The 43,204-nt window shown below is 68.8% G+C and carries 33 protein-coding genes, 1 tRNA gene and 14 pseudogenes; 31 read left to right on the top strand and 17 right to left on the bottom strand.

Annotated elements, in window-relative coordinates:
- Together KVT44_RS51655 and KVT44_RS59400 are read left to right on the top strand one after the other, a co-directional pair.
- The coding region (locus KVT44_RS51655) for an NADP-dependent oxidoreductase (RefSeq protein WP_217575632.1) at positions 1-681 on the top strand (681 nt) is incomplete at its 5' end.
- Between the two features lie 340 nt (positions 682-1,021).
- A pseudogene (locus KVT44_RS59400) lies at positions 1,022-1,240 on the top strand (hypothetical protein); the annotation flags it as partial.
- A 139-nt stretch (positions 1,241-1,379) separates the two neighbouring features.
- Here KVT44_RS59400 and KVT44_RS51645 read toward each other — a convergent pair.
- Positions 1,380-1,453 (bottom strand) — tRNA-Met (locus KVT44_RS51645).
- A gap of 137 nt (positions 1,454-1,590) precedes the next feature.
- Between KVT44_RS51645 and KVT44_RS51640 the strand changes: the two genes are divergently transcribed.
- The 8 genes from KVT44_RS51640 (at position 1,591) to KVT44_RS59395 (ending at position 8,934) form a co-directional block, all read left to right on the top strand.
- Positions 1,591-1,809 (top strand): hypothetical protein, encoded by a 219-nt coding sequence (locus KVT44_RS51640; RefSeq protein WP_217575630.1) that lies wholly within the window; start codon positions 1,591-1,593, stop codon positions 1,807-1,809.
- Positions 1,810-2,164: 355 nt separating this feature from the next.
- A complete protein-coding gene (locus tag KVT44_RS51635) occupies positions 2,165-2,887 on the top strand; it encodes a dienelactone hydrolase family protein (protein WP_217575628.1) in 723 nt (240 codons plus the stop codon).
- 446 nt (positions 2,888-3,333) lie between these two features.
- On the top strand, positions 3,334-4,434 hold the full coding sequence (locus tag KVT44_RS51630) for a site-specific integrase (RefSeq protein WP_217575626.1): 1,101 nt from the start codon (positions 3,334-3,336) through the stop codon (positions 4,432-4,434).
- Entirely contained in the window at positions 4,431-4,754 is a 324-nt protein-coding gene (locus tag KVT44_RS51625; RefSeq protein ID WP_217575624.1) for a helix-turn-helix transcriptional regulator, read from the top strand. The genes KVT44_RS51630 and KVT44_RS51625 overlap by 4 nt, the downstream gene beginning before the upstream one ends.
- A gap of 5 nt (positions 4,755-4,759) precedes the next feature.
- The gene (locus KVT44_RS51620) at positions 4,760-6,046 is read left to right on the top strand and encodes a hypothetical protein (protein ID WP_217575622.1); all 1,287 of its coding nucleotides are present in this window, start codon (positions 4,760-4,762) and stop codon (positions 6,044-6,046) included.
- 133 nt (positions 6,047-6,179) lie between these two features.
- Complete coding sequence (locus KVT44_RS51615) at positions 6,180-7,007, top strand: methyltransferase domain-containing protein (RefSeq protein ID WP_308314377.1); 828 nt, start codon at positions 6,180-6,182, stop codon at positions 7,005-7,007.
- A 123-nt stretch (positions 7,008-7,130) separates the two neighbouring features.
- Positions 7,131-8,402 carry a DUF4158 domain-containing protein gene (locus KVT44_RS51610; protein WP_308314376.1) on the top strand — a complete coding sequence of 424 codons (1,272 nt, stop codon included), beginning with the start codon at positions 7,131-7,133 and terminating at the stop codon, positions 8,400-8,402.
- Positions 8,380-8,934, top strand: coding sequence for a hypothetical protein (locus tag KVT44_RS59395; protein ID WP_254651043.1), 555 nt, complete (start codon positions 8,380-8,382; stop codon positions 8,932-8,934). Before KVT44_RS51610 ends, KVT44_RS59395 begins: the two co-directional genes overlap by 23 nt.
- Positions 8,935-9,261: 327 nt before the next feature.
- Here the strand turns inward: KVT44_RS59395 and KVT44_RS51600 are convergent, their stop codons facing one another.
- From KVT44_RS51600 to KVT44_RS51585, 4 genes and pseudogenes are all read right to left on the bottom strand, one after another.
- Positions 9,262-10,203 (bottom strand): amidohydrolase family protein, encoded by a 942-nt coding sequence (locus KVT44_RS51600; RefSeq protein ID WP_217575618.1) that lies wholly within the window; start codon positions 10,201-10,203, stop codon positions 9,262-9,264.
- A gap of 82 nt (positions 10,204-10,285) precedes the next feature.
- Positions 10,286-10,449: pseudogene (locus tag KVT44_RS51595) on the bottom strand (IS5/IS1182 family transposase); the annotation flags it as partial.
- A gap of 109 nt (positions 10,450-10,558) precedes the next feature.
- Positions 10,559-11,491 (bottom strand): alpha/beta fold hydrolase, encoded by a 933-nt coding sequence (locus KVT44_RS51590; RefSeq protein WP_217575617.1) that lies wholly within the window; start codon positions 11,489-11,491, stop codon positions 10,559-10,561.
- 444 nt (positions 11,492-11,935) lie between these two features.
- On the bottom strand, positions 11,936-13,162 hold the full coding sequence (locus KVT44_RS51585; protein WP_217575615.1) for an MFS transporter: 1,227 nt from the start codon (positions 13,160-13,162) through the stop codon (positions 11,936-11,938).
- Between the two features lie 146 nt (positions 13,163-13,308).
- Here KVT44_RS51585 and KVT44_RS51580 point away from each other — a divergent pair, with 146 nt between their 5' ends.
- Complete coding sequence (locus KVT44_RS51580; protein ID WP_217575613.1) at positions 13,309-13,920, top strand: TetR/AcrR family transcriptional regulator; 612 nt, start codon at positions 13,309-13,311, stop codon at positions 13,918-13,920.
- A 200-nt stretch (positions 13,921-14,120) separates the two neighbouring features.
- Here the strand turns inward: KVT44_RS51580 and KVT44_RS51575 are convergent, their stop codons facing one another.
- Together KVT44_RS51575 and KVT44_RS51570 are read right to left on the bottom strand one after the other, a co-directional pair.
- Positions 14,121-14,663: a GNAT family N-acetyltransferase gene (locus KVT44_RS51575; protein WP_217575611.1), complete on the bottom strand. Its 543-nt coding sequence runs from the start codon at positions 14,661-14,663 to the stop codon at positions 14,121-14,123.
- A gap of 53 nt (positions 14,664-14,716) precedes the next feature.
- Positions 14,717-14,803 (bottom strand): annotated as a pseudogene (locus KVT44_RS51570) (IS5/IS1182 family transposase); the annotation flags it as partial.
- Positions 14,804-15,158: 355 nt separating this feature from the next.
- Between KVT44_RS51570 and fabV the strand changes: the two are divergent.
- A complete protein-coding gene (gene fabV, locus KVT44_RS51565) occupies positions 15,159-16,373 on the top strand; it encodes an enoyl-[acyl-carrier-protein] reductase FabV (protein WP_217575609.1) in 1,215 nt (404 codons plus the stop codon).
- Positions 16,374-17,004: 631 nt separating this feature from the next.
- A pseudogene (locus KVT44_RS51560) lies at positions 17,005-17,362 on the top strand (ATP-binding protein); the annotation flags it as partial.
- 35 nt (positions 17,363-17,397) lie between these two features.
- On the opposite strand, the gene KVT44_RS51555 reads toward KVT44_RS51560, so the two are convergent.
- Positions 17,398-18,057 (bottom strand): DUF1707 domain-containing protein, encoded by a 660-nt coding sequence (locus KVT44_RS51555; RefSeq protein WP_217575607.1) that lies wholly within the window; start codon positions 18,055-18,057, stop codon positions 17,398-17,400.
- Positions 18,058-18,596: 539 nt separating this feature from the next.
- Between KVT44_RS51555 and KVT44_RS61310 the strand changes: the two are divergent.
- Positions 18,597-19,007: pseudogene (locus tag KVT44_RS61310) on the top strand (transposase); the annotation flags it as partial.
- A 558-nt stretch (positions 19,008-19,565) separates the two neighbouring features.
- Here the strand turns inward: KVT44_RS61310 and KVT44_RS59385 are convergent.
- From KVT44_RS59385 to KVT44_RS51525, 6 genes and pseudogenes are all read right to left on the bottom strand, one after another.
- Positions 19,566-19,916: pseudogene (locus KVT44_RS59385) on the bottom strand (MerR family transcriptional regulator); the annotation flags it as partial.
- Positions 19,917-19,928: 12 nt separating this feature from the next.
- Positions 19,929-21,198: pseudogene (locus KVT44_RS51545) on the bottom strand (RNA-guided endonuclease InsQ/TnpB family protein).
- Between the two features lie 253 nt (positions 21,199-21,451).
- Positions 21,452-21,962 (bottom strand): annotated as a pseudogene (locus tag KVT44_RS51540) (methyltransferase domain-containing protein); the annotation flags it as partial.
- A gap of 125 nt (positions 21,963-22,087) precedes the next feature.
- Positions 22,088-22,879: pseudogene (locus KVT44_RS51535) on the bottom strand (transposase).
- A 376-nt stretch (positions 22,880-23,255) separates the two neighbouring features.
- Entirely contained in the window at positions 23,256-23,594 is a 339-nt protein-coding gene (locus tag KVT44_RS51530) for a cupin domain-containing protein (protein ID WP_217575603.1), read from the bottom strand.
- A gap of 93 nt (positions 23,595-23,687) precedes the next feature.
- Positions 23,688-24,434, bottom strand: coding sequence for a hypothetical protein (locus KVT44_RS51525; protein ID WP_217575601.1), 747 nt, complete (start codon positions 24,432-24,434; stop codon positions 23,688-23,690).
- A gap of 421 nt (positions 24,435-24,855) precedes the next feature.
- On the opposite strand from KVT44_RS51525, the gene KVT44_RS51520 reads away from it, so the two are divergent.
- From KVT44_RS51520 to KVT44_RS51505, 5 genes and pseudogenes are all read left to right on the top strand, one after another.
- Positions 24,856-25,794 (top strand): LLM class F420-dependent oxidoreductase, encoded by a 939-nt coding sequence (locus KVT44_RS51520; RefSeq protein WP_254651041.1) that lies wholly within the window; start codon positions 24,856-24,858, stop codon positions 25,792-25,794.
- Positions 25,795-25,960: 166 nt separating this feature from the next.
- A pseudogene (locus KVT44_RS60880) lies at positions 25,961-26,148 on the top strand (IS1380 family transposase); the annotation flags it as partial.
- A 157-nt stretch (positions 26,149-26,305) separates the two neighbouring features.
- The gene (locus tag KVT44_RS51515) at positions 26,306-26,908 is read left to right on the top strand and encodes a DUF4328 domain-containing protein (RefSeq protein ID WP_217575599.1); all 603 of its coding nucleotides are present in this window, start codon (positions 26,306-26,308) and stop codon (positions 26,906-26,908) included.
- Positions 26,909-26,960: 52 nt separating this feature from the next.
- A pseudogene (locus KVT44_RS51510) lies at positions 26,961-27,179 on the top strand (transposase); the annotation flags it as partial.
- Positions 27,180-27,626: 447 nt separating this feature from the next.
- A complete protein-coding gene (locus tag KVT44_RS51505) occupies positions 27,627-27,785 on the top strand; it encodes a hypothetical protein (protein WP_217575597.1) in 159 nt (52 codons plus the stop codon).
- Positions 27,786-27,998: 213 nt separating this feature from the next.
- Here the strand turns inward: KVT44_RS51505 and KVT44_RS51500 are convergent, their stop codons facing one another.
- Positions 27,999-28,640, bottom strand: coding sequence for a TetR/AcrR family transcriptional regulator (locus KVT44_RS51500; protein WP_308314375.1), 642 nt, complete (start codon positions 28,638-28,640; stop codon positions 27,999-28,001).
- Positions 28,641-28,716: 76 nt separating this feature from the next.
- Here KVT44_RS51500 and KVT44_RS51495 point away from each other — a divergent pair, with 76 nt between their 5' ends.
- Positions 28,717-29,412, top strand: coding sequence for an alpha/beta hydrolase (locus KVT44_RS51495; RefSeq protein ID WP_217575596.1), 696 nt, complete (start codon positions 28,717-28,719; stop codon positions 29,410-29,412).
- A gap of 421 nt (positions 29,413-29,833) precedes the next feature.
- Here the strand turns inward: KVT44_RS51495 and KVT44_RS51490 are convergent.
- Positions 29,834-30,379: pseudogene (locus KVT44_RS51490) on the bottom strand (YciI family protein); the annotation flags it as partial.
- Positions 30,380-31,035: 656 nt separating this feature from the next.
- On the opposite strand from KVT44_RS51490, the gene KVT44_RS51485 reads away from it, so the two are divergent.
- Both KVT44_RS51485 and KVT44_RS51480 read left to right on the top strand, forming a co-directional pair.
- The gene (locus KVT44_RS51485; RefSeq protein WP_217575594.1) at positions 31,036-31,581 is read left to right on the top strand and encodes a hypothetical protein; all 546 of its coding nucleotides are present in this window, start codon (positions 31,036-31,038) and stop codon (positions 31,579-31,581) included.
- A gap of 292 nt (positions 31,582-31,873) precedes the next feature.
- A complete protein-coding gene (locus tag KVT44_RS51480) occupies positions 31,874-32,314 on the top strand; it encodes a VOC family protein (RefSeq protein ID WP_217575592.1) in 441 nt (146 codons plus the stop codon).
- Between the two features lie 844 nt (positions 32,315-33,158).
- Here the strand turns inward: KVT44_RS51480 and KVT44_RS51475 are convergent.
- Positions 33,159-34,164 (bottom strand): annotated as a pseudogene (locus KVT44_RS51475) (transposase family protein).
- Positions 34,165-34,214: 50 nt separating this feature from the next.
- Between KVT44_RS51475 and KVT44_RS51470 the strand changes: the two are divergent.
- The 9 genes and pseudogenes from KVT44_RS51470 to KVT44_RS51430 all read left to right on the top strand — a co-directional run bounded on the left by KVT44_RS51470 (position 34,215) and on the right by KVT44_RS51430 (position 43,126).
- Entirely contained in the window at positions 34,215-34,655 is a 441-nt protein-coding gene (locus tag KVT44_RS51470; protein WP_217575590.1) for a VOC family protein, read from the top strand.
- Positions 34,656-35,281: 626 nt separating this feature from the next.
- Entirely contained in the window at positions 35,282-36,523 is a 1,242-nt protein-coding gene (locus KVT44_RS51465) for an IS110 family transposase (protein WP_217575588.1), read from the top strand.
- A 48-nt stretch (positions 36,524-36,571) separates the two neighbouring features.
- Positions 36,572-36,895: a hypothetical protein gene (locus tag KVT44_RS51460; protein ID WP_217575586.1), complete on the top strand. Its 324-nt coding sequence runs from the start codon at positions 36,572-36,574 to the stop codon at positions 36,893-36,895.
- 760 nt (positions 36,896-37,655) lie between these two features.
- Positions 37,656-38,853, top strand: a pseudogene (locus KVT44_RS51455) (RNA-guided endonuclease InsQ/TnpB family protein).
- 101 nt (positions 38,854-38,954) lie between these two features.
- Positions 38,955-39,515 carry an RNA polymerase sigma factor gene (locus tag KVT44_RS51450; RefSeq protein WP_217575584.1) on the top strand — a complete coding sequence of 187 codons (561 nt, stop codon included), beginning with the start codon at positions 38,955-38,957 and terminating at the stop codon, positions 39,513-39,515.
- Positions 39,512-40,330 (top strand): zf-HC2 domain-containing protein, encoded by an 819-nt coding sequence (locus tag KVT44_RS51445; protein ID WP_217575582.1) that lies wholly within the window; start codon positions 39,512-39,514, stop codon positions 40,328-40,330. Before KVT44_RS51450 ends, KVT44_RS51445 begins: the two co-directional genes overlap by 4 nt.
- Positions 40,327-41,160: an ABC transporter ATP-binding protein gene (locus KVT44_RS51440; RefSeq protein WP_217575580.1), complete on the top strand. Its 834-nt coding sequence runs from the start codon at positions 40,327-40,329 to the stop codon at positions 41,158-41,160. Before KVT44_RS51445 ends, KVT44_RS51440 begins: the two co-directional genes overlap by 4 nt.
- Positions 41,157-42,554, top strand: a complete 1,398-nt coding sequence (locus KVT44_RS51435) for a hypothetical protein (RefSeq protein WP_217575578.1) — start codon at positions 41,157-41,159, stop codon at positions 42,552-42,554. The genes KVT44_RS51440 and KVT44_RS51435 overlap by 4 nt, the downstream gene beginning before the upstream one ends.
- Positions 42,551-43,126, top strand: coding sequence for a hypothetical protein (locus KVT44_RS51430; protein WP_217575576.1), 576 nt, complete (start codon positions 42,551-42,553; stop codon positions 43,124-43,126). The genes KVT44_RS51435 and KVT44_RS51430 overlap by 4 nt, the downstream gene beginning before the upstream one ends.
- Positions 43,127-43,204 lie beyond the last annotated feature (78 nt).

The following is a 43,204-nucleotide window of genomic DNA, read 5'->3' as shown; positions in this document are numbered from 1 at the left end:
GCCGAGTACGTGGCCGCGCCCGCGTCGGACCTCGCACGCAAGCCGGCCGGCATCGATCACGTGCACGCCGCCGGGGCACCCATGGCCGGGCTCACGGCGTGGCAGTTCCTGATCGAGGTCGGACACGATCACCCCTCGCCCTTCCAGGAGGCACGGCATCGCCCGACGGCACTCGACGCCGACACGACGGTGCTCATCAACGGCGCCGCCGGCGGCGTGGGGCACTTCGCACTACAGCTGGCGAAATGGAAGGGTGCACGGGTCATCGCGGTGGCATCGGGCGCGCATGAATCGTTCCTCCGCGAGCTCGGCGCCGACCAGTTCATCGACTACACCAAGAGCCGTCCCGAGGAAGTCGTGCACGACATCGACCTCGTTCTCGACACCGTCGGCGGCCCCGACAGCAGCCGCCTCCTGCGCACGCTCAAGCGCGGCGGCTCCCTGTACCCGGTGTTCTTCGGCGAATTCGACGAAGAAGAGACCGCGAAGCTGGGCGTCACGGTCACGGGTACTCAGGTCCGCTCGAACGGTACGCAGCTCACCGAACTGGGACGCCTGCTCGACACGGGCACGGTCCGCGTCGCGATCGACAGCACGTTTGCGCTCGCGGATGCCCGAGCCGCGCACGAACGCGCCGCCCGAGGACACATCCAAGGCAAGATCGTGCTCACGGTCGCTTAGGAACGAGCCGTTTCACCGACGCGTCCGGCGCCCGTCCGCAGGGCACCGACGGCCATCGAGACGCCGACGCGGAGAACTTGGGGCGCGTCTGGCGACCGGGTGGCCACGATGCTCACAGCGGCGAACCGAGCCGGCCGAGCGGGCCCGTTCGGCCGGTTCGGCTCGCCGCAGGAGATCGCCGAGACGGTCGCATTCCTGATGCCCGACCGCGCCGCGTACATCACCGGCCGGTACAGCACCGTCGGGTGCTGCCAGTCCCCATCAACATTTCTGGACATCTCGATCAAGAATCGAGGCCGGGCCCCATCGACATTCGCTCTCCGTTCTCACCTACGAACCCACTCAGGCGGACCTTGCGTCCACGATCTGCCGCGAGGGCGGCTACACCTCCGGCATGCGGCCACCGGCCTCCGGCACTGGCCAGGAGAAACAGCTCAACGCTGCCTCCTACGGCTACACAGGCCTCATGGGCGATGCTGAGTACGACCCCCTCATCAGCCGCCAGCTCGGGGGCGACCCCAACGATCCCCGCAACCTGTGGGTCGAGCTGCCGGACCCGCACGAGGCCTTACTCGCCGGCGTCCCGTCGTGCCCACGGCGCAGTTCGGCCGGTCCGGCGTGCGTGCTGCAACGCCGCGTGCCCCGGGGCTGGACACGCCTGAGGGGCCGACACATCGTGCCGGCCCCTCAGGTTTCAGTAGCGGGGACAGGATTTGAACCTGCGACCTCTGGGTTATGAGCCCAGCGAGCTACCGAGCTGCTCCACCCCGCGTCGGATTCCTCTACTCTACGCCAATTATCCCGCTCCCGAGACCATGATCGCCTGCCTGCCGCGAGGTGTCAGTGGTCGTGGCTGCCGCTTCCTCCGGCCCCTTCACTGGCCGCCAGGCCGTGAATCCGTCGCCTGGTATGAGGAGTTGGGAAAGTGCGCTGTCCGTGCTGGAGGCGCTGTGCGAGCGCGGACAGGCGGCCGGGCACGGCTGGACGCTCGACACGGAGTTCGTCCCGCCGCACCAGCAGCACATGAGCAGCCTCGAGAATCAGGGCCTGGTAGAGCTCGCCGGCCGGGAGGACCGAGCGGAACTGTCGGCTCTGGAGGGACGTCCCATGCGGTGGGCGGCCGCCTGAACCCGTACGGCCACGACACCCTCGCCTACGGCTGCTCCCGCCCCCGGGCCGAACCCCCGCCCGGCGGGGAGGAAGCAGACCGGCAGCACTTGTTCTCTGCGCTTGCCAAGCGAGCGGCTGTGAATCCGTTGGATCTTGCTGGCTGTGCGTGACCGCCTTCGCGGCGGCCCCCGGAGCCTCCGCAAAAACCCTTTGGCGGACTACGGCGACCACTGCTACCTTTCCGGAGGCCGTGCGAGAGAACAAGGAGGTGGTACCCGTGAACGTATTCACATGGGTGCTCTCCTCCGGGGTCACGGTCGGGCGATAGGTCGTCCGGGAGCGCCGTTCAACAGCACTCCCGAAAGGCATGACCATGCATTTCACTTCCGAGCAGCGCCTCGACGACGGCGTCCTCGAACGCGAATTCACCCTCGGCGAGATCCCCGGCACCCTGTGGACGCCTGAATCCGCCGCACCGGCTCCGCTGATCCTGATGGCCCACAACAACGGCCTGCCCAAGGGGGAATCCCGGCTGGTGGCCCGGGCCCGGCACTCCGCGGCGTACGGCTACGCGGTGGCCGCCATCGACGCCCCCGGGTGCGGTGACCGGCCCCGTTCCGCCGCCGACGAGCAGGCCCGCACCGACCTCCGCCGGGCGATGCAAGCCGGCGAGCCGGTCGATGAGATCTTCGAGTCCTTCATCGGCCCGCTGGTCGAAAAGACGGTCCCAGAATGGCAGACCACCCTGGACGCCCTCCTTTCGCTGCCCGAGATCGGCGGCCCGGTCGGGTACTCGGGGTGGACCGCCGTCGGTATTCGGCTGGCGGTGGTCGAGCCGCGCATCACGGCCGCCGGTTTCTTCGCCGGGGGTTACGTGCCCCGCGCCCAGCGCGAGGAGGCCCGGCAGGTCACCATTCCGCTGCTGTTCCTGCTGCAGTGGGACGACGAAGGTAACCCCCGGCAGCGGGCCCTGGACCTTTTCGACGCCTTCGGCAGCAAGGAGAAGACGTTGCACGCCAATCTGGGCGGGCACGTCGGCACCCCGTGGTTCGAGGTGGAGGACGGGGGCCGGTTCTTCGGCCGGCACCTGAAGTGAGGCCGGGCCGTCAGGCCGGCAGCAGACGCTAGGCGGTGTCGGCCAGGATGCCGCTCATCGAGGACAGGTCTCGGCCTTCCTCGATGGCGGTGGTCGGCAGATGCACAACCGCCCCGATCGCGGCGGTACCGGCCATTGGCGGTACCGGCCGGCCGGGGCGGCGCGTCTCCAGATTGACGTCGGTGAAGGTCCCGCTGGTGTGGTGTCATGATCCGTTCCAGGAGCCCACGGGGTTCCTGTCCGCTGCCCAGCGCAAGACGGGTGAGCAATAGTCCCCGAGTTCCGTGTTCGTCCACAGCTCCCTGGCACGACTGAGAGTGCCTGGACCTGGGCCTGTTACCTCGTTCGGGTGACTGCTGGCCGTTCTGACCCAACCTCGTCCGTAGTGCGCAAACCTCATCCCTGTCGGGATTCCTTCAGTCTGGGTGAAGTCGTGGAGGCGTGGGTTGGCTCTGGCCGTAGTGCGCGATCTGCGTGAGTACCGGGCGCCGGTAAGCGAGGAGGAGCTCGCCGAGTTCGAGACCGATGTGCTGGCGGGGTTCGTACTCGCGCGAGCCTCGGCCGGTCTGGTCGACAGCACGATTCGCAACGACACCAACCATCTGGAGCTGATCCGGGACTGGTTCGGCCGTCCGCTGTGGGAGATGGAGCCGGCCGACGCCGACGCCGACGCCGACGCCGACGCCGACGTCTACTTCGGCAAGGTGCTCCGCGACGCCAAGCCCTCGACCCGGACCGGTCGGGCGGGCGCGCTGGCGGTGTTCTTCCAGTTCCTTGAGCTGCGGCACAAGGTCGAGCTGCACAATCTCACCGGCCGTGTGGTCGAGTGCCCGCTGGATGAGATGAACCGGCCGCGGGCCTCGGTGGAACCGCAACTGCGGATCCCGCCCAGCGAAGCGGAGATCGAGGCGCTGTTCGCCGGATGGCGCGAGGAACTGGTGACCTGCCGCAAGTTCGGTCCGGCCGCCCGCAACTACGCGGTGGCCCGGCTGGCGGCGGACGTGGGACTGCGGATCAACGAGGCACGGATGCTCGACCTGGACGACGTCCGGTGGGAGCTGGGCCGGTTCGGCAAGCTCAACGTCCGGCACGGCAAGGGCTCCCGGAGGCGTGGGCCGAAGCCGCGGCTGGTGCCGCTGATCAACGGCGCCGACCGCAACCTGCGGTGGTTCATCGAGGACGTGTGGGGCCACTTCGACGCCGACCACACCCGGCCCGGTGCCCCGCTGTTCCCCTCCGAGCGCAAGAACCGGGACGGCTCCTGCTCGCGGGCGACCGCCGACGTCTTCCGCCGGTCGCTGGCCGAGGCCGCCGCCCAGCACCTGCCCACCTGGGCCGGGAAGCTCACCCCGCACGTGCTGCGGCACTTCTGCGCCTCCCAGCTCTACCTCGCCAGCATGACCCTGTTCGCGATCCAGGAACTACTCGGACATACCTGGACCGGCACCACGGCCCGGTATATCCACGTCCACGGCACCCATGTCGAAGACGCCTGGGTCGCCGGACAGCAGCGCGCCACCGACCGATGGAAAGGACTGGCCCAGTGAAGTGGAACCTTCGCCTGGCGGCCGCCAACCGCGGCATCTGGAAGGCCAACGAACTCCAGCGGATGCTCGCCGCACGCGGCGTGGTGATCAGCGCGGGGAAGATGTCAGGCCTGTGGTCCGGCCAACCGAACACCGTCAAGCTCGACGAGCTGGACGTCATCTGCGCCGTGCTCGGATGCGGAGTCGAGGAACTGCTGCTGCCCGAGCCGGAGCGAGTGCCGGCCCCGGAGCCAGCGGCGGACTCGCAAGCCACCGTGGTGGGCCAGCCGCGCGCCGTCGCCCCGCGTCCTCGCACCGGCAGGTCTCTGCCACCGCGATGACCTGCGTGTACTGTGGCAAGCCGCTGCCCGAAGGGTCTCGGCGCGACCGGGCGTACTGTGACAACAAGTGCCGGGGCCTGGGCTCCTACTACCGGCGCAAGGCGGGCGTCCCACCCCCGCCGCGCTGGGAGCACCCCGCCCTCACCTCGGACAACCCTGTGCTGCGGTCGGCCGCAGCCCACGCCAGGCAGCTTGGCGAGGCCAATGGATGGTCGCCGTCACTCGTGCAGTGCGCTATGGACGGCCTGACGGTGGTGCTGGGCGAATGCCCGCCCGGCAAGCCCGTGAAGCTCACCGAAGTCCGTGCGCGAATACCGCGACACGCTTCCAGCCTTCGGGTGGCCGAGGTCCTCATCGACCTGGAGCTGTTGGAAGACGACAGCGTGTTGGCGGTCCGTTCCTGGATCGAGAACCGCACCGCCAAGCTGCCCGCCGGCTTCGCCAGCGACGTCCGCGCCTGGCTGCTGGTCCTGCTCGACGGCGACAGCCGTGCCAAGCCCCGGTCCCACACCTGCGTCTACGTCTACTTCGGCGGCGTCCGCCCCCTGCTGGAGAACTGGGCGACGACCCGTGGGCACCTGCGCGAGGTCACCGTCACCGACGTCACGGCCGCGCTGTCACCCCTGCGCGGATGGCAGCGGCGCAACGCCATCGCCGCACTGCGCTCACTGTTCCGCTTCGCCAAGAAGCGCGGCCTGATCTTCGCCAACCCCACCGCCCGCCTGAAAACCGAAGACATCCAGCGCAACTTGCTGCCGATGACCAACGCCGAGGTCCTCGCCGTCCAGCGGGTCGCCGTCACCCCGGCGCAACGGCTGATCGTCGCCCTGGCCGCCGTCCACGCCGCCCGCGCTACGGCCATCCGACGCCTCACCTTGGACGGCCTAGACCTGCCCAACCGCCGGATCACCATCGCCGGACACGGCCAACGGCTCGGCGAACTGACCCACCAGACCCTGCTGGCCTGGCTCGACCAGCGCCGGGCCACCTGGCCAAAGACCCCTAACCGGCACGTCCTGATCAACGCGAAGACAGCCCTGGGAACCGGGCCCGTCAGCCCCGAATACCTTAAACGGCACCTGCTGCACCAGGGCGTTTACCTCGAACGCATCCGCGGCGACCGGGTACTTCACGAGGCACTGACCGTCGGCGCCGACCCACTGCATCTCGCCCTGGTCTTCAACCTGTCCCACACCGCCGCGAGCTGCTACGCGGCCATCGCCCAGAACCTGCTCGACGACCAGACGGGAGTCCACCGAGGTGCGGTCGGAAGGGAGAGCGGGCGCTCTTGACGGCTGCCCGCAAAGGGATGCCCGACCGAACGATGCTGGCGGAGCAGACAGGAAAGACCGGCACGGCTGCTGTCGAGGAGCTGCCGTTAAACCAGTGGCGTCCCCGTGGACGAACCTCATAGCTTGTGCACTCGTGACTGATGCTCCGAAGATGCGCCCGAATCCACACGACCTCGGCCGGGTGTTCAACGAGGTGCCGGAGCTCTACGACCGAGTCCGGCCGGGATACCCCGACGAGCTGTTCGCGGACCTTGTCGCCGTCACCGGCATGGACGATAAGTCGTCGGTCCTTGAGGTGGGCTGCGGTACCGGTCAGGCGACGCGCTCCCTGGCAGCGCTTGGATGCTCAGTGACCGCCATCGAGCCGGGCCTGGAAATGGCTGCACTCGCTCGCCACCGGATCAGCTCCTTCCGTAACGTCGCAGTCGAGACGTCGACGTTCGAGGAGTGGGACGACCGCGGCCGACGCTTCGATGCTCTCGTGGCTGCGTCGTCGTGGCACTGGGTCGACCTGTCGATCGGCTGGCAGCGAGCGCACGACGTGCTCTATCCCGGAGGCTGGATGGCGCTGCTCGGCCACGTCGTTGTCCGCCGGCCGGGAGAGCCGGAGGTGTACGCCGAGACCGCCGATCTCCACGAGCGGTTCTGCCCCGGGAACCCCGACTGGGGTCATCCTCCGCTGGAGGACGACGTGCGCACCACCGACGAGGGCTGGGGCCTGGTCGACGATCCCGGCGGATTGTTCGGCCCAACGATCGTGCGCTGGTACCCAACCGTTCAGTGGTTCAACGGGGACGGCTTTGCCGATCACCTTCGCTCGTTGTCGCTATACCGGAGGCTCGACCGCGACGTCCGTGAGCCCCTGCTCGACGCAATCGCCGAGCGCATCCGCACGCGGATGGGCGACCGGGCATCACGCCGTTACCTGAGCGTCCTCTGTGTCGGACAGCGCGCCGAGTGAGCCCAGTGGTGAAGGACCTGCCGAATCAGCGGCAACGGACCCACCGCACTTTCATGCCTGCCTGCCGAAAACGCCGTGGGTTCCCGGTGAAAGCACCTCAGTCACGCTGAACCCACGGCCGACGTGCCGGTAAGAACCCTGTCACCAGCCGCAAACGGTGGTGATCTTGCGAGGGCCGCACCCGTGTGGGTGAGTCCGGAGGATGAACTGGTCGAGCACTGGGCGCTGTTGAAGGATGAGCGTGTGCTCGTGTCTGGCAAGCGCGGTGCGACGCGGTTGGGCTTCGCCGTGTTGCTGAAGTTCTACACGCAACACGGCCGGTTTCCCCGGGGCCGCTTCGAGTTGCCGGGCGAGTCGGTGGAGTTCGTAGCCCGGCATGTGCAGGTACCCGCCTCTGAGCCGGCGACGTACGAGTGGACCGGCCGGACGATCGAGTACCACCGTGCGCAGATCCGCGGGCACTTGGGTTTCCGCGAGTGCAGCGTCGCGGACGCGGACAAGCTGACGGCCTGGCTCGCCGAGCACGTCGTGTGCAAGGAGCGGCGGCCGGTGCAGGTACGGGTTGAGCTGCTGGCCCGCTGCCGCACGGAGAGCATCGAGCTGCCCACTCCGGGGCGGTGCGACCGGATCGTGGCGGCGGCGCTGCGGGCGGCCGAGGAGGTGCTGACGGCGCAGATCTCGGCGCGGCTGATGGCGGAGAGCGTCGAGCGGATCGTGGCCCTGGTCGCCGGCGCTGGCCAGGAGGACGACACCCTACCCGGTGAAGACGGTGCGGGTGAGGGCGACGACGGCCCGCCAGTCCTCGGGAAGATCAAGGAGGCTCCAGGCAACGTGAGCCTGGAGTCGATGCTCACCGAGATCGACAAGCTGCTCGTGGTCCGCGCGATCGGATTTCCGCCGGACCTGTTCGCCGACGTCGCGCCGAAGGTGGTGGCCGACTGGCGGGCACGGGCCGCGGTGGAGTCGCCCTCCCACCTGCGGACGCACCCGCTGCCCCTGCGGGTGACGTTGCTGGCCGCGCTGCTGCATGAGCGGGAGATCACGGACACGCTGGTGGAGCTGTTCATCTCCACGCTGCACCGGATCGGAGCGCGGGCGGAGAAGAAGGTCACCGAGCAGCTGGTCAACGCGTTCAAGAAGGTGTCGGGCAAGGAGAACATCCTCTTCAAGCTCGCCGAGGCGTCGCTCACCGAACCGGAGAGCACGGTCCGCGAGGGCGTCTACCCGGCGGTGTCTGGCGGCGAGCAGACGCTGCGGGAGCTGGTGCACGAGTTCAAGACCCGCGGCCCGGTCTACCGGCGCACGGTGCGGACGACGCTGAAGGCGTCGTACACCAACCCACTACCGGCGCGGGCTGATCAAGCTGCTGGACGTGCTGGAGTTCCGCTCCGGTAACCACACGCACCGGCCCGTGATCGAGGCGCTGGCGCTGGTTGCCCGGTACGCGGCGGCGGGCAACACCACGTACTACCCCCTGGGCGAGACGATGCCGGTGCACAAGGCGATGGGCGGGGACTGGGCCGAGGTCGTCCACCGCACCGACAAGCGAGGCCGGCGCCGGGTGGTGCGAATGGTCTACGAAGTCGTCGCCTTCCAGGCCCTGCGCGACCCGCTCAAGTGCAAGGAGATCTGGGTCGTCGGCGCCGACAAGTGGCGCAACCCGGACGAGGACCTTCCCCAGGACTTCGCCGAGCGCCGTGAGGAGAACTACCGCGAGCTGCGCAAGCCGCTGGACGCGGCCGTCTTTATTGACGACCTGCGCGAGCAGATGACCACCGAACTGACGCTACTGAACGGCCAGATGCCCAAGCTGAGCTGGCTGGACATCGCCGAGCGGAAGTCCGGCGCGATCCGGCTGACGCCGGCCGAGGCCCAGCCCGAGCCGCGCAATCTCCGCAGGATCAAGGGCGAGGTGCAGCACCGGTGAGGCGTCGTGCCTCTCATCGGCATGCTGAAAGGGGCCGTGCTGCGCACTGGCTGCCTGGACGCGGTCACCTCCGTCTCCGGCGGCGGCACCCTCTCGGCGGAGGTCCCAGCGCCGAAGCCCTCTTTTCCTGCCTCGCCCGCTGACCCGGCGCAGGCGAAGCGGGCAGTCCGTCGTCATTCCCCGGCGCGGGTGCCGGCGCCGACTACGGGCTGTCTGGGATTGCAGCCGGAACACGAATCCACCCGGACAACCCTGCCGTACGCATGTTGTCGTTGCGGATGCTGCGGCTTGACTGTGAGTGGTCGTCGTCAGCCGACCACCGCGCCGTCAGGCGAGTCGCTTCAAGATCCTCTTGGCGTTGCCGTTGTTGACGGCGGCTTTCTGTCCGTCAGTGAGACCGGACTGCGTGTCGAGGATTTCGGTGAACTTCGTCGCGACCGGCGCGGGGGCGTAGGGAAAGTCGCTGCCGAAGAGGATGCGTTTGTGGTCCGCGAAGGCCAGGAGGCTGGGGAATGCGTCGGGTCCGGACGACAGTGCCGTGTCCCAGTAGAAGAGCTTGAACTTGGCGAGCAGTTGCTCTGTGGTGGGTCCTTCGGGGTCGAGGGCGGGCTGCAGTTCACAGAACCTGAGCGCCGCGTAGGGTACGAACCCGCCTGCGTGAGCGAGGATGATCTTCACGTTGGGGTACTCGTCCAGAACCCCGCTGAAAACCATCTGCACAGCATTGCGGGTGGTGTCGAACGGATAGTCGACGAGCGGGCCGGGCACGTCCGCGAGAAGTGGGATGAGGGGGTGGCCGGGATGGATGAAGACGATGGCGGACCGCCTGTTCAGCGCGTCCCAGAGCGGTGCGTACTTGGCGTCTCCGAGGTAGACACCCTCGTAGTTGCTCAGGAGCACGACGCCGTCGGCGCCGATCTCGTCCAGGGCGTGTTCGGCCTCGGACATGGCGCCTTCGACGTCCGGCAGTGGGACGGTGGCGAAGTTGCCGAAACGCCCCGGATGGCTGGTGACCAGGTCTGCCACGTACTCGTTGACCCTGCGGGCCATATCCCGGCGCTCCTGACCCTGCCAGCCGACGACGCTGGGAGCGGTGAGCGACAGGATGCTGGTGGCGATCTGGTTGTCGTCCATGAACTTCAGGTGTGCCTCTGGGCTCCATTTCGGGGTGGTCCAACCCGACGGGTCTCCACCATGACTCGGCAATGTCTCGCCCCAGAACGGCGGCACCACGTGGGTGTGGACGTCGATGCGATCTGCGTTTGCCATGAGCGTTTCCCTTTCGGCCACCCCCTTCGGCAGAGGCACTGGGAACGTGGTTTGCCGATCCGAGGGTTGCGATCATCTTGCGTACGGGCATGAACTGCGGGCTGTCTGCGGCCTACCCGGGGTCAGGACGAACGCCGGGGGGCGGCATTTGCGGTCGGCGGCGGGGTGGACCTTGCTGGTCAACCCGCCCCTGGAGCGTCCGAGGCGAGCGGCTTTCAGTCGCAGCCTGCGCCGACGCCGGATCGCCGACGCCGGATGTGTCGTCGCTCCTCCCGCTCGGGAGTGAGAGTCACGTTCGGTGAGTTCGTGGTGAGCCGGAACGGGCAGGTCACCTGGCAGCGGGGGTTGGCCGGTGTCAGTCGCCTTGAGTGATGAAGTCGGCTAGGGCGGCAGCGACCGCGTCGGGTTGTTCGTCCGGGATGAAGTGTCCTGCGTCCGGCACGACGACCCCGGTCGCGTTGTCGGCCCACGGCCTGAGGGAAGCTGCCATGTCGGGGATGGAGCCGTGGCTGCTGGAAATCCCGAGAACCGGCACTGTCAGGTGCTGTTGTTCAAGGGCCTCATGGTTCTTTCGCGCCGATTCAGCGGCGTCTCGGTAGTAGGCCAGGGAAGCGCGGAGTCCGCCGTCAGCGGCGATGGCCGCGGCGTACTGCTCGATCTCGGCGTCGTCAAAGGTGTCGGGGGAGAGGGTTTTGGCCTTCAGGAACCAGCCGACGTACTCGCGTTCGCGGCCTGTGAGCAGTGTCTCGGGCAGGTCGGGCACGAGATGGAATGCGAAGTGCCAAGTCTTCCACGCCACCTCGGGGTCGGTCGGGATGGTGTCGGGGAGTGTGATGCCGGGGATTCCGGCGTCCAGGAGTGCGACGCCCTGCAGCTGGCTCTGGTACTTCAAGGCGAGGGAGAAGGCGACCCACGCGCCGATGTCGTGGGCGGCCAGCCAGTATGTCGAAACTCCGAGCGCTTCCACCGCGGCGTGGACGTACGCGGCGACGGTGTGCGTGTCGTAGCTGCCGTGCGGGCGTTCGGAGTGGCCCTGGCCTGGCAGGTCGATCGCGATGACGTGGAATCGGTCGGCCAGGTCGGGCATCACCTTTCGCCATGCCCACCAGGTCTGCGGGAATCCAGCGAGCAGCACGACGGCTGGGCCGTTCGGCTGACCGCCCTCGACCGCATGAAGTCGGACGCCGCCCGCATCGACCCAGCGGTGGGTGAAGCCGGCCAGGTCGTGCAGTGGCAGGTCGCGGACCGGGTTGTCGCAGACGCGGGCGGTGATTGCAGGGTCAGTCATCGTTTTCCTCCATCGGTGTTGGGTGTGTTGGTTCGGTGTGCCGGCCGAGGGCGAGGCCCACGAGCGCGGTGAACGTGACGCGAGTGGCGAGCATGGTGCTCGAGATCCGCGTCCCGACGGCCTGACGCGCGCAGGCCCGCAGCGCCCACCGCGGCCCCGTGGATGCCGTATGTCTGCAGCACCAGCGAGAGGCGTACTCCACCCTTGTTGCCGAATCCCAAAAACTCACAAATCGCATGTTTATGGTGTTCGGCGCCATTATGGACTCGCCCGACTCGCCGGACTCGCCTGAGGTATCCAGCCGGAGCCCGCCATTGGAGAGCGGAGGACGCAGAGCTACTCGGGTACGCGGTGGCTGCACTACGCCAGTCCTTTGTCGCGGGACTTGACGGGGTTTCATGGAGCAGGCAGGAGAGGGGCGGAGCCACTCAGCCCGGCGGTTGCTCAGGCAATGGCGGTGGTGGGGCGGCTGAGTGCGCTCGCGAGGGTCGTCGCAACGACGGCGACGGCCAGGATCAGGGTGGCGACGTCCTGGTTGATGGTCTGGTCGAGGAGTCCCAGGGCCAGCGTAGGCACGATCGTGCCGGTGTAGGCGAACAGGAAGTACGTGGAGAGCAGATCCGCCCTGCGCCGCCGGTCGGCGAGCCGCTGGGCGACCCCGACACCGCGGCGGAAGGCCAGGCCGATGCCTGTACCCGCCAGAAGCGTTCCGGCGGCGAACGTCGGCAGTGACCGTGCCCACAGCCCGGCCTCGAACACCGCGACGCCCGCTACGAGGAATGCCGGAGCCGGCCGGCGCCCGGAGATCCACCGCGCCGGGGCGGCCACCTGCGCGATCAGGGCGACGATGAACAGCAGCCCGACATCTGCGCCGACAGCTGCGACGTTGTGGACGTGCAACTGTTCACGGAGGAAGGAAGGCACCAACGACGAGAACAGTCCGCTGACCGCGAACGCGGCGAGAACGGCCGTGGCGGCCCGCAGGAACTCGGTCCGTGCTGCCCGCCCGTCGGGAATGGTCGGGCGGCGCACCGACATCGCAGGGCGCTGCCTGGCCGTGACCGTCTCCGGGGTGACGATGACGGCCAGGAGCGCTGGGACCAGGCTGGCGAGGTAGACCCAGAACACCAGGTGCGTGGGGTTCGCCCCGTATTGCGCGAACAGGCCGGCGACAACGGTGCCCAGCCCCAGCCCGCCCATGTTCGCCGCCGTGGAGACGGTCGACACCCGCCTGGTGTGCTCGGCTCCGGCGAGCTCACCCAGCGCCGCGGTCGCCGTGGCGGTGAAGACACCGGTACCCAGCCCGCACAGGAACCGTGCCGCCAGCAGGGTTCCGACATCGTCGGCCAGGAGGAACAGCGCTGTGCTCGTGGCCGCGGCGAGTACAGCGGCAGCCAGGAGGGGGCGGCGGCCCACACGGTCGGACAGCGACGCGAACACCATCAGCGCGAGCACCGTCCCCAAGGCGTAGACGGCGAAGACCAGCGTTGTGGTGAAGGGCCCGAAGCCCATCTGCGGCGCCCAGAGCGCATACAGCGGAATCGGCAGCGTCCCACCCAGCATGACCACGGTGTACACCGCGGCCACGAGCCAGAACCCGGCGCGCGCCCGACGCCCGTCGGCGGACGGAACGGCCTGTGTGCGGACGTCTGACGCGATGTCGTCGATCATCGTGCGGCCTTTCGAGTGCGAGAACCAGGACCCTCACGTTAACCATCTTGGATCGATCGGTCAAAGATGACTCGACCGATCGATCCAAGATGGGAGTAGGCTCACAGCAGAGACGTGACAGGGACGTGAAGGAGGAGGTGGACGCTGTGTCCGGCCGAAAGCAGTTCGATATCGGCGCGGCTCTGGACCAGGCCATGCGGGTGTTCTGGCAACGCGGGTACGCGGACGCCTCACTCGATGCCCTCGGTTCGGCCACCGGCCTCGGCCGCGGCTCCCTCTACGGCGCCTTCGGCAACAAGGACGCCCTGTTCGGCAAGTGCCTCGACCGCTATGCGTCGATCTACGGCGCGCAGTATGAGCAGGCGCTCGCGGCGCATCCCGGTGATCCGGTGCGCGCGGTCGAGGCATTCTTCGACGTCATCCTGGGCCGTATCGCCGACCCGTCGGTCCCCGTGGGGTGCCTCATCGCCCAGTCCGCCGCGCAGTCACTGACGCTGAAGGAGGAGAACAGCGTGCAGGTGCGTGGCCTGCTCGACATACAGCGCCAACGGGTACATGCGGCACTGGCGGACTCCTCGGCCGACAGCCGAACGCTCGACGAGCTCGCCACGTTCGTCGTCGCTGTCAACCAGTCGCTGGCCGTACTGAGCCGTGCCGGCGCCTCGGACGCCGAGCTGCGCTCCGTGACCCGGCTCGCATGCACAACGGTGGCGGACACCCTCGCCCGCGCAACATCCGAGGACGTCACCCAAAGCTGACGGGCACCGGCCCCGCCGGGACTCCGCTTTGTACAACCCGGCATCACGCCGACCGGCACTGCGGTCGGCGTGATGCCGAGACAGTCGGCGCTCTCGCGGACGGAGTGCCCAAGGGCGTGGAGCGACAGAGCGATCGGCTCGTCCTGGCTCTCGACCGTCCGTGTCGGCTCCGCGGCCCGCCCTTGACCGTCGGGCGGCAGCTAGCCCTTCGAGTCCGGCTTCCAGTCCTGGACGAGGAGTCCGAGCAGCACCTCGTCCAGGAACTCGCCCAGCACCCAGGCCGAGGACCGCAGCACGCCCTCGCGGACGAAGCCATTGCGCTCGGCGGAGCGCAGCATCGCGTCGTTGTCCGACAGCGTCTCGATCTGCAGCCGCTGCAGGCCGCGCACGACGAAACCGTAGTGGCACAGCACCGCGACCACGTCGGTGCCGTAGCCCTTGCCGCGCGAGGACGGCAGCAGCCCCAACCCGATGTGCGCGGACCGGTTGTGATTGTCGATGCCCCACAGCGTCGCGGTACCGACCAGCGTGCCGCCGTCCAGCTCCACCACGGAGAACGGGACGAGCCCCTGCTCCTTGTCGTCCACTACGAGCCGCGAATCCTTCGAACCTGGCGTGATCGGCCGCCACGGCCGGCCTTCGGCCCGCGAGCCGTTGACCACGTCGTCGTAGAGCTCGGCCCGCAGGATTGGGATGTCGTCCTCGTACCGGGCCCTCAGCCCGACCTTGCTGCCCTTTAGCATGCAAGCTTCCTATCCGACCGGGCTGGCCTGCGGCAAACCAATAAAAGATCGGCTCAGTTGGTGTAGCGGCGGTAGCAGATGAGGGAGCTGGCGATGCCGACGAAGGCCAGGAAGTGCTCGGCTTTGCGCTCGTAGCGCTGTGCGGGCGGCGGCAGCCTGTCTCGTCGTCATCATCCGCATCCCTGGAGGACGGAAATACCCCATCTGCCGCGCTGCGGCCCCGCTTCGTAGCGGCGGCAGCGCCCTGCCTCCCTGTCCCCTGTCGTCCGGCCCAGTGGCGGATCAGCGGAGGGTGTAGGTGAAGTGTTGGGCGGCAATGCCGAGCCTGGCCGCAGTTACTGCTCTGCTGGAAGTGGTGGAAACACTCCAAGACCGGCTCGTGATCATTGTCTCTGGCGGGGCCTCTGTCCGTGTCCGTCCTGTCGCAGACTTGCAGAGAGCGGTGGCCCGGCTGGTCGCCGTGTCTTTGTTCCAGCCGAACCAAGGACTGCAATCGTGAGCGAGCGCGTTGTCACCCCCCGCAACCGGGGCTTCCTCTTCCTCGACTCCCACCCGGCGGGCTGCGAGCAGTTGGTGGCCGACATGTGGCAGGCATGCCCCGCCCCTGCCGGCGTGCCGGAGAGTGCCGGGCCAGTGGCTCTGATTATCGGCTCCTCGGCCGGATACGGCCTGGCGGCCACTCTCGCCGGACTCAAGCGCGCCGGCATCCGCGGCATCATGGTCTCCTTCGAGAAGGCCCCCACTGAACGGCGTACCGCTACAGCCGGTTGGTACCGCACCGCCGCCACCGCCGACATCGCCCGCACCGCGGGGCGGGATCTGGTCTTCCTCAACGGCGACGCGTTCTCCGACACGATGAAGAACCAGGTCGCCGACCTCATCGAGCAGAGATTCGGCGGCAGGCTGGACTACCTGATCTACTCGGTGGCCGCGCCCCGGCGCACCGACCCCGACACCGGCACCACGTACGCCTCCGTCCTCAAGCCGATCGGCCAGGCGAACCGCACCAAGACCCTTCTATTCGACGACCAGGGCATTCCCGAGGTCCGCGAGGTCGAGACCGGGCCGGCCGAGGGCGATGATGTCGAGCAGACCGTGGCCGTGATGGGCGGCGCGGACTGGGAACGCTGGGTCGACCACCTCGCCCGACGGGACCTGCTCGGCGACGGCTTCGCTACCGCCGCGCTGTCGTACATCGGCTCGCCACTGACAGCGGCGATCTACCGGCAGGGCACCATCGGCGCGGCCAAGGCCCACTTGGAGGCCACCGCCCGCACCCTGAACGAGCTGCTCGAGAAAACGGTGGGCGGGCGGGCCGTGACCTCCGTCAACGGCGCCGCCGTCACCCAGTCCTCCACCGCCATCCCCGGCATCGCTCTGTACACGGGTCTGCTGCGCGGCGTCCTTGGCGAGGACATGGTCCCGCCGGTACGCCAGCTCGCCGCCCTCTGGGACCAGCTCACTGGTGCTGCCCCGCTCACTCTGGATGACGAAGGCCGGGTCCGCCTGGACAGCTGGGAACTCGCTGACGACGTCCAGGCGGCCGTCGCCGAACGTTGGGAGGCCGCCACCACCAACACCATCGCCGACCTCGCCGACCTTGCCTGGTTCCGCGCCGAAGTCCGACGCCTGTACGGATTCTCCGTACCGGGCATCGACTACACCGCCGCGGTCGCCACTGACATCCCTTGGCCCACCCACACACCCTGACCCCGCCATCCGGCATGGAGGAACGCCATATCAAGGAGCGCACTGAGGTGAGCGGCGCCGCGCGCCGCGCCGAGGAGGAGGCCCTGGTGGCCGCGCCGGCTGAGCGAGGCGGCTTCACCCGTGCCCAAGCAGCAGCCCGCCCGGCCCAAGGCGGGGAGCCCAAGGCGGGGAGAAGTACCGCACGCTCCTGGACGTCGGGCAGGCCACCATCTCCCGCGTCCTGAGCACTGCCCACCGGACCCTATCTGCGGGCGCCCCCAGCGCATGACGCTCCGCCACGCTGTGGACGACCTCGCCGTCGGCACCTGCTGTCTGCCCAGGCCGAGCCGAGCGCATCGCCGACGAGCAGCTCGCGCCGGAGATCGAGGCGAGCCGCGCCCCCGACGTGACGGCTTGGGCCCGCGGGGCAGTCGCCGAGTACGTCGCTCCCACACCCGACCCAAGTCGAGGCCGGTGTCGACGGGTTCCGTCCCGAAGACACCTGACCGGCAGGCGTATGAGCACAGCGCCCGAGCCTCCCAGGGGGCGCGGGGTTGGGCGTTGGGGTTGCGACCTCCTTGGCCTGTCGCAGAATCCCCGTGATGCGGCAGGCCAAGGCACTTTCCCTCCCGGCGCGGTGGCTGGGGCCGCGATCGCGGCGTCCCTGGTAAACGAGCCGGTCGAAGCCGCCGACGATAAGCAGCTGGGCAAGACCATCGCCCGCTGCGGGACGCATCGGCGTTCTCGAAATAGACGAACTCGGCTATCTCGAACTGGACTGCCGCGGCGCGGAGATGCTCTTCCAAGTTCTCACTGGGCGTGAGGAAAAGAACAGCATCGCGGTCACATCCAACGAGGCTTTCACGGGCTGGAGCCGCACCTTCACCGACCCGCGGCTTTGCGCGGCGATCGTCGACAGGCCCACCTTCAGCGCCGCCTTGAGCGCGACTGAAACCGAGTCCTACAGGCTCGCCCGCATCAAAGCCAACCAGATCAAGCAGTCGAGCTGACCAGGCTCACTTCGGCAGCGGTCGCACCGATGGAGTCAAGCGCCTGCGGACAAGGACGTGGGCCTGCGCAGCAGCCACTGCCCGAACGTCCGACGCGGGGGCCGCACCACCACGCGGCCGTGGGCCTTCTGACCGACCAGCTCCACTCGCAGAGTGACCGGCGTATCAGGATCCGTCGGAGTCTGACGGTACTTGACCCTGCTGTGCACCAGCTGCAGACCATCAGTATCGACCACGATGCCCGGCCTCGTGACCAGCGTCAGCGTCTTCCCCGTCATGCCCACGTCGATCCGCAAGGTGTCGTGCGTGATCACTGCCTCAGTGAAGTCAAGCGTCACCTTGCAGTACGTCACCGCGAGCTCCAGCCTCCGCGGTACCACCCAGCGCCCCACGCGCCCGACTGCGCCGCTGTGGACCTGTTCGATCCGAACCATGTCCTTGACCTCTGCTCCAGTCCCGCCGACCGTAGCCGATACGGGCGGCAGGTCAGCGGTGAGCGTCGTCAGTTCGCTCAGAGTCCGCGCCGACAGGGCAGCTTCCAGGCGCTCGTCCAACTCGTCCGCGGTCAGCCGACCGTCCCCTGCCGCGATACGCAGCACATCTACTACTCGGTCCCGGTCGGCATGTGAGGCTCGCAGCTCGGGCGACGAGCTGGATCCGGAGTGCTTCCCGGTGGGCGAAATCTCTCCCGACATGCTTCCGTCCTGGTCCTGTCGAACGTCTCCGCGCGACGCAGGCAGCGGCGCGAGTAGAAGACTAACGCTATATCGCGACATGGAGCACGGCTGGGCCCCATCAGGGAGAGGCGATGGGCAGCGTCGATTCACGGCATGCGGCATCCATCATGCGGAGGCCCGGTCGCGACAACAACCGCATCCCAGGGGCCAGTTCGCACCGTTACCCGGGGCGGCTTCAGTACGTCCGAAATGCATAGAACCTTTATGAACAGGCCCACAGCAGAACACCATGCTGGGGCTGTTGAACGGGTCTGGCCCACTTCGCGGGCCCTGTCGCTGATTTTGGGGTGCATGACGATCAAGAGCTTGCGGGCATCACCTGGCGTGGTGGATGCAGTTCGCCTTGCCGACCTTCTTCTTCCGGGGGGGTGGGGCGGAGGTCGAAGAGGTGGCTCTAGGGGACACCGAGGTCCGACTTGTTGTGCGCTCCTCGGCGCGGCGGCCGCCTGTCCGGGATACGTACGGAGGTCCACACGCGTGCACTGCTACGACCAGCGGTGTCTGGCGCCGAGCAAATTCCGGATCTGACGCGTCGACACTCACGCCGCACGTTTTGTCCTCGCCGCCCAACTCACTTACATTGCCCTGTTTCTGGGTGGAAGTGCCGGAGCCAATCTGTGCGGGCGCATGGCCGTCACCACCTGCAAGGCCCCCTGCTCCACCTCCTTCGCGCACTGCCCGTCCCGCTACCGGAGTCCATCCCGTATCTGGGCGTCGACGAGTTCGCGGTGCGCCGGGGTCGTACCTACGCAACGATCCTCGTGGACACGAACACTCACCACCCCATCGACGTCCTCGCCGACCGCACCGCGCACACCTCCGCCGCCTGGCTGCGCGAGCACCCCGAGGTGCGGAACGTCTCCCGCGACCGCGCCGGTGCACCACAGGCCCGGCAAGTGACCCAGGCCTGGCATCTGCTGCACAACCTCGCCGAGGCCGTCGGGCGCGTCGTCGGACGACACCGCGCCGCACTGCGTGAACCCCCCCACGGTCCGGACCGACCAGGACGACACCCGCCCGCCGGCGGACACCCCCCACCGCCCTGGGTGAACTCGACGTGCACGGACGGCCGCAGGCCCTGGTCGCCCGCACCCGCGAGCGCTACCAGCAGATCCACGAACGCATCGAACGCGGCGACAGCCTGTGAGCCATCGCCCGTGGACTCCACATCAGCCGCGGCACCGTCCTGTGCTTCGCCCGGGCCACCAATGCCGAGCAGCTAGGAGCTGTCCGGCCGATCATGTGCGGAGCCGGATGACCAGCGCGGCGGCGGTGTCCGTACCGAGGTAGACGTAGCGCGCTCCGAGGGCGCCCTGATGCAGCTGCTGGCCTGGACCGACCTGTCCATGCTCGACCCGTATGGCGAGGGCCCCAGGTCGAGCGCGCCTTCGAGACCAAGCGTCGCCGCGGCAACGTCTACTGATTCCGGCGGGTCAGCTCCTTGCGGCGTTCTCACACACGATGGTTCATGCTACGAGAAGGCGGAGGCCGAGCTCTGCCGCGTCGAGGGCGACGAGGTCGCGGTTGCGCTCGGCCCACCGCCCCGAGGAAAGGTCGTCCCGAAGCCTGTTTACCGCCCGTTGCTCGGCCTCCGGCCCGACTCTGGTCCATACCGATACCGCGCGGCGCACATGTTCGTCCAGGTACGCCTCGGGCCGGCGCCAGTAGGCCTCGAAGAAGCCGTCAGCGCAGTCCCATGGGATGAGCACCGGCTCCGCGCGGCCCTCGATCGCGCGGGTCAGGTCGGCCAGTGAAGGCCGGCCGACGAGAAGGTCGGCGCATTCAGGCAGGTAGTCGCGGGTGAGCCAGAACCTGTCAGCTACCCGGCGCTAAAGCGACGGGTTTGCACAACGGGCATCACTGGGTGTGATGCTGCGTTTGCGTCCAGCCCTATCCGGGTGTTTCCGGGGTGGGGCGGGGGCCGTTGACGGGGCTCCGCGTCGCCACAACTCCCATGCGCGGGCGCGGATGTTGCGGGAGCCGTTGCGGTCTGCGTGATCAACGAATCCGCAGTTCCGGCATGCGAACCAGGCCTGTGAGACCCGGTTCGCTTTGTCTACGTGGTCGCATTCGGCGCAGGTTCGTGAGGTGTACGCCGGATCGACATGCACTACCGGCACTCCTGCTCGGCGGGCCTTGTATCCGATGAATGCCCCCAGCTGGGCGAAGGCCCAGGAGGAGTGGGTGGCCCTCCCTCACTGCCTTAAGGGCGTGGGAGGTACCCCCAGGCTTGTGAAGCCGTACCCGTTCGCGGATCCCTGTCAGGTCTTCCAGGGCGATTCCGCGACCAGTACCCCCAGCCTCGGCCACCACATGCTTGGCGATCATGTGGTTGATGTCCCGTGCCCGCCGCGCCTCCTTGTGCCGCCGTTTCTTCAGGCGCCGCTTGGCGGACGGGGTGTTCTTCTGCTGCAGCTTGGCCCGCAGGCTGCGCTCGCGCGGGCGGGTGCGGTTGAGCTCGCGTCCGGCCATGATCTCGCCGTCCGAGGTGGTGGCGATGTTCACGATGCCCAGGTCGATGCCGAGGAAGTCCACCGGATCGGTGTTGAGCGGCGCTTCAGGGACCTCGCAGGTGGCGTTGAGGAACCACATGCCGTCCCGCTCCAGCAGGTCCGACTCGCCCTTGCGGTACAGGGCCAGCGTGGCCAGTTGCTCCGGCGAGGCGGTGACGGCCACGTTCTTGACCCGGCCGCTGGTGGTCCAGATGGACACCGTCCGGTCCGGGATCTGCCAGGACAGCATGCGGTCGTCGTAGGGCTGCGCGCCCTGCGGGCGGAAGGCGATCGGCTTCTCGGCGGCCCGGCGGTAGCGGCGCGAGCCGGAGCGGCCCAGATTTCCGGCCCGCAGGTTCGCCTTCAGCGTGGCGTACGCGTCGCACGTCTTCTTGATGACGTGCTGGGCGGCCTGCGCGCCCAGGCCCCAGCGGGACTTGACCTCGCCGTAGACCTGCTTGCGCAAGGCGAAGTTCTTGAACTCCTCACGCTCGAAAGCGATCCCACTCACCCAAGTCGCGGCCTCGTTACAGGCGTGAAGGGTCGCCTCAAGTGCCGCCGCCTGCACCGGCGTCGGCAGCAGTTTCACCTGCACGACCAGCTTCACGATCACCGATCGTAGGCACCCGTGCGAGACACCACCGCACGTTCGGGTCCGTTCATCACATTGAGCGAACCGACCGGCCATGCCTTCACACCACCCTGCTCCGCCGGAGAAGGCATCCGGCCGCTCCGCGGCCGAACAGACACAGTGATACTGCGGCGCTCCGCGCCGCAACCACGGGGATGCGATTCCTCCCGAGCGTAAACGCCCGGGGTTCCTCGCAAGAATTCGCTGAACGACGGCCGGTGTCACTGGCGTCGTATGTGAACACCACCACGCGCCGGGCCACTCGCCGCATCTCGCGCAGCCCGGCGATCGGGTCCTGCCAGTGATGAACGGTGCTGAAGGCCATCGCGGCGTCGAAGGACTGATCCTCGAACGGGAGGCTCTCCGCGGCGGCGGCCACGCACGGCGCCGCGCTCGCGGGACGCTGCGCCCGCATGACCGCCGACGGTTCCACCGCGGTCACGTCGCGGTCTGGGGGTTCGTAGGAGCCGGTGCCCGCCCCGACGTTCAGTACCGTCCGTGCGTCCCCGAGCGCATCTCAGATCCTCGCGGCGATCCGCGTCGTCAACGAGATCCGCGATTTCGCGCAATCCGAAGCCCAGCCGCCGGTAGTCGAGCACCTCCCGCAGTCGCTCCACGTCGCCCGCCGAGTAGGCCCGGTATCCGGCCGAGGTCCGCGCGGATGGCTGCACGAGGCCGATCTCGTCGTAGTGATGCAATGTGCGGACGCTCCCGCCGGCCAGCTCGGCCACGCGCCCCACGGTCAGGTGTTCCTCCACGCCACCGACAATGCGGCATGACGCCACGTGAGGGTCAAGCGCTTCGCTCCTGGTACCGCACGTGGCTCCACCGCCGCGCCGGTAAGTAGCTTCAGGCCGTCGAGCGGTCATGACCGCGACCAGATATCCAGCGATGCTGCGGTCACCGTGCCCAGAAAGATGTAGCCGCGCTTGTCATACCGCGTCGCAACGGCCCGGGAGTTCTTGAGCCTGTTGATGGCCCGTTCGACGTGTTGCGCTTCTTGTGCCGCTCCTCGCGAAGCCCGGTGGCCGTCCGCCTCGTGAGCCCTTGCGCAGGCGAGCCGCCTGGCTGTCGGGACTTCTTCGGAATCGTATGCTGGATGCCCCGGCAACCGCAGATACTCGCGGCAGGCGCCGTTGCTGTACGCCCTGTCCGCTGCAACACTGTCGGGCTTCTTACGGGGCCTGCCCGGGCCAAGGCGTGGAACTCAGCGAGAGCGCCCGTCAGCACCCAGATGGATCTTGCTGGTGAAGCCGCCGCGTGAGCGACCCAGGCCCTCACCTCCCGCACCATCTCCACCAGGCGGCGGTCCAGGCTCTGCCACGGAGTCTTGTTCCGGTGATCTGGTCTCTCGTCCCCCCTTTAAAGCGACCTGCGTGGGTGGCGGCTCGGACCGGGCGCCGGCCGCGGCCTGAACCTGCTGCAGAAGACGTTCCGAGGTACCGTCCGCTGACCAAATCCGGTGGCGCTCGTAGACCGTCTTCCACGGTCCGAACCGCTCCGGCAAGTCAGGCCACTGAACGCCGGTCCGTACCCGGTGCAGGATCCCGTCGATCATCTGCCGGTGATCACGCCACCGTCCGCACCGACCGTTGCTCACCGGCAAGAAGGGCCTCAGCCGTTCCCCCAGCCGCGCTGGTGCGGAAACATCTTCCAGGTCACGGTCACCCTGGCGTCGATCCGCCTCTGGCTCGCGTCATGGATATCGCGTCCCGACTCAGCAGGGCTCCAGGGCGTCTGCCCGCCGCGTCAGGTCTGCTGCGATGCGATCCCAGTCCGGTCGTGCAGCCACAGGTGCTCGGCGGCCTCACGCATGAGCGCCGGCTCGTCAGGTCGCTGCAGGAGCACCAACCGATGGGACAGGTTGCGAACCCAGATCGGCAGACGACCATCGAAAAGATCAAGGAGTGACGCGGAATCTGTGAGCACCCGCTACGACAAGCCCCCGACCACCTACCTCGCCGCACTCCGCCTACGTGGCGCGAAGATCTGGCTCCGTAGCCTCCGCTGAAGACCGGAACTCGGCACGCGCTCTACGGCCGGTAGCGGATCTCCAACATGACGCAGCCTCCGGTTGTCCGGTACGGGCCGTGTTCCATGCCCGGGGGCCGGGCGGCGAAGTGTCCGGCGCCGAAGGTCTGATCCAGGGTCAGGTCGTGCAGGTCGCCTTCGAGCAGATAGACCTCTTCGACCCACTCGTGCCGGATCACGCCGGAGAGCGAGGTGTCGAGGCCGGGCTCCCAGCGCACCAGTCGGGTCAGCACCTCCGGATCAGCCTCGTCCCTGCTCAGAATCCTCTCGGCGGTCCCGGGCTGCGGCCCGGAGCGCCACTGCATGGCGTCCGGTGAAAAGAATTCCCGCTCATTCTTCATGACAGTGACCTTCTGTAAGCAGTGAGGAGCAAGCAGTCGGGGTTGGCCGGAGCCCGCTGGAAACGTGACGTACGGGGTCGGAGGCTGCAAGGCTCAGGCTCTGCGAATCTGCGGCCATGAGTAACCTAGTTGCCTGGCGAAGTCTGTTGAGCCACCGCAGACTTCGGCGGCTTGGCGCGGGTCAGCTGCGAAGAGTTGCTCAGCGAGCCGTTCAGCTTGGTTTGCCGGGTCGTCACTGGAGACGGCCAGGATCATCCGGAACTGCAGCCATGGACGGTCTTCCCTGATCGCAGAGCGGCCTGGATGGAAGAGGAAGACGTTGACCTGGTGTGGTTCCCAGGGCCAGGCGGACAGGGCGCCGAGTTCGCATTCCCGCCGTGCGAGCCAGTCAGTGCGTTCTCGGAGGTCTTGTTCCAGCAGCCGTGCAACGGTCCGCGCCGGCCATTCCCAGCTGCGGTCCGCGGTCGCCCGCTCGACTTCTCTTTGGTACTCCTGAGCCTCAAAGCGGAAGGTAGGCAGGTCAACCTCGTCCTCCTCGGGATTGCGCCACTCGTCCCAGAGCACGTAATCGCCGTCGCGCTGGATGGTCACGTAGAGAGCGCCGCAGCAGCCTTCGGTGCACGACGCCTCGGCCAGCCGCACCTCGTGTGGTTCCGATGTAGCAGTGAGAGGGCCGTCCGGCACCAAGAGGTACTGGGGATCTTCGCCCGGACCCTCTGCAAATGCGTCAGCCAGGATGTCCCTACCATCAACCAGCGCCCGAACCTCCACGTTTGCGTCCCTCTGCGTGGGATCAGGAACGACGACGCGAAGGGTGAGGCAAAGCTTCTCATCAGTCACCGGACGATTGTCGAATGCCCCGGGACCGGACGTCGCGCCAATTCTCACCGACCTCGTCGGCGGGATCGCCACAGTGTTGGAGGCCCGAGACACCAAGAGGATGTTGCCGGCCGTCGGCCCCGTCCCTCAGATGTGACACAGCAAGTGTCAACTACCTGGCAGGCGCTAATCCTCGACACCTTGGTCCTCTGCTCTGGCCGCCACGTAGTCGATCCAGTCCCTCTTGGCATGCTGGACCCAGCGGACAGCCGTGTTGATGTGCATATCGAACAGATCCGCGATCGCGGACGCAGGCATGTCAACGGCGGGGGCGGTGGTCTCACTCGTCCGGACGCCAGGCCCGGCCGCCTCCGCGCGCGGCGCGCCACGTCACCCGAGCGCGTCCGCGCTTCGCGCTTAAGGTGACGCCCGGAGGTGGAGAATGCGAGTGGGGTTGCACGCGCTCGGTGTCGGTGACGGTGCCCGTCCCGAGGTGATCCGTGCGGTGGCCACAGCCGCGGAGACGCACGGCTTCGCGAGGCTCTGGTGCGGCGAGCACGTGGTGCTCGTGGATGCGCCCGCCTCCCGCTACCCCTACTCCGTGGACGGCCGGATCGCCGTGCCCGCGGACGCGGACTGGCTGGACCCGCTGCTTGCCCTGACCTTCGCGGCGGCGGTCACCAGCCGGATCGAACTCGCCACCGGCGTGCTCCTGTTGCCTGAGCACAATCCGATCGTGGTCGCCAAACAGGCCGCCACACTCGACGTGCTCTCCGCCGGGCGGTTCAGCCTCGGGGTCGGAGTCGGCTGGTCGGCCGAGGAATTCGCAGCGCTCGGAGTCCCCTTCGCCAGTCGCGGGCGGCGGGCCGAAGAGTACCTCGCCGCGATGCGCACCCTCTGGGCCGAGGACCCGGCCTCGTTCACAGGGGAGTTCACCCGCTTCGACGCCATCCGGGTCAATCCGAAGCCGCTGCGCGACGGCCGGCTCCCGGTCGTGGTCGGAGGCAACAGCGACGCTGCCTTGCGCCGCGCGGTCACGCTCGCCGATGGCTGGTACGGCTTCAACGTCCCGGCGGCCGACGTCCCGGCGCGCATCGCCGTTCTCGCCGACGAGTGCGCCCGCCACGGTCGCGCTTTTGACGAGCTGACAGTCGCCGTGGCGCTGAGCGACGGCACCCCGGAGCACCTCCCCGCACTCGGTGCGGCAGGCGTCACCGAACTCGTCGTCGTCGGCGCACCCCCGCCTGCTCCCGAGGCGGCGGCCACCTGGGTCGCTGAAATCGCCCAAACCTGGATTCGCCCGGAGGAACAACCAGGGCCGTCCGGGGCCCCAGCCGATGTTTTCACGCCCGCAAGGCGTCCCCAAAGACAAGATGACTGACCCTGCGGATACCTCGTAGGTCACAGATGCGCGAGAGTCCCGGCCTCGCGCTTTCACCAGCCGGGGTGTCCGAGAGGTGATCGGACAAGCGGGGGAGTGCCTCTGATCTGGGGCGACGGGGCTTGTCCGGGGTCCTGTGTGTCGTCAGGAAAGCTGCACTTCTCAGGTGAAGAAGGACATCGGGTCGTACCCGCATGTCCGCGTCGAGGTGATGGCCTTGGAGCGGTTTCGCAGGGTGGTGCTCTGGGCGGGGACTGCCTTGCGGATATCGGCGTGTTGTGGGCCGAGCCCGCTGTGTTCGGGCCGGTTGCCTCCGGTTCGACCGCATCCTGCCTGATCGGCGTGCTGTCCGCAGCCGGTCCCCGTGCGCTGACGGCCATCTGCCGTCGGGTACCTGCATCCAGCGGCCGAGGACCCGAAAGCCGTACACGCGTGCGGCGATCAGACCCTATGATCACTCCGCCCCAGCGTCCGCTGCGGCCGTACATGCCTCCGAGACAGGCCAAAGACGATGACGAATGCCGCCCGCAAAGCTCCCTGGATCCGTGGCCGCTCCGCGCAGGTGGCGATAGCGGCGGCTGCCGTGGCGGACACGTTCCGCGCGGCGGCAGTCCGGGATCACAACCTGCACCGCACGGATGAGTCCCCGCACAAGTCGGGCTTCATCTCCATGATCTTCCTCTATCTGATGACTCTTGCGATCGCGCTGTTCCTCGTGTGGCTCGCCCGGTCCCGGCGCAACGCCCAGGAGCTGTCCCCCCGGGCCTCGGTCCCAAGTCGGGGTTGGACGATCGGGGCGTGGTTCATACCGGTGGTCAACTTCTTTGTCCCGCGCCAGTTCGTCCTCGACATCGGGCGGGCGAGCTCCGCGTCGTGGGAGCAGAAGCGAGACACGACACTGGTGAACCTGTGGTGGGTCGCCTGGATCACGCACGCGCTGGTGCTCGTGGTGGGGGGCTGGGTGGCCCCGGGGTCGATGGCCTTCCTCGTGGTGGCGGAGGCGCTCATGATCGCGGCGGCCGTGCTGCTGGGGCTCGTCATCGAGCGCATCACGGCGTTGCAGGGCGTTGCGCTCGGCGCCACCGTTCCGGTCGCACCTCTCGCCCAGGCGTGAGGCAGTTCCCCCGATGTACCCCCCACGGCGCGTGGAAAGAAGCGCTTCTCAGGTGAAGAAGGGTGTCGGGTACTACCCGCGTGTCCGCGTCGAGGGCGGCAGTCATGGGGTGGTCTCCCAGGCTGGGGCCGTGCTGCTGGTGGAGACGGTCCGCGGGTGCGGCCTTGACACCGCGATATCGGCGGCGCTCGCGCCGTGGCGCAAGCCGCGGGCGGTCCACGATCCGAGCAAGATCCTGCTCGATGTCGCGCTCGCGGTGGCACTCGGCGGCACAGGGAGAGGGGAGATGCCGACCGGTCTCGGTGCTGTCTTGCTGAGGCTGAGCCCTCGCCTCAAGGGTGAGGCGGGAGAGTCCTGCCGGACGGAGGGACTGCTGTGATCGTCCGACTCGTGGGCGGCCCGCTCGGTGGCCGTGAGCTGTCGACCGCCCCGGGCCCGTAGGCAGGGGACTGGCTCACGGGTCCGGGGCGTCGTGGGCCCTGTACGTCCCCGTGCCCCGCGACCCCGTGACCGGCGTCGTTCTGGCGGAGATCCGCGCCACCGCACCGCGCCACCGGTAGCCACCCTGAGCCGTCGGCCGGCACCGCGACACGACGGTCACCGACCGGTGTCCACCGCATGGCAGACTCCAACTGGGCAGTTGAGTACCCGGTCGGCCCGTCCGCCTCCCCCACCCCTGTCGGAGCCAAGCTGCTCTCGAATCTCCAGGAGGCCGCTCTTGCCGACGCCCCCTCTCGATGAGTGGGCGTTCGAAGTGGTGGACGGCGAACCGGTTGCGGGCCACCAGGAGTTTCAGAAGCGCCTCGACGCGGCGGCAAGCATCCACGAGGGCGAGTTTGCCGCGCGCGCCAACGACATCGTCGTACGGTCTATCTGACGAGACGAGACGCCCTGTCCGTACGACAGCAGAGGCCCCAGGCTTCCTCACCCGGGGCCTGTGTGGGCATGTCGTCATGCCCGCGGGCTGCCGTTGGGTTCGCGCTCGCTGTCGCCCCACAGAGCGGTCTGCCCGGCCACCTCGGGCGCCGGCGTTAGCCGCCCGGGGGCCGGCACGGTGGTTCTGTACGTGGCACCTGAGAGCGTTTGTTGCTCAGCCCGGAGAGCGCCCGGTTTCGCTGGATGGTGATGTCTGCGGGTTCTGACAACGCTTCAGGGAGTGGTAAGCGGTTGAGCGGTAGCCGCTGGACAGGTGCTCGACTGCGCCGAGGAAGTCGCGGAAGGCCTGGTCGGTGCGGGTGGTGTCGCCGGTGGCGTCGAGGTCCATGAGGAGACCACGGATGACAGCGAGAACGAGCGTCGCGAGATCCGGCCGACCGATGCTGCGCAGGCCGTCCTCGAGCGGTCCGAGCCAGTCGGTCGTCGCGGTGCGCCGGAAGTTGGGCCACAACTGCTGCTCCGCGCTCTCGCGCAGCTGACCGAACATCCGCAGGTACGGCCGTCCGTCCGGGCCGGTGATGGAGGTCCAGGCGCGATCCAGGGTGGCCGTGTAGGGCTCGTCGGGTCGCACTCGCAGGAGGTCGCCGAATGTGTCGAGTTGGCGTTGCCGCGCGCGCCCGAGGACGGCCCGCAGCAGGGCGTCGCGGGTGCCGAAGTGATAAATCAGCATGCGGGCTGAGGTGCCGGTGGCGGTGGCCAGCGGCTCGAGCCGGTCGGGGAGGCCGTGCGCGAGGGCGTGATCAGCGCAGGCGTCGAGCAGCCTCTCCTTGATGTGCGGTTGCGGTCGTCTGCCCACGGCGCGACTTTTTCACGTAACGGCGGCTACGTCTACCGTTGATCGAAAGGCAGCCAAGGCAGACGTGGAGGAAGCGATGAGGGTTGTGTTCGTGCATGGGGCGTGCGTGCGGGACGGGTCGTGGTGGTGGCACCGCACCGCCGAACTGCTGCAGGAGCGAGGGGTGTCGAGCGTGGCCCCGGCGCTGCCGAGCTGCGGCGAGGCGGGCCTGCCCGGCGGCGTCGGCGGTCCGGGGCTGTCCGAGGATGTTGCCGCGGTGCGGCAGGTGCTGCAGGACAGCGACGAGCCGACCGTCGTGGTCGCCCACAGCTACGGCGGCATCATCACCGCGGAAGCCGCCGCGGGAATCGGGTCGGTGCGCCACCTGCTGCTGGTCTCCAGCTACCTGCCCGAGGTCGGGCAGAGCCTCTCGGAGTTCGGGGACGGCAGCCCCGCCCCGTTCCTCGACGTCGACCCCGACGCCGGCACGTTCGGGGTTCGCCCCGAGCTGCTCGTGGACACGTTCCTGCAGGACTGCGACCCCGAGGTCCAGGCGCAGGCGGCGGACCACCTCGCCCGGCAGAGCGTGCAGGTGACCGGGCAGGTGGTCGGGGCGGCCGCATGGCAGCAGGTGCCCTCGACGTACCTCATCTGCTCCCAGGACCGCGGCACCCCGTCGCGCCTACAGCGCGAGTTCGCCCGCCGGGCCGGCAGCGTCGTCGAACTCGACGCCGGCCACCACCCGTTCCTCTCCCAGCCCGCCGCGGTCCGGGACCTGCTGCTGAGCCTGTGACGGCAGCCGCGGACGAGCCGGGCCGGCGATCCGAAGACCAGGAGGCCGTCGCGAGCGCCGAGGAAGAACTTCTGTCCAGGGCCTACACGGACTACAACAGGCATGACGTCCTACAACCGGCATGACGTCGACCTGCGAACACCGGCTTGGCGCCAGACTTCCGGCCGTTGATCCTCAAAGGCCGTCTCCCCCTGACGCGCGGCCCTCCAAGGTCAACCGCTCAGCGATGCATTTTTCGCTGGAAGCCACCAGCATCCGTTGATCCCCGTGGGTTCGGGGAAACCGAAGGTCCTTCAGCGCGAACCCACGGGTCCACCGGCGTGCGTCAGGCCGATGCATCCGTGGGCTCGGATGAAACACGAGGATGCTGTGCGATCCAAAGGGCTTCGGCGGTGACGTCGGCCTGGACGTCCTCGGGTGATGACGGCCGCCCGCCGAATTGCCAGTTGTGCACCTCAATGTCGGCGTACCGGTCCGGGGTCAGGATGGCGCGTGCCGTGTCCGGGTCCGGCGCCCGGAGTAGCGCCGCCGTGCCCAGCCAGGTGGCGCCGTTGTCGGACAGCAGCGGCCCGTAGGCGATCAGCTCCCGGTCGGGCGGCACCGCGAGGTCGGCGGCCTGCTCCGCGCCGAGGCCGAGCACCAGGTAGCGGTTGCCGCCGGTTCGGCCACCGGGGAAGTCCCACATGGTGCGCCCCAGCAGGTTGCGCCACCGCCGCAGCAGCACGTCCCGGTACACGCCGGTCTGGTAGCCGGGCTCGTCGAAGGCGAACGCGCGGGCGGCGGCGGGATCGGGCAGGTCGAGGATGTGCACGCTTCCGGTGGGTGTGCCGCCGTCGTCGGCGAGGGTCGGACCCCGGGCGATCATCTCCTTCGCGTACCGGTCCATGTAGGACCAATGCTCTTCCAGTAGCTCGTCGCGCAGCGGCAGGGAGCCGGGCCGGTCGCGGTGGTAGCAGAGAAATTCCATGCCCAAAGGATCTCTTCAAGGAGGTGACCAGGTCGAGCGGGTTTCACTGCGATGGCTGCTCGGCGGCTTCGCCCAGAAACACGCGTGCCGACTCCGCTTGGTGGATGGTCGTCTTCTCGTCGATGCGTGGCTGTCTGGCCGCGGAGCGCGGCGGAGACACAGACACCGCTGATGGGGCCGATCTCCAGCGCGGTCTGCTTGTTGATCAGCAGGTGCGGGTTGGCGGTGTTGGGCCAGCGCCGTCGCCGGTGCTCCAGCCAGGCGGGGGTGGCCTGCAGCGTGAGTTTGTCCAGGGGCCGGACGCGGCCGTCGACAATGAGCCGACGGGTTGCCGCTGTCGAGGTCGTCGAGTTGGAGGCGGTGGATCGCGCCGGGCCGGACGGCCCGGGCCCGGATCGCCGCCGTGGTCGACGTCGGCCTGGCGGCCGTCGACGTCACCGCCGTCGCGTGGGTCATGCACCGCGACGGCTTCTTCCACCGCCGTCACCTGCTCGCCAAAGCCCGCCGGCACCTTGCCCTGGTCCTACGTGGCCGCCACCGCCATCCCGGCCTGGACGAGCGGATCGTCGACGCCGCGCTCGCCGTGCAGTGCACGGACATCACCGAGCCCCGCACCGAGCGCGGCCACAGCCCGGAGTACCGCCACTACACGCGCATTGGGGCCCGCCCCGGACCGCTACCCGCCCGGCGTCGGCCGACCGCCGCTCCCGACCACGACGCCGACCGCCGACCAGGCCGCGCCGCACCTTCCGCTGGACGCGGGGGAGTGGCCCCTCCCACGCGACCAGCTGCGCCACGACCGCGCCGTCATCGCCAGCGCTGTACTGAGCGCACGGCTGCGCACCGGCCGCCGCGCCGGCCGCGACCCGTACGATGTCTTCGCGCACCAGCAGGCTGCGATGCCCGAGCAGCTGCTCCTCCTCGACCAGGCGGAGCAGCCCACACAGAAGAAGGCCGACCCCGTTGACATCGCAGCGCTGCGCACCGACTTGGAGCGGCTGGAGCTGACCGCCGACCAACTGTTCCAGTTGGCGCGCGCGGGGAAGGCGGTCGCCGGACTCGCCGATGATGTGCGCGACCGGATGCGCACCGATCTGCACCACGGCGACGGCGCCGCACCACGTCCCTACCGCGAGGACGACCAGTGTGCGCACCAACCGCACCAGCCTGCCCCCGGCCGGAGTCCCGGCGCGCATCCGTAAGTTCATCCGGTGCGCACCGGCGATTCGCTGTATCGCCTCGGGGGTTTGTGGATCGGCACCGGGGATACGGCGAATCGTGTCCTGTGTCACTGAGACCTCATAGCGAGATGTCCTCTGACCTGCGGTGTTTTCGCCCGAGGCGGTACGGCTGGCGTGTGACGGGCACTGCTGCGTCAAGAGGTTCTGGAAGAAGACGAAGAGGACGTGGCAGAGGATGTCGAGAACGCGCTGGCAGTTCCGCCTCAGAGGTGGGTGCGGCCACCGTGGCCGCACCACACAAAGGAGATCCAGCATGACGATTCAGCGGATGGACAACATCCTCATCGTTGTCGACGACCTTGATGCTGCTGTTGCCTTCTTCGTCGAACTTGGCATGGAGCTGGAGGGCAAGATGCCAATCGAGGGACGTTGGGTGGACCGTGTCATCGGGCTCGACGACACCCGACAGGACATCGCAATGCTGAGGACCCCGGACGGCCACGGCCGGCTTGAGCTGACGAAGTTCCACACGCCGCAGGCGATCAGCGCCGAGCCGACAAACGCACCGACGAACACGCTGGGCATTCGTCGCATCATGTTCGCCGTCGACGACATCGAGGACGTTCTTGCCCGCCTGCGTACCCATGGCGCCGAACTCGTCGGCGAGGTGCAGCAGTTCGAGGACAGCTATCTGCTCTGTTACGTCCGCGGCCCTGAGGGCATCCTCGTCGGGTTGGCCGAGCAGCTCAACTGAAGGCTGCCCAAGGGGCCGCACACCCAAGTTCGTTATGATGCCCACGGCCCGCACCAGGTGCTCGTCCCGCATCGTCTCCAGCGTGGTGGCGGTGTCCCTGCCTCCCTCCGGGATGATGTTGACGACGAACCGGATAATGCTGCGGGCGATGCCCGGGACCGCGCTGGGGCTGCGCTCGCGCTTCCAGTCCCGCAGCGCGGACAGCAGGACGCGCCCGACCTCGTCCAGGGCGAAGGCCCCACGCGGGTGGGCGTCGTCCGCCACGTTCGTGACGGGGAAGATGACGTCTTCGGCCAGCCGCAGCAGGATGAAGGACAGCTGCGCTCGATCGGCGTGGGCTATGGGCTCGACTACGGCTTCACTGGCGTCCTCGCCGCCGGTCTGCAGCGCCAGGACGTAGTCGAAGGCGAGCTTCGCCTGCTGGGGGTCAGCGGCGTGCGGGGCGGGACCAGGTACGGCATGCGGATCTCCTCAACAAGGGTGGTCACCGTGCGGTGCACGGCGACTTCCCAGAGGTTGCGGGCGCGGGCCTGTGGACAGAGGGCGGAGATTTCTCCCCCGCCTCCAACGGGGGCGAACTGGGACGATGATGGGTAAACAGGCCCTCCTTGTCCGCTCCGGGATCGCGTGGTCGGCCCGACCACGCCCCCGTTGTCCGAGTTGGCGCGGGCCGCCGTGGACGGGCGTTTTTTTCTTGGCCGACGTCGCTACCGGCCGCGAACAGGCCGCGGACAAGGGGTGGCTGGCTTCGTTCAGCGAATTCTTGCGAGGAACCCCGGGCGTTTACGACTTGGTACGCGATTGAGGTCGGGACGTGCTGGCCTGGTGGATTGTCTGGTGGTGATCAGCAGGCCGTGCGGTGGACGGGCACCAGTTCGGTGCTCGTCCGGTGCCGGGTCGGTCTGCGGGCGGCGCGGTCGGAGACCAGGCCGGCGATGGCGGCGTGGGTCTCGGGGTAGTACTCGCGCCGTCCGGTGTACCGCTGCAGCGGGCGCCACTTCTTTTCTTCGCCGATGACATGCTCCACGCAGATCCGGCGGGAGGATTGGCGTCGGCGCTGCTCGCGCCAGGCATGCCGCTCGCCGAGCGGCGTCATCCTTCGGTTTCTTCGGTGGGGCGCTGACCTGGTCGGGGAACTCGTTGGCCAGTCCTCGGTAGCCCTCGTCGGCCTCGGCTTTCACCTTCGGGTGCAGGCGGAGCTGCTCGGCGATGCCCTCGGTTCGCACGGCGGTCTGGTCGTGCATGCGGCCCGGCCGGTCGGCGCCGGACCACAGCAGCCGGTCGGAGCTGTCGCTGATCGTGGTGGTCTTGGCGGTGTTCTGCTTCTTCTTGCCGGACACGAACGCCTTGCAGCCTGCTCGTCCGGCCCGGGGACGGCGGACTTGCACTTCGGTTCCGTCGACGCGCAGGTCGACTTCCTCGGCCTCGGCGTAGGCGAAGACGTCGGCCAGGGTATGCAGCCGCGCACCGGGCCGCTGCGGGACGGCAAAGCCACGCCGGGCCAGCAGAGGACGGATCTCGTGGATTGCATGGGTAACGGTGGGCCGGGTCACTCCGTACAGCTCGGCCAGCGCCGCGTGCGGCAGCTGCAGCCGCAGGTAGACCAGGGTGATCAGCAGCCGGTCGACGAAGACCAGCTGGTGATTGGGCCCGGCACCGGCAGCCCGCTGACGGTCGTGGCCGCGCCGTTCCTGGAGCGCAGACTCGCGCTGTGCCGCCCACGGGCCAGCCACTTCCTCGATCAAGTCGCCGAGATGTGCACGATCAAGGCCGCAGAAGGCAGGATGGGACAAGGCCGCGCGGGCCGAGAAGGACGTCACTATCCACTCAATCTGCGCGGCCGTCGTCATGTCACGGCCGACCCCGCGCTACTGCGTATCGAGTCGTTAGGCTCAGAGACATGACTATTCAGCGGATGGACAACGTCGCCATCGTCGTCGACGATCTGGACGCGGCTGTCGCCTTCTTCACCGAGCTCGGCATGGAGCTGGAAGGCAAGGCGCAGATCGAAGGCCTTTATGCGGACCGCACCGTCGGACTCGACGGCGTCCGGAGCGACATCGCGATGATGCGGACCCCGGACGGCCACAGCAAGCTGGAGCTGACCAAATACCACACCCCCGCGGTATCCGACGCCGAGCCGCGGAACCCTCCGCCCAACACGCTGGGCCTGCATCGCGTCATGTTCGCCGTCGACGACATCGACGACACCATCGCCCGCCTGCGCGCCCACGGCGCCGAACTCCTCGGCGAGGTAGCGCAGTACGAGAACATCTTCCGGCTCTGCAACCTCCGCGGCCCCGCAGGCATCATCGTCGCCCTAGCCGAACAGATTGGCTGACGCGGGCCTGCCGCGCGGAGCATGTCGACGGTCAGCACCGCTAATCCGTAGTCAAGGGCATACCAAGGGGGCGCAAGCCTCTACGGATGTTCGAGTAGGAGGGCTGCGACGCCTCCGGCGAACCGGGTCTGCTGAGATCTCCGCATAGAGCGGCGCGCGGTCCTCGGGGTGGTGGCAGCTGCGCGGGTGCCGGACGCATGCCCTTTAGCACGCCGGCCGGACTGAGGCCTAGTCATAGAGCGGCGGCGTCCGGCGCCTCCGCGGCGGTCACCACTGGACTTTGTGCCTCAGGAGTGTTGACGCCCGCTGGCGCTGGACGGACGTTTGATGTCCCTCTCGGCTGCGAGGCCTACCGAAACATCGACGCCGCCCAGCGCCGCCGGACGTCAACACCCGTCACTGGATCACTCGTTGGTGTTGGTGGTGCGAGCCCGCCCCATGGTGACCTCTTGTGAAGCCCGAGCTGTCCGAGCTCCCGCAGAGACCGAGGCCCACGGGACGAGCTGGTGCCACGAACGGCTACTGAGGTGGCGGACAGGCTCGACAGGGCTGAGTCCTGGGATTAGGTCGCTGAGTGGCCGGCATGAGCTCGTGACCAGCAGAACAGAGCGACGGAGGGGAAAACTTTGATCTACTGCGGCATTGACTGGGCCGAGCGCACGCACGACGTCGCCTTGGTCGACGACAGCGGCCAGTTACTGGCCAAGCGGCACATCACCGACGACGCGGCCGGCTACAAGATCCTGCTGGACCTGCTCGCCGAAAACGGCGACACCGAGGAGAACCCGATCCCGGTCGCGATCGAGACCTCCCGCGGCCTGCTCGTCGCAGTGCTGCGGACGGGCAAGCGGCAGGTCTTCGCCATCAACCCGATGGCCGCCGCCCGCTACCGCGACCGGCACTCCGTCTCCCGCAAGAAGTCCGATCCCGGAGACGCACTGGTCCTGGCCAACATCTTGCGCCCCGACATGCACGCCCACCGGCCGCTGCAGCAGGACAGCGACCTGGCCCGCGCCCTCGCCGTCCTTGCCAGGGCTCAGCAGGACGCGACGTGGAACCGACAGCAGATCTCGAACCAGCTCCGGTCGCTGTTGCGGGAGTACTACCCGTCCGCGCTGGCCGCCTTCGAGTCCTGGAAGAATGGTCTGTGCCGACGGGAGGCGCACGAACTCCTCAAGGCGGCTCCGACACCGTCGCGGGCCTCGCGGCTGACGCGCACGCAGCTGCAGGCCGCCCTCAAGCGGGCTGGCCGTCAACGCGGTATTGAAGCCGAGGCCGAACGGCTCCGGGACGTCTTCCGCGCCGACTGGGCCCACCAGCCACCGTTGGTCGAGGACGCGCTCGGCAAACAGATGCTGGCGCTCCTGGTCCAGCTAAAAGCCGCCTGCACCGCCGCCGACAATCTGGCCGAGGCGGTAGAGGAAGCTTTCCCTCAGCACCCGGACGCTGAGATCATCCTCAGCCTCCCGGGACTTGGCATCCAGCTCGGTGCCCGGGTTCTAGCCGAGATTGGAGACGACCGCACCCGCTTCGCCGACGCGCGCGGCCTGAAGGCATACGCCGGAGCTTCCCCCATCACGAGGGCCTCCGGCAACAAGTCGAGCATCACCTGTCGGCGGGTAAAGAACGATCGTCTCAACCACGCCGGCTACCTCTGGGCGTTCTCCGCGATCACCGCCGCGCCAGGCGCAAAGGCCCACTATCACAGGCGCCGAGACGACCACGGAGACTGGCACGCAGCCGCTCAGAGGAACCTCTTCAACCGCATGCTCGGCCAGCTCTATCACTGCCTCCAGCACGGTGAACGGTTCGACGAGCAGGCTGCCTTCCCCGCACCGTCCTCGACGGCGGAAACGGCGGCCGCCTGACCTGCGGCTACCTTGCTCAGATCACCCACAGCAGTCGATCATTCAAGGATGAGACCCGAAGTTCAGGCCTTCGTCGCCGATGGCCCTCTCCCCGACTGGGACACCGACGACGAGGAGCTCGTTGACCGCCGATTCCGGCAAATCGAGGCCATCTCCGCGCCAGTCACACCCGACGAGGCTCATGCTCTGGCTGGCTGCTTCGGCCCCGATGACTGCTATGGCGTCGCCTGGTCGCTGCTGCACCTGATCGAGACCAGCTCAGGACCACTGCCAGCCGTGACACGCCCGGGACCCGACGCTGACGACTGGCATCGCACGCTCTGGAATCGTTGGGGAAACCACGGACTCACCGACGAGGACTTGACGCGTTAGAACCCTGAGGTGTCTATGACGCATCCGCGATAGGGGCGGTGCAGGCTGCTGTACGAGCCCGGGGATTCCGCCGACGGACGGTGTCGGGCGCGGGGAGGACTTCGCGGGCCCGCACGGCCGCCCAGGCGTTGGTGCGGAGGGGGAAGTCGGCGTTCTGCGGTTCGGCGGCGGCCGTGCGAGCTGGACGAGCGGCTCGCGCGGCAAGCGACTGCGTTGCACACCGCGGCGTCGGCCGTCGATGGCCTCCCCCGCCGGGGGCCCGGTCGGTGGCACATCGTCCTTCCGCCGATCCGGCTCTCCAAAGCGTGGGTCCAGCCCCGGCGTCGACGAGGGCGCCCGACAACGCAGGCGCACGGCCCGGGCCCAGGACGCCGGCCAGCACCGCAGCCGCGGGGTGCCGCTCGTCGTGTCGTACGGGCTCGGGCGACGAGGCGCCGGCCCTGACAGCCGGCCTTCTCAACCCGAAGGCCCCGCTGGCCGAGGAGGACGTCACAATCCACTCGACCTGCGCGGCCGTCGTCATGTCACGGCCGACCCCGCGCTACCGCGTACCGAGTCGTTAGGCCGGGGAGGAATCGCATCCCCGTGGCTGCGGCGCGGAGCGCCGCAGTATCACTGTGTCTATTCGGCCGCGGAGCGGCCGGATGCCTTCTCCGGCGGAGCCGGGTGGTGCGAACGCATGGCCGGTCGGTTCGCTCAACGTGATGAACGGACTCGAACGTGTGGTGGTGTCTCGCGCGGGTGCCTACGATCGGTGATCGTGAAGCTGGTGGTGCAGGTGAAACTGCTGCCGACGCCGGTGCAGGCGGCGGCACTTGAGGCGACCCTTCACGCCTGTAACGAGGCCGCGACTTGGGTGAGTGGGATCGCTTTCGAGCGTGAGGAGTTCAAGAACTTCGCCTTGCGCAAGCAGGTCTACGGCGAGGTCAAGTCCCGCTGGGGCCTGGGCGCGCAGGCTGCCCAGCACGTCATCAAGAAGACGTGCGACGCGTACGCCACGCTGAAGGCGAACCTGCGGGCCGGAAATCTGGGCCGCTCCGGCTCGCGCCGCTACCGCCGGGCCGCCGAGAAGCCGATCGTCTTCCGCCCGCAGGGCGCGCAGCCCTACGACGACCGCATGCTGTCCTGGCAGATCCCGGACCGGACGGTGTCCATCTGGACCACCAGCGGCCGGGTCAAGAACGTGGCCGTCACCGCCTCGGTGGAGCAGCTGGCCACGTTGGCCCTGTACCGCAAGGGCGAGTCGGACCTGCTGGAGCGGGACGGCATGTGGTTTTTGAACGCCACTTGCGAGGTCCCTGAAGCGCCGCTCAACACCGATCCGGTGGACTTCCTCGGCATCGACCTGGGCATCGTGAACATCGCCACCACCTCGGACGGCGAGATCATGGCCGGACGCGAGCTCAACCGCACCCGCCCGCGCGAGCGCAGCCTGCGGGCCAAGCTGCAGCAGAAGAACACCCCGTCCGCCAAGCGGCGCTTGAAGAAACGGCGGCGCAAGGAGGCGCGGCGGGCGCGGGACATCAACCACAAGATCGCGAAGCATGTGGTGGCCGAGGCTGGGGGTACCTCCCACGCCCTTAAGGCAGTGGGGGAGGACCACCCACTCCTCCTGGTCGTTCGCCCAGCTGGGGGCATTCATCGCATACAAGGCCCGCCGGGCGGGGGTTTCGGTGGTGCACGTCGATCCGGAGTACACCTCACGCACCTGCGCCGAGTGCGGCCACGTAGACAAAGCGAACCGGGTCTCACAGGCCTGGTTCGCGTGCCGGAACTGCGGATTCGTTGATCACGCAGACCGCAACAGCTCCCGCAACATCCGCGCCAGAGCCCGGGAGTTGTGGCGACGCGGGGCCCCGTCAACGGCCCCTGTCCCACCCCGGAAGCACCCGGATAGGGCTGGACGCAAACGCAGCATCACACCCAGTGATGCCCGTTGTGCAAACCCGTCGCTTTAGCGACGGGTAGTTGACTTGAGCGGAGCCCACGGGATTTCCCGCATGTGGCGGGGATCACGTTGGGGGGAAAACCTGCGGCCCGGCTCGGGCGTCTAGCCGGTGTGAGATCAGTCAGCAAGGCACCGCGCGCGCTGGACGAGGAGCGCCTCGTCCGGCTGGTGGCCAGGGGTGACCGCGCGGCGTTCGAGGAGCTGTACCGGCGTACCGCGCCGTGGATGGCGTTGCGGCTGCGCCGTCGCTGCGCCGACGAACAGATCGTCGCCGAGGTCATGCAGGAGACGTATCTGGCGGTGTGGCGTGCGGCGGGCGCGTTCGCGGGGTCCTCGGCGGGCGGGACGGCCGCCGGATGGCTGTGGACGATCGCGGTACGCCGCCTCGTGGACGCCTTCCGGCGCAGGGCCCACCACGCCGAGCCGCCGGCGGCCGCCGCTCTCCCCGACGCGGCGCCCGCCGCCGAGGAGGAGGCACTCGCGACGACCGTCGGCGGTGACGTCGGCGACGCGCTGCGGCGCCTCTCGCCGGAACTCAGACAGGTACTGCAGGCCATGGTGCTCGACGGGCTGTCCGTCCGGGAGACCGCGGTCCTGCTCGGGCTGCCCGAGGGCACGGTCAAGACCCGCGCCCGCCGGGCCCGGATCGCGATGCGGGAGGCGCTGGCATGAGCGTGGAACACGCGTCGATGCGGATCATCGACGGTTACGCACGCGGCGACACGGAGATCGCCGCCGACGAGGTGTGGGCCCTGGAGGCCCATATGGAGGGGTGCGGGGTGTGCCGTGACCGGCTGTCGGCCGCCGTCACTGCCGAGGCGCCCACCGTGGCGGCGCTGGTCGACACCGTGTGGTCCGGCCTCGAACCCCAACTGGGCGCCACCGCCACGATGCCGCGCCAACGGCGCTGGTCGGCGTGGCTGGCGAGGTGGATGACGCCCACGATGGTGCCGTGGCTGGGCATGGTCGTGAGCGTGACACTGCTCGCGCTCCTGCTCGACCTGGTCGACATCGGCTCCGGCGAGGTGTCGCTGGTGCTGCTGCTCGCCCCGATCCTGCCCGTCCTCGGCGTCGCGGCGTCGTGGTCGCGCGGCCTGGACCCGGCGTACGAACTGACGGCCTCCGCGCCGAGGGCGGGACTGTACCTGGTGCTGCGGCGCACCGCGTCCGTGCTCGCCGTGGTCGTCCCCGCGCTGCTGGTGGCCGGATGGGTGACCGGTGTGACGGCCGCGCAGTGGCTGCTGCCCTGTCTGGCCTTCACCTCGACGACCCTGGCGCTCGGCGGTGTCGTCGGCGTGACCCGCGCCGCTGTCGCGCTGGCGGCCGTGTGGGCCGCCGCGGTCGTGGCGCCGACCCTGGTTACCAGCCGTACGACCTTCGCCCTGCAGACGGGCAGCTTGCCCGTGTGGGGACTGGTCCTCGCGCTCGGTACCGCTGTCGTGATCGCACGCAGGGGCGCGTACTCCGTGTTGGGAGCCCATCGATGACCATCGGAAAGGAACACCACATCATGTCCGCGGTAAGCGCGGCCGGCATCGCACCAACGGCCTACGCCTGGGAGATCCAGGCGACCGGGCTGAAGGTCAGAGTCGGCAGGAACCGGATGGCCGTCGACGGGCTCGACCTGTCGCTGGGCACCGGCGTACACGGCCTCCTCGGCCCCAACGGGGCGGGCAAGACCACCCTCATCCGGACGCTGGCCACCGTACTGCGACCCACCGAGGGCACCCTGCAGCTGCTCGGCGAGTCCGCGGGCAGCATGGGCGAACACCGGGCGCTGCGCCGCCGGATCGGCTACCTGCCGCAGGAGTTCGGCTACTACAAGCGCTTCACGGTGCGCGAGTTCGTCGAGTACATGGCGTGGCTGAAGGAGGTGCCCAAGGCGGACATCCCCGCCGCCGTACAGCGCGCCGTGGAGAGGGTGGGTCTGGCGGACCGCGCCGACGAGAGGATGAAAGCCCTCTCGGGCGGCATGGTGCGCAGGGTCGGCATCGCCCAGGCCATCGTCAACGACCCGACGATCCTGCTGCTGGACGAGCCGACGGCCGGCCTGGACCCGGCGCAGCGGCTGCGCTTCCGTGAGCTGCTGCAGGAGTTGGGTACGGACACCTGCGTGCTCGTCTCGACCCATCTGGTGGAGGACGTCGCCGCCGCCTGCACCAACGTGGTGCTTCTCGCCGAGGGGCGACTGGTCTTCCAGGGCCCTCCGGACGAGCTGGCCTCGGTGGGCGGCCCCGAGCACGTGGGTGACAGCCCGCTGGAGCGCGGCTACTCGGCGATGCTGCTCCACCCCGAGCAGGGAAGGGGCACCTGGTGAACGTCCGCGTCCTGCGTATCGAGCTGAAGCGCTCGGTCGCCCCGTGGGCCGGCGCCGTGGTCCTGACGACGGCGCTGGCGTTCCTGTACCTGATTCCCGGATCGTGGTGGACGGGCACCACGGCGTGGACGGCCCAGTGGACGTCCATGGCCCTGTGGACCCGCTCCGTGCTGTTCTACCTGTGGCCGCTCGCCGTGGGGCTCGGGGCGCTGCAGGGCCTGCGCGACCACCGCTCGAAGATGTCCGAGCTGCTGACGAGCACGCCGCGGCCCGCCCGGCACCGCGCGGCCACACTGGCGGGCGCGACGGCTATGACGCTGGCCTCGGCCTTTGCGCTCCTCGTCCTCGTGGGCGCGGTCCAGGTGGTCGCCAACACCCAGTACACGCACCTCGGGTGGCTGCCGATCTCGCTGGTAGGGGCACTCTCTCTCGTCGCGGGGGCCGTGCTGGGCATGGGGGCCGGGCGGGCCCTGCCGTCCGTGCTCACCCCGCCCGCGCTGGCCATGGGCGCCTTCGTGTTCACGGCCCTCATGCAGATGTCGTTGGGCCGGACGGAGACAACCACGGCGACGGGGCTCCCGAGCACGGAGCCGAACCGGGTCTCCCTGCTGTCACCGGCGGTGCAGGAGGTGCGCGATGCACTCGTCACGCTCTCCGCCTCCGTGCACGTCGGGCAGACGATCTGGCTGCTCGCCATGGCCGCGACCGGCTTCGCACTGCTGGTCGCCGCGACCCCGCGCGCCCGGCTCCTGGCCCTGACGCCCGTCCTGGCGGGCGCGGTGATCGCTCTGCTCGTCCTTCCCTCCGATCCGCGCCGGATCTATGTCGTCGACAAGGCCGCCGCGGAGCTGGTGTGCGACGGCCCGGTGTGCGTGACGAAGACCCAGCAGGCGCGACTCGCCGACCTCGCGGGTCCCGGTAAGGAAGCGCTGCGCCTGCTGCATGGCGCCCTGGGCAGCCAGGCGCCGGTCTCGGTCCGGGAGAACACCGCCGTACTGCCGGAAGGCTCCACGCCGCAGTGGTCGCGCACGACCGTGCTCTTCGACTTCGACGACGACATCATCGCCGCCGCGAAGGGCAAGGAGCTGACCTGGGCTCTGATCGCCAAAGGCATGGTGCCAGGGTGCTCCCCCGTCGGCTGGAGCAGCTTTGGGGGAGATGAATTCGCGCAGACCGTCGCGGTGGGCTGGGTCCTCGGGGACCTCAGGCCGCTTCCCGGCACCTTGTCGGCCAGTTTGCGCCGCGAGGTCGACGCCGAGACCCGCCCGGTGTGGAAGAAACTCAAGGCGCTTCCGCGGGCCGAGCAGCTCTCGCGGATCAACGCGATGCGCGCCGCCGCGCTCGCCTGCAAGGGCGACGCGTTCGCCGCGCTGAACCGCGGTGCGTCCCGGTGAGATGGCTGACGCTGTACGCGCGCTCGCGTCAGGTACCCGCGTCGCTCACCGCGGTGGTGATCAGCGCGGTGGCGGTGTGGGCACTCGCCCGGGACGGCAGTGGGGGGCCCGGTGATCCGCGGCTGCCCGCGCTCGTCCTCGCTACGGGGGCGACGGCAGCCTCGATCGGGCTCAGCGGGCAGGACCAGGCGCTGGACCGGACGGCCGCGATCCGCTGGGTGCCCCGCAGAGCGGCACACGTGCTGCTCTGCGGCGCGGTCGTCGGCACGGTGCTGCTGGCGGTGCAGGCGATGGGCGAGGACATGGCCACCACCGCGTTCGTCGTCCGGGACAGCGCGGGTCTGATGGGACTGGTCGCCCTGGGCGCGGCGTTCTCGGGCGGCCAGTACGCCTGGACGCTGCCGTTCGCCTGGCTCTCGTTCTCGTTCTTCGCCCCGCCCCCGACGAGTGCGCCGATGCAGGTGGCGAGCTGGATGCTGCTGCCGCCCGGCACGGCAGCGGGAACCTGGACGGCCCTGGTCCTCGCGGTTGCCGGCACCGCGGCCTACGCCGTCGCGGGACCGAGACGGTGACTACCGGCCCGGGTCGGCGGCGGCCAGCGTCAGGAAACCGGACCGCACGCGCGTGTGGAACTCGACCGGCTCCGACTC

This window comes from Streptomyces sp. GbtcB7, from assembly GCF_019091445.1.
GTDB classification, from domain to species: domain Bacteria; phylum Actinomycetota; class Actinomycetes; order Streptomycetales; family Streptomycetaceae; genus Streptomyces; species Streptomyces mirabilis.
The sequence above is the reverse complement of the archived record's forward strand: the minus strand, read 5'-3'. Positions and strand labels throughout refer to the sequence as shown.

Coding starts and splice junctions, on each gene's coding strand:
- KVT44_RS51640 (WP_217575630.1), top strand. CDS start 1,591: ATGAGGAGTTGGGAAAGTGCGCTGTCCGTGCTGGAGGCGCTGTGCGAG.
- KVT44_RS51635 (WP_217575628.1), top strand. CDS start 2,165: ATGCATTTCACTTCCGAGCAGCGCCTCGACGACGGCGTCCTCGAACGC.
- KVT44_RS51600 (WP_217575618.1), bottom strand. CDS start 10,203: ATGGCAAACGCAGATCGCATCGACGTCCACACCCACGTGGTGCCGCCG.
- KVT44_RS51590 (WP_217575617.1), bottom strand. CDS start 11,491: ATGACTGACCCTGCAATCACCGCCCGCGTCTGCGACAACCCGGTCCGC.
- KVT44_RS51585 (WP_217575615.1), bottom strand. CDS start 13,162: ATGATCGACGACATCGCGTCAGACGTCCGCACACAGGCCGTTCCGTCC.
- KVT44_RS51575 (WP_217575611.1), bottom strand. CDS start 14,663: ATGCTAAAGGGCAGCAAGGTCGGGCTGAGGGCCCGGTACGAGGACGAC.
- KVT44_RS51555 (WP_217575607.1), bottom strand. CDS start 18,057: ATGTCGGGAGAGATTTCGCCCACCGGGAAGCACTCCGGATCCAGCTCG.
- KVT44_RS51530 (WP_217575603.1), bottom strand. CDS start 23,594: ATGAAGAATGAGCGGGAATTCTTTTCACCGGACGCCATGCAGTGGCGC.
- KVT44_RS51520 (WP_254651041.1), top strand. CDS start 24,856: ATGCGAGTGGGGTTGCACGCGCTCGGTGTCGGTGACGGTGCCCGTCCC.
- KVT44_RS51515 (WP_217575599.1), top strand. CDS start 26,306: ATGACGAATGCCGCCCGCAAAGCTCCCTGGATCCGTGGCCGCTCCGCG.
- KVT44_RS51495 (WP_217575596.1), top strand. CDS start 28,717: ATGAGGGTTGTGTTCGTGCATGGGGCGTGCGTGCGGGACGGGTCGTGG.
- KVT44_RS51480 (WP_217575592.1), top strand. CDS start 31,874: ATGACGATTCAGCGGATGGACAACATCCTCATCGTTGTCGACGACCTT.
- KVT44_RS51470 (WP_217575590.1), top strand. CDS start 34,215: ATGACTATTCAGCGGATGGACAACGTCGCCATCGTCGTCGACGATCTG.
- KVT44_RS51460 (WP_217575586.1), top strand. CDS start 36,572: ATGAGACCCGAAGTTCAGGCCTTCGTCGCCGATGGCCCTCTCCCCGAC.
- KVT44_RS51445 (WP_217575582.1), top strand. CDS start 39,512: ATGAGCGTGGAACACGCGTCGATGCGGATCATCGACGGTTACGCACGC.
- KVT44_RS51440 (WP_217575580.1), top strand. CDS start 40,327: ATGACCATCGGAAAGGAACACCACATCATGTCCGCGGTAAGCGCGGCC.